This is a genomic window from Salegentibacter sp. Hel_I_6 (assembly GCF_000745315.1).
Classification (GTDB): domain Bacteria; phylum Bacteroidota; class Bacteroidia; order Flavobacteriales; family Flavobacteriaceae; genus Salegentibacter.
On the sequence record NZ_JQNQ01000001.1, the window covers coordinates 519042 to 576712 of the forward strand.

General features: G+C 36.8%; 41 protein-coding genes and 1 pseudogene (2 of these 42 cut by a window edge). 22 read left to right on the top strand and 20 right to left on the bottom strand.

Features of this window, described 5'->3' with window-relative positions:
* The 4 genes from FG27_RS02370 to FG27_RS02385 form a co-directional block, all read left to right on the top strand.
* Nucleotides 1-414: the end of a M28 family metallopeptidase gene (locus FG27_RS02370; RefSeq protein ID WP_037315030.1), read on the top strand. The gene continues 936 nt to the left of window position 1, outside the view; only the last 414 of its 1350 coding nucleotides appear in the window; its start codon lies beyond the left edge, outside the window; the stop codon is at nt 412-414.
* 36 nt (nt 415-450) lie between these two features.
* Nucleotides 451-1314: a dienelactone hydrolase family protein gene (locus tag FG27_RS02375; RefSeq protein WP_037315034.1), complete on the top strand. Its 864-nt coding sequence runs from the start codon at nt 451-453 to the stop codon at nt 1312-1314.
* A gap of 197 nt (nt 1315-1511) precedes the next feature.
* Nucleotides 1512-1733 carry a hypothetical protein gene (locus FG27_RS02380; RefSeq protein WP_037315035.1) on the top strand — a complete coding sequence of 74 codons (222 nt, stop codon included), beginning with the start codon at nt 1512-1514 and terminating at the stop codon, nt 1731-1733.
* Between the two features lie 16 nt (nt 1734-1749).
* Nucleotides 1750-2397 (top strand): PRC-barrel domain-containing protein, encoded by a 648-nt coding sequence (locus tag FG27_RS02385; protein WP_156101181.1) that lies wholly within the window; start codon nt 1750-1752, stop codon nt 2395-2397.
* A gap of 120 nt (nt 2398-2517) precedes the next feature.
* Here FG27_RS02385 and FG27_RS02390 read toward each other — a convergent pair whose 3' ends face one another.
* On the bottom strand, nt 2518-4644 hold the full coding sequence (locus tag FG27_RS02390) for a Tex family protein (RefSeq protein ID WP_051935731.1): 2127 nt from the start codon (nt 4642-4644) through the stop codon (nt 2518-2520).
* A 59-nt stretch (nt 4645-4703) separates the two neighbouring features.
* Entirely contained in the window at nt 4704-5672 is a 969-nt protein-coding gene (locus FG27_RS02395; protein ID WP_037315038.1) for an App1 family protein, read from the bottom strand.
* 68 nt (nt 5673-5740) lie between these two features.
* Between FG27_RS02395 and FG27_RS02400 the strand changes: the two genes are divergently transcribed.
* From FG27_RS02400 to FG27_RS02430, 7 genes are all read left to right on the top strand, one after another.
* Complete coding sequence (locus tag FG27_RS02400; RefSeq protein WP_037315041.1) at nt 5741-6625, top strand: diacylglycerol kinase family protein; 885 nt, start codon at nt 5741-5743, stop codon at nt 6623-6625.
* Between the two features lie 279 nt (nt 6626-6904).
* Nucleotides 6905-9991, top strand: a complete 3087-nt coding sequence (locus FG27_RS02405) for a TonB-dependent receptor (protein WP_037315042.1) — start codon at nt 6905-6907, stop codon at nt 9989-9991.
* 9 nt (nt 9992-10000) lie between these two features.
* On the top strand, nt 10001-11590 hold the full coding sequence (locus FG27_RS02410; RefSeq protein ID WP_037315046.1) for a RagB/SusD family nutrient uptake outer membrane protein: 1590 nt from the start codon (nt 10001-10003) through the stop codon (nt 11588-11590).
* A gap of 197 nt (nt 11591-11787) precedes the next feature.
* Nucleotides 11788-15105: a VCBS repeat-containing protein gene (locus FG27_RS02415; protein WP_231563244.1), complete on the top strand. Its 3318-nt coding sequence runs from the start codon at nt 11788-11790 to the stop codon at nt 15103-15105.
* Complete coding sequence (locus tag FG27_RS02420; protein ID WP_037315049.1) at nt 15089-18355, top strand: VCBS repeat-containing protein; 3267 nt, start codon at nt 15089-15091, stop codon at nt 18353-18355. The genes FG27_RS02415 and FG27_RS02420 overlap by 17 nt, the downstream gene beginning before the upstream one ends.
* Complete coding sequence (locus FG27_RS02425) at nt 18356-19690, top strand: vanadium-dependent haloperoxidase (RefSeq protein ID WP_037315052.1); 1335 nt, start codon at nt 18356-18358, stop codon at nt 19688-19690.
* 4 nt (nt 19691-19694) lie between these two features.
* The gene (locus tag FG27_RS02430) at nt 19695-20597 is read left to right on the top strand and encodes a GyrI-like domain-containing protein (protein WP_037315054.1); all 903 of its coding nucleotides are present in this window, start codon (nt 19695-19697) and stop codon (nt 20595-20597) included.
* A 305-nt stretch (nt 20598-20902) separates the two neighbouring features.
* Here FG27_RS02430 and FG27_RS02435 read toward each other — a convergent pair whose 3' ends face one another.
* Both FG27_RS02435 and dinB read right to left on the bottom strand, forming a co-directional pair.
* Nucleotides 20903-23875, bottom strand: a complete 2973-nt coding sequence (locus FG27_RS02435) for a DNA polymerase III subunit alpha (protein ID WP_081912575.1) — start codon at nt 23873-23875, stop codon at nt 20903-20905.
* Entirely contained in the window at nt 23875-25092 is a 1218-nt protein-coding gene (gene dinB, locus FG27_RS02440) for a DNA polymerase IV (RefSeq protein WP_037315056.1), read from the bottom strand. Before dinB ends, FG27_RS02435 begins: the two co-directional genes overlap by 1 nt.
* A 210-nt stretch (nt 25093-25302) precedes the next feature.
* Between dinB and FG27_RS02445 the strand changes: the two genes are divergently transcribed.
* Both FG27_RS02445 and FG27_RS02450 read left to right on the top strand, forming a co-directional pair.
* Nucleotides 25303-25854, top strand: coding sequence for a hypothetical protein (locus FG27_RS02445; protein WP_037315058.1), 552 nt, complete (start codon nt 25303-25305; stop codon nt 25852-25854).
* Complete coding sequence (locus tag FG27_RS02450) at nt 25855-26286, top strand: hypothetical protein (protein ID WP_037315060.1); 432 nt, start codon at nt 25855-25857, stop codon at nt 26284-26286.
* 4 nt (nt 26287-26290) lie between these two features.
* Here the strand turns inward: FG27_RS02450 and FG27_RS02455 are convergent, their stop codons facing one another.
* The 11 genes and pseudogenes from FG27_RS02455 to FG27_RS02505 all read right to left on the bottom strand — a co-directional run bounded on the left by FG27_RS02455 (nt 26291) and on the right by FG27_RS02505 (nt 40395).
* Entirely contained in the window at nt 26291-28033 is a 1743-nt protein-coding gene (locus FG27_RS02455) for a hypothetical protein (RefSeq protein ID WP_037315062.1), read from the bottom strand.
* Nucleotides 28026-30248, bottom strand: coding sequence for a hypothetical protein (locus FG27_RS02460; RefSeq protein ID WP_037315064.1), 2223 nt, complete (start codon nt 30246-30248; stop codon nt 28026-28028). The genes FG27_RS02455 and FG27_RS02460 overlap by 8 nt, the downstream gene beginning before the upstream one ends.
* A pseudogene (locus tag FG27_RS02465) lies at nt 30245-31486 on the bottom strand (BatA domain-containing protein); the annotation flags it as partial. The pseudogene FG27_RS02465 and the gene FG27_RS02460, both read right to left, overlap by 4 nt.
* A gap of 15 nt (nt 31487-31501) precedes the next feature.
* Entirely contained in the window at nt 31502-32398 is an 897-nt protein-coding gene (locus tag FG27_RS02470) for a DUF58 domain-containing protein (RefSeq protein WP_037315068.1), read from the bottom strand.
* A 106-nt stretch (nt 32399-32504) separates the two neighbouring features.
* A complete protein-coding gene (locus FG27_RS02475; protein WP_037315070.1) occupies nt 32505-33521 on the bottom strand; it encodes a MoxR family ATPase in 1017 nt (338 codons plus the stop codon).
* 192 nt (nt 33522-33713) lie between these two features.
* Nucleotides 33714-34331, bottom strand: a complete 618-nt coding sequence (locus FG27_RS02480; RefSeq protein WP_037315072.1) for a DUF4159 domain-containing protein — start codon at nt 34329-34331, stop codon at nt 33714-33716.
* Between the two features lie 64 nt (nt 34332-34395).
* The gene (locus FG27_RS02485; protein ID WP_037315074.1) at nt 34396-35049 is read right to left on the bottom strand and encodes a heavy metal-binding domain-containing protein; all 654 of its coding nucleotides are present in this window, start codon (nt 35047-35049) and stop codon (nt 34396-34398) included.
* Between the two features lie 171 nt (nt 35050-35220).
* The gene (locus FG27_RS02490) at nt 35221-36534 is read right to left on the bottom strand and encodes a TldD/PmbA family protein (protein WP_037315076.1); all 1314 of its coding nucleotides are present in this window, start codon (nt 36532-36534) and stop codon (nt 35221-35223) included.
* Nucleotides 36535-36567: 33 nt separating this feature from the next.
* Nucleotides 36568-38208 (bottom strand): TldD/PmbA family protein, encoded by a 1641-nt coding sequence (locus tag FG27_RS02495; RefSeq protein WP_037315078.1) that lies wholly within the window; start codon nt 38206-38208, stop codon nt 36568-36570.
* 334 nt (nt 38209-38542) lie between these two features.
* Nucleotides 38543-39520 (bottom strand): CNNM domain-containing protein, encoded by a 978-nt coding sequence (locus FG27_RS02500; RefSeq protein ID WP_037315080.1) that lies wholly within the window; start codon nt 39518-39520, stop codon nt 38543-38545.
* Between the two features lie 182 nt (nt 39521-39702).
* On the bottom strand, nt 39703-40395 hold the full coding sequence (locus FG27_RS02505; protein ID WP_037315083.1) for an arylesterase: 693 nt from the start codon (nt 40393-40395) through the stop codon (nt 39703-39705).
* 73 nt (nt 40396-40468) lie between these two features.
* On the opposite strand from FG27_RS02505, the gene FG27_RS02510 reads away from it, so the two are divergent.
* The 3 genes from FG27_RS02510 (at nt 40469) to FG27_RS02520 (ending at nt 44629) form a co-directional block, all read left to right on the top strand.
* The gene (locus tag FG27_RS02510) at nt 40469-41155 is read left to right on the top strand and encodes an ABC transporter ATP-binding protein (protein ID WP_037315085.1); all 687 of its coding nucleotides are present in this window, start codon (nt 40469-40471) and stop codon (nt 41153-41155) included.
* A gap of 3 nt (nt 41156-41158) precedes the next feature.
* Entirely contained in the window at nt 41159-43708 is a 2550-nt protein-coding gene (locus FG27_RS02515) for an ABC transporter permease (protein ID WP_231563245.1), read from the top strand.
* A 327-nt stretch (nt 43709-44035) separates the two neighbouring features.
* Nucleotides 44036-44629, top strand: coding sequence for a hypothetical protein (locus FG27_RS02520; RefSeq protein ID WP_037315087.1), 594 nt, complete (start codon nt 44036-44038; stop codon nt 44627-44629).
* A gap of 86 nt (nt 44630-44715) precedes the next feature.
* Here FG27_RS02520 and FG27_RS02525 read toward each other — a convergent pair whose 3' ends face one another.
* The 3 genes from FG27_RS02525 to FG27_RS02535 form a co-directional block, all read right to left on the bottom strand.
* Nucleotides 44716-46731 (bottom strand): hypothetical protein, encoded by a 2016-nt coding sequence (locus FG27_RS02525; protein ID WP_051935733.1) that lies wholly within the window; start codon nt 46729-46731, stop codon nt 44716-44718.
* 122 nt (nt 46732-46853) lie between these two features.
* Nucleotides 46854-47996 (bottom strand): MFS transporter, encoded by a 1143-nt coding sequence (locus tag FG27_RS02530; RefSeq protein ID WP_037315090.1) that lies wholly within the window; start codon nt 47994-47996, stop codon nt 46854-46856.
* A 49-nt stretch (nt 47997-48045) separates the two neighbouring features.
* The gene (locus FG27_RS02535) at nt 48046-49428 is read right to left on the bottom strand and encodes an MATE family efflux transporter (protein ID WP_037315092.1); all 1383 of its coding nucleotides are present in this window, start codon (nt 49426-49428) and stop codon (nt 48046-48048) included.
* A 297-nt stretch (nt 49429-49725) separates the two neighbouring features.
* Here FG27_RS02535 and FG27_RS02540 point away from each other — a divergent pair, with 297 nt between their 5' ends.
* The 5 genes from FG27_RS02540 to FG27_RS02560 all read left to right on the top strand — a co-directional run bounded on the left by FG27_RS02540 (nt 49726) and on the right by FG27_RS02560 (nt 52680).
* A complete protein-coding gene (locus tag FG27_RS02540; RefSeq protein ID WP_037315095.1) occupies nt 49726-49959 on the top strand; it encodes a heavy-metal-associated domain-containing protein in 234 nt (77 codons plus the stop codon).
* Between the two features lie 21 nt (nt 49960-49980).
* Nucleotides 49981-50670 carry an aspartate/glutamate racemase family protein gene (locus tag FG27_RS02545; protein ID WP_037315098.1) on the top strand — a complete coding sequence of 230 codons (690 nt, stop codon included), beginning with the start codon at nt 49981-49983 and terminating at the stop codon, nt 50668-50670.
* 206 nt (nt 50671-50876) lie between these two features.
* Entirely contained in the window at nt 50877-51134 is a 258-nt protein-coding gene (locus FG27_RS02550) for a hypothetical protein (protein ID WP_037315100.1), read from the top strand.
* 151 nt (nt 51135-51285) lie between these two features.
* The gene (locus tag FG27_RS02555) at nt 51286-51957 is read left to right on the top strand and encodes a response regulator transcription factor (RefSeq protein ID WP_037315103.1); all 672 of its coding nucleotides are present in this window, start codon (nt 51286-51288) and stop codon (nt 51955-51957) included.
* Nucleotides 51958-52143: 186 nt separating this feature from the next.
* Nucleotides 52144-52680 (top strand): 5'-nucleotidase, encoded by a 537-nt coding sequence (locus FG27_RS02560; protein WP_037315106.1) that lies wholly within the window; start codon nt 52144-52146, stop codon nt 52678-52680.
* Nucleotides 52681-52758: 78 nt separating this feature from the next.
* On the opposite strand, the gene serA is transcribed toward FG27_RS02560, so the two are convergent.
* Nucleotides 52759-54651, bottom strand: a complete 1893-nt coding sequence (gene serA / locus FG27_RS02565) for a phosphoglycerate dehydrogenase (RefSeq protein WP_037315109.1) — start codon at nt 54649-54651, stop codon at nt 52759-52761.
* Nucleotides 54652-54961: 310 nt separating this feature from the next.
* Nucleotides 54962-55504: an azurin gene (gene azu, locus FG27_RS02570; RefSeq protein WP_051935734.1), complete on the bottom strand. Its 543-nt coding sequence runs from the start codon at nt 55502-55504 to the stop codon at nt 54962-54964.
* Nucleotides 55505-55673: 169 nt separating this feature from the next.
* On the opposite strand from azu, the gene FG27_RS02575 reads away from it, so the two are divergent.
* Nucleotides 55674-57671, top strand: partial view of a M3 family metallopeptidase gene (locus tag FG27_RS02575; RefSeq protein ID WP_037315116.1) — the 5' portion only. Its footprint extends 150 nt past the window's final position; only the first 1998 of its 2148 coding nucleotides appear in the window; it begins with the start codon at nt 55674-55676; its stop codon lies off the right edge, out of view.

Below are 57671 nucleotides of genomic sequence, written 5' to 3' on the forward strand. Positions count from 1 at the left end.
CACGAAAATTATAACCGCCAACATCAGGACATAAGAACTGAATATGGGATTGAGTATGGAGATGTAGTAGAAGGTGTAAATTTTGATTATGCTAAAAAATTAACTGCGGTAAACGCCATAAATATGGCGAGTCTTGCCTGGGCGCCGCCAGCACCAAAAAATGTGGAAATTGGTGGAATTGTAGAACCATCCACTAAACTAAAGTGGGATAATGTTGAAGGTGATATCGCCGGATATAAAATTCACTGGAGAGAAACTACAGAAGCCCAATGGCAACATTCAAGGTTTGTAGGTAATGTAAATGAATTCACCCTGGAAGGAATTGTTATTGATAATTACTTTTTTGGAGTTTCAGCAGTTGGAAAAGATGGCCATGAAAGTGTTGTAGTTTTTCCATCGGGTGTTTTTAGATAGGAATTCGGGATATTTTTAAACTTAAACTTTTAAAATATGAAATATATAAAACGCTTAAGCTTTATCATTTTCTTCTGTTGCTGCCTTATTTCCTGTGGAAATAAAAATGATAAAAAGGAAGCAAATAAAGAACAGGCAAAAGTTGAAGTCGATACTACAGCTACTCAAAAAACAGAAGCCGAAGAACTTTCAGAATCGCCAAGACACCATGAATGGGTGACTTTATCGCATGGTGAACGAGAATTTCAAGCTTTTATAGCTTATCCGGAAACCAGCGGAGCTACAAAATCGGTTATCGTAATTCACGAAAATCGTGGTTTAAATGATTGGGCAAGATTATTTGCTGATAAACTGGCTGCAGCAGGTTACCTGGTAATCGCCCCCGATTTGATTTCAAATACCCAGGGAAAGCGCCGCACCACCGATTTCGAAAATCCTGATGCGGCAAGAGATGCCATTTATGCGTTAGACGCAGACCAGGTAACTAAAGATTTGGATGCAGCTTTTCAATATATAAAAGAAGATTCAGCTTCTACCGGCGAAGTGGCGGTAGTTGGTTTTTGTTGGGGTGGTTCTCAAACCTTCAGGTACGTCACTAACAACAAGGATATTTCTTCAGCCCACGTATTCTATGGAACCGGTCCTGAAGATGCTTCAGCAATTGCTAATATTTCGGCTCCTGTTTATGGATATTATGGTGGTGATGATAATCGTGTGAATTCTACGATTGAAGCAAGCGAAAAGATGATGAAAGAGGCAAACAAATCTTACGAATATGAAATTTATAAAGGAGCCGGCCACGCATTTATGCGCAGCGGTCATCAAGCAGATGCAGAAAATGCGAATAAAGAAGCGCACGATAAAGCCTGGAAAAGACTCAAAGATCTTCTTCTAGAATAATCCATTTTCAGCTTAGCTATATAAGGAAAAAGGTATCTAAGTTTTAGTTTTTTTCCTTCAAATACAATTCTAAAAAAGGGCATTCCACTGGGATGCCCTTTTGCTTAGGACCTAATTAACAATTGTTTGGGGGAACCTTAATAAAAACAAGTAGCTTTAATAGCTACTTTTAGATAGTCTAACCAAACTAAATTATTATGGCAGAAATTAAAATTGAAAAGAAGAAACCTATCTGGCCCTGGGTTATATTAATCATCATATTGATTCTTGGAATATTATTTTATGTATTCGCTTATGAGGAAGATAATGATACTATAGATGACACAGATAATATTGAAGAATTAAACGATACTTCAGCCAGCGTTTCTAACGAAAAAGCTGAGATGGCCTTTTGTAAAAAAGGAGAATTAATTTCATAATTAAAAACAGAGCATTATGAGTAAGCAGAATATAAAAAATAAAAATTTACATTATTTAAGTGAATTAAAAGATTATAAAGTTGCAAGTGGTTATCCCGATATTAGGGGTTGGACAGTAAGAGATGCAGACAAGCGTGTAGTGGGAAAAGTTGATAATTTATTGATCAATAAAAACCTGGATCGCGTGGTTTATGTAGATGTAGAAGTTGACCAAACAATTATAGATTCACGCCATGATCCCTACGGGAAACCCGCAGATCCTGAAATAAAAGAATTTGTAAATAAAGATGGGCAAAACCACGTAATTGTTCCTATAGGGCTTATAGAACTTGAAGAAGATGAAAAATATATTTTCACTTCCAGAATAACCCACCAAACATTTGCTGAAACCAAGCGAATTGAAAGAGGTGCAGACCTTGACAGGAAATATGAAGAAAACGTTTTAAGCTCTTATAATCGGCCATCTCGCATTACTACAGATGATGAGCATATTAAACGCCGAAAAGAAGAAGAATATGCCGATAAAACTATCTCTGGGCACGGGGATGATGAACAAATAATAGACGATAATTACGAGGCGCAAATCAATAAAGATCGTCACGCCGATGATTCATTTTACGAAAGAGAGGAATTTGATGGTGCAAACTTTAGAAAAAGGGATTGAAGATTTTAAAAGTTGACTAGCTATTGGAATAATTTAATTTTATCAGGCCGAAGTGGGTTCAGATTTTATAATGACTTAATTCTAAATGTAGATTTAAAAACTTTTCCAATAGCTTCTTTGTTAGTCAATCAAAGAAAGTTGAACTCGCTTATTTTCTTCATCTATTGAAATGACAGTAACTTCCAGCTCCTGATTTAATTTTACCACAGCATTTACATCACTAATAAATTCATTGGCGAGTTTAGAGATATGTATAAGTCCGCTTTCTTTGATTCCAATATCTACAAAACAGCCAAAATTGGTAATATTATTCACTATACCGGGCAGTTGCATTCCCGGTTTTAGGTCACCTATTGTTTTTACTGAAGGATCAAAATTAAAAGGCTTTTTTTGCTGGCGGGGATCTGCACCCGGCTTTTTTAATTCTTTTAAAATATCTTTTAAAGTCGGTAAACCCAATTCTCCCGAAATATAATCATCAGGCTTTATATTTTCCAGTTTTTCTGAGTTTCCAATAAGTTCTTCAGGTTTTAACTTGTTGTTTTTGGCCATTTTTTCGACCACAAAATAGCTTTCGGGATGCACTGCAGAATTATCGAGTGGGTTTTCAGCATTTCTAATACGCAAAAAACCGGCAGATTGTTCAAAAGCTTTAGCACCAAGTCTTGTAACTTTCAGCAATTCCTTCCTACTTTCAAATCGTTTATTTTGTTTTCTATAATCTAAGATATTTTGTGCTAAACCTGGCCCAATACCGGAGACGTAAGAAAGTAATTCTTTGCTGGCGGTATTTAGATTTACCCCAATTTTGTTTACACAGCGCATAACCACCACATCCAGTTTCTCCTTTAATTTAACCTGGTCTACCTCGTGCTGATACTGCCCTACTCCAATAGATTTAGGATCAATTTTCACTAATTCCGAAAGGGGATCACTTAATCTTCTTCCTATTGAAACCGCACCTCTAACGGTAACATCATAATTTGGAAATTCATCCCTGGCAATTTTTGAGGCTGAATAAACCGAAGCTCCGGCTTCATTTACCGTAAAAACCTGTACCTCTTTTGGCAAATAAACTTTCTTAATAAATTGTTCGGTTTCCCGGGCAGCGGTTCCATTTCCAATGGCAATGGCTTCAATTTTATAAGCATTAACCAGGCTTTTTATCTTTGCTGAAGCTGCATCTGTCTTTTTCTGTGGCGGGTGTGGGAATATAGCTTCATTATACAAAAGGTTTCCCTGCTCATCTAAACAAACTACTTTACAACCCGATTTAAAGCCAGGATCTATCGCTAAAATTCTTTTACTTCCCAGGGGAGCTTCCATTAATAATTGCTCCAGGTTTGAAGCAAAAACACCTATTGCATCTTCATCTGCTTTTTCTTTAGCCTCATTTAGAAATTCTGTGGTGAAAGATTTTTTTAGCAAGCGGGTAAAAGCATCTTCAATTGAATTTTTCAAATATGCTATTCCAGAAAAACCGGGATTTTTAATTATTGCTTTTTCAATAAGATTTAAGGCTTCAGCTTTATCAATTTCCAGCTTCACTTTTATAATGCCGAGTTTCTCAGCACGGTGAATAGCTAAAAATCGGTGGGAAGGGATTTTCTTTAGCGGTTCTTCCCACTTTTCGAATTGATTAAATTTTGAAGCTTCGGCATGTTCTGTTTCGGTTTTTATCCACTTGGTTTTTATATCTGCTTTCCTGGCATATAATCTTCTAAGACTGTTTCTAACGTAGCTATTTTCATTTATCCATTCAGCTATAATATTCCCTGCACCATAAAAGGCTTCTTCTTTAGTTTTTACGTTCTCAGATAAAAATTGATTAACGGTTTGATTTATATTTGAAGCGTTTTGCGCCATTAAAATTTTTGCCAGTGGTTCTAGACCAGCTTCTCTTGCGGCATCAGCCTTTGTTTTTCGTTTCTTTTTATAAGGTAAGTAGAGATCTTCAACTTCAGTTAAAGTTGTGGCTTTCTCAATTTTTTCAGCTAAAATATCGCTTAAAGCTTCCTGCTCTTTTATCGATTTTAGAACTGCGGTTTTTCGTTTTTCCAGGTCATTAAAAGTGGCGAGCAATTGCGCAATTTTTTCTACCGCCACTTCATCTAAATTTCCAGTGGCTTCCTTTCGGTACCTGGAAATAAAAGGAATTGTAGCATCTGCCTCTAGCAGTGCAATAGTATTCTGAATGCTTTTGGCAGGTAATTGTGCCCTGGATTGTATATAGTCCTGTACTTTCAACTTAAAGAAATTTCAGATTAAAAAATTGTGAATTATGGCAAATATAGTATTCCGAAGTCTTAAACAATCCCTTCTTCTCGAGAATGTTTAATAGCTTTTTGGCTATGTTTAAAATAGCAAACGCTAACCCCAAGACTTTCAATATTATCTACAATCTTCTGCACTGCTGGTTTCTTATTTTTACCCGTTTGCCTAATATAAACTGCCTTTAAACTCATTGGAAATATTTTACAAATACGTTCATAAATATTAGGGTCTTTTTGGGAATCATCCCCCAAGAGCACATAAGGTATATTGGGATAGAAAGAAATTATATCTTTTATCTTTTCAAATTTATGATCGTGGCTGCCACGACCGGTAAAAAGGAAATCTGAAATTCCTGTTTTAATCTTTTTAAGTTTTATTACTGCCTTAGGTAAGTCGTGCATTTTAGCAAACTCGTTTATAAATTCATATAAATTCCACTCGCTACTAGACACATAAAAGAAAGAATTAGTAGCTTCTTCTGATGAATTTTGCCCTGCTTTACTCAGCTCCTCATAATGCTCTACGACATCATCAAAAATCTTTCGTTTATTGATGTTCTTAGAAAGCATTACATATAATTTTTTAAAAACGCTATTACTGTGAGAAATTAAAAAGGTATCATCGATATCTGAAATAATACCGTATTTGGAAGGATGCGGCTTCAACAATTCTCCTTTTTCTATCATTCCAAAATCTTTAAAATCACAACTTACCTCATATTGATGCCAGCCACTTTTTAATTCTTCAGAAAATGGAATGGTAAATCTAAAATACCCATCGTCTAAAGTTTTAGTAGTAACTGTAGTATTTTGAAACTTGAGTCTAATCTCTACATTTTTTAACGGGCTAATGCGAAACATATGAATTATAGCTACCGCGTGCTTAATTCCTTTTCTATCAAGTCTATATTTATCTGGTGCCCAAGATTTAAATAAATGTCCATATACATTAAGCTCCTGGTTATTTACATAACCACGATAGAGTTTTAGGTCTAATTTCAAAATTTTAGATTTTTATTGAATTTTTCTTATTCCAAAATAATTAAATTTAAGCATATTCCAGAAGCTATATGAAAGAAATAAAAAAGGTTTTACTTGTTGTAAATCCGATATCAGGCGATATTAATAAAGAATTTATTGTTCAAAAGATTGAAAAAGAGTTAAGACAAATAGGTGCAAAGCTAAAAACCTATAGAACTACGGGTGAGAATGACAAAAAGGAAATTTACAACCTAATTGCAGCAAATACGTTTGATAGAGTTCTTGTAGCTGGTGGAGACGGTACCATTAAATTAGTAGCCGAAGCCCTTCAGGATAATAATATTCCGCTTGCTATAATTCCGGCAGGATCTGCAAACGGCCTTGCCCTTAACCTTGGAATTCCAAATAATCTTGAAGCACAACTAAAAATAGCCCTGGGTACTCAAATAACAGAAATAGATACGCTAGAAATTAATGGTGAACTTTGTTTACATATTAGCGACCTTGGCGTAAATGCTGAATTAATTAAAAATTACGAAAATTCGCGAATAAGGGGAAAAGTAGGCTATCTTCTTCAATCCATTCCTACACTTTGGTCTAGCAAATATCCCTTTGAGTTCGAGATTAATTTGAAGGATCAGAAATTAACCAAAAAGGGTATTTTACTCGCTTTTGCAAATGCTAATAAATACGGTACCGGGGCGAATGTAAATCCAAAAGGAAAAATAGACGATGGCACTTTTGAAATCCTTTTATTTAAAAATTTTGATATACTGGAAATACTAAAAACATTGCGTAATGAAACCGATGTAAACTCTGGATTCGTGGAAATAATACCAACGAAAGAAGCTAAGGTTTTTTGTAAAAAACCGGTTCCTTTTCAGATGGATGGTGAATATATTGGAGAAATAGAAGAAATTTCTGTCAAAATTTGCCCCAAAAAACTACCGATAATGACCTCAAATGACACTTAAATTAAATATTTATTAACAAAATTCAGAAAATATATTTTTTTATCAATGTAAATCCTACATTTATATTGCATATATTTGATTATCAGTTTTTTACACCTTGTTGAGGAATTAACAATAAAAACTATTCTTATCAATATATTCAAATTTAACATTAAAAAGGAAACTAATTAAAAATACGAAAACGTTTGCGTTTAAAGGGGTGGTAACATTTAGTATAAATTTTTACTAAATTAGGTACTCAACTTAATGGTTTAATTAATCAACTGTAAAATTAATTTTATGAAACAAAGATTACTCAAGATCGGGATGTTTCTACTTGCTATTTTCAGCTTTGGGTTTACCCATGCACAGGAAACAGTATCAGGAACGGTGACCGATGGGGAAATGCCCTTACCGGGAGTGAACATTTTTGTTAAAGGGACCTCTAATGGTACCGTAACAGATTTTGACGGAAATTACTCGTTAAATGATGTTCCCAATGATGGGGTATTGGTATTTAGCTTTGTAGGCTATGCCCAACAGGAAATTTCAGTAAATGGAAGAACAACGATCAACGCAACTATGGCTGAAGATGCCGATGCTTTAAGCGAAGTGGTAGTTATTGGTTATGGTAACGTACAAAAACGGGATGCGACAGGTGCGGTTTCTACCGTTTCTTCTGAAGATTTTAACCAGGGGGTAATTGCCTCACCGGAAGAATTAATACAGGGGAAAACTGCCGGATTACAGGTAACCACTTCTAGTGGGGAGCCTGGAGCTGGAGTTAATATTAGAATTAGGGGTACAACTTCAGTACGAGGTGGTAATAATCCTTTATTTGTAGTAGATGGCGTGCCATTGGCTGGAGACGAAGTTTCTGCAGGAGGTGGTGATGTAGGTTTTGGAGAATCTTCTTCAAAAAACCCATTAAACTTTCTTAACCCATCAGATATTGAGAGCATTAGTGTTCTTAAAGATGCTTCGGCAACTGCTATCTATGGTTCGCGTGGCGCAAACGGAGTAGTTATTATCACCACCAAAGATGGACGAGGTGATAGAGGTATATTAGATTATAGCACCAATTTAGGTGTTGCTTCTCCCGCTAATGAGTTTGATCTTTTAAATAGAGAACAATTTCTTGATGCTGCCGAAAGTTATGGCGGAAATAGAGAAGATCTGGATTTTGGAGGAAATACAGATTGGCAGGATCAAATAACACGTTCTGCTTTTAGCCAGATTCACAACTTATCTTATTCTAATTCATACACCGGTGGTAATTATAGAGTTTCAGGAAACTATACTAATCAAAACGGGATTATTAAAAATTCTTCTATGGAAAGGTTAACTGGAAGGTTAAACCTAACCCACAGGCTTTTTGATGATAAATTAAGATTAAACCTGCAATCTACAATTGCCAGAGTTAACGATGAGCGAGCTCCAATATCAGATAACGCAGGAGCTCAGGGAGATTTGTTAAGTACAGCTTATTTCGCAAATCCCACATATCCAGCTGATCCAGAATTTTCTCCAGGAGGAGACTTTATAAATCCCCTGGCATTATTGAAGTATTACCAGGATCAAACAGAAACAGATAGAATTCTATTAAATTTTTCGGCAGATTATGAAATCTTACCCGCGTTAAGCGCTAAAATTGCTTTAGGTTATGATGAATCTAATTCTTATCGTGGTTCTGCAATTTCTGGTGATATTACCGGTGTGGCCTCAGGTGTACCAGGGAATGGTAGAGGAAACATTAATGAAATTAACAGTAAGAACCGATTGATGGAATTAACCATGAACTATGAAAAGCAATTTGAAAATTCAAAGTTTACAGCATTAGCTGGTTATTCTTTTCAGGATTTTAATCGCTCAGGAATCAATGTTTCAGGATACGGTTTTTCCACTGGTGATATGGATGCTATGATAGATGAATTGCAAAGCGGTAGAAATTCAATTGAGAATTCTATTGATGGTTCTTATCAACAATATGGCTATACAGGTGATGATGTTTTTATAAACAGATTATTCCCGGAAATAGCTACAGATAATATCTCAGGACCCGGCGGAATAGTTACCAGGGCAATCGCAGGAGACTCTTTTGATGTTACTGATGAATTACAATCTTTCTTTACCAGGCTAAATTATGATATAGCAGGTAAATACCTATTAACGGCCACCTTAAGAGCAGATGGTTCTACCAGATTTGGTGGTAATAATAAATACGGATATTTCCCTTCAGGTGCATTTGCATGGCAAATTGGAGATGAAGACTTTATACCTGAGACTATTTCAACATTAAAACTTAGATTAGGGTATGGAGTAACCGGTAACCAGGAAATTCCTTACAATCAATACCAGCAAAGAGAAAGATGGGCTGGTTTTGGTATTAATAACGGTGGTGGTATAGATGCACCAGGTACTAGCTTGGTCTCATTTGCTAATCCAGATCTTCAATGGGAAGAAACTAGCCAATCCAATATTGGAATTGATTATGGGTTTCTTAATGATAGATTGAGTGGATCTCTTGATTTCTATTATAAAAACACTACAGACCTATTGATCCAGGTATTCTCAGCACAACCTTCTCCTCAACCTTTCGTATTCCAAAACTTAGATGCGAATGTTATTAATAAAGGGGTAGAATTTGCTATAGATTATAACATTATCCAACAAGATGATCTATTCTGGAATTTTGGATTCAATATTGCCTATAACGATAACATGGTTGAAGATTTTGATGGTATTATTGATACCGGTGAAATAAGTGGCCAGGGTTTAACCGGTGCTTTCGCACAACGTTTGGTAGGTGGGCAACCATTATTTTCTTACTATCTAAGAGAGTTCGCAGGTTTTGATGAAGATGGGCAATCCATTTATCCTAATGGTAACATACAGGAGTTTGTTGGAAAAAGCGCATTACCAACTACGAATTTAGGTATTTCCACTCGCGTAGAGTATATGAACTGGGACCTATCAGCTTTCTTAACAGGACAGTTTGGTCACTATATTTATAACAATACCGAAAATGCTCTATTCACAGCCGGAGCAATTGGTAACGGAAGAAATGTGACACAAAGTGTTGTTGGGAATGGCGAATCCAACCTTAACGCGCCAGATGTTTCTACTCGATTCCTTGAAAAAGGAGACTTCCTTAGAATGCAAAATCTTACATTAGGTTATAATTTTAATTTTCAGGAAGAAAGTATTTTTAATTCCTTAAGGCTTTCATTAACTGGCCAAAATTTATTTGTAATTACAGATTATACTGGTCTTGATCCAGAGGTAGATACCAATAAAGCACTGAATAATGTTCCTTCGGCAGGTATAGATTATACAGCCTATCCAAGACCTACAACAGTGACTTTTGGTTTAAATGCATCATTTTAAAAAAATATTATGAAAAGGAGTATTTCAAAAATAACACTAGCTACTTTAGGCCTTCTAAGCATCGTGTCCTGTACCGATCTAGAGCTTGAAGATACAGATTCAGTAACTCGCGAATCCACAGATGGTGGATTTGATGGAGTGAGTAATGTAGAGGGCTCAATTAACAACGCTTACAATACCATTCAAGGTCATTTACAAACCCAGGAAAATTTATACGCTTTACAGGAAGCGACCTCAGATGGACTGTTAATCCCTACCAGGGGAACTGACTGGGGTGATAACGGGGTTTGGAGGACATTGCACGAACATACGTGGGATGCAACTCATCCCTTTGTTTTAAATACCTGGAATAACTTTAATTCAAGCGTTTTCTCTTTAACCGAAATTATCGAAACCTCAAGTGCAAGTGCAGCTCAGGTGGCTGAAGCTAAAGTTTTAAGAGCTTTTAGTATGTATTGGATCATAGATCTTTACGGCCAGGTACCTTTTAGAGGTGTAGATGAAGGACCTGAGGTAAGCCCAATGGTAATGTCTCGTGCTGAAGCGTTTGAATTTGCAATGAATGATTTGCAGGATGCTTTACCTAATTTACCATCATCTGGGCCGGGTGCTGAAACAAATCGAGCCTCGAAGGCATTAGCAAATTTCTTATTAGCCAAAATGTATCTTAATAAACATGTTTATTTAGGAACAGATTCTGCAGCGCCTGAAGATATGACGCAAGTTATAAATCACGTAGATGCAATCGCAACAGATGGTTTTGCCCTTCAAAGTGGTTTCTTTGAAATTTTCGAACCTTCAGTTGACGTTTCTGATACAGAAATAATTTTTAGAACTAATTATGGAGCCGATGCCCGTATCTGGAGTACTCTGCACTATAACCAGGGCACACCAGGAAATACACCTGGGGGATGGAATGGATTTTCTACTTTAGCTGAATTTTATGACCTATTTGAAGGCGATCCTCAGGTTAACATTCCAGGTTCAGGACAGGAAGAGCGAAGAGGTTTTGTACCTACATCAGGAAGCCAGGCAGGAGCCGATGATTTAGATGCTGATGAAGATGGACTGGAAGATGGATCCTATATTGGATATGGTTTTCTTATAAATCAACAATATGGTTTAGATGGTTCTGAATTAACAGATAGAACTGGGAACCCTTTAATATTCACAAAGCAGTTACCCGGCCTGGTTGGTAATAATGAGAGAACCGGTATTAGAATTCTTAAATACCATCCTTCAGATGGGGCTTTCCCTGGAAATCTAGTCGTTTTTCGTTACGCAGACGCCCACCTTATGAAGGCGGAAGCCATACATCGTGGTGGAACTTCGGGAGAATCTGCCTTAGCTTTGGTAAATGAATTACGTGAATTAAGAGACGCAACTCCGCTAGGAAGTATTACAGATCAGGATTTACTTGATGAAAGAGGTCGTGAACTGTATATGGAATTTACCAGGAGACAGGACCAAATTAGGTTTGGTACTTATACCGATACCTGGACTTTTAAAGATAATACTGAAGCTTTCAGAGTATTATTCCCTATACCTTCCACTGCTTTGACTTCTAATCCTAATTTAGAACAAAACGAAGGTTACTAATAATTGAATTAGCTTAAAAAAAGAGACTATCAATGCATTGCATTTTTAGTCTCTTTTCTTTTTTATTCTTCCTAAAGTCTTCTTAATAATTGCTTAAATTGCTAGCTAAAGTAATACCCACTCAAACCTGTATTTCCTCGATGAAATCTATTAAGCACTTTCCTACTGTTCCTGCTTTCATCTTAATTCTTTTTAATTTGATCTGTATATCATGCGGTGATGATAAACAGGAAAAAACTTTAAAAGAGGAAAATATAAATAAGGATGCTTTATTCTTAAAAATGACTCCTAATGAAACAGGAATTTCTTTTGAGAATACAATAACCAATACCAAAGATTTCAACATTTTCAGGTATCGAAATTTTTATAATGGTGCCGGTGTAGGAATTGGCGATATTAATAACGATGGCCTGCCAGACATCTATTTAACTTCTAATCTGGGGGAAAACAAACTCTACTTGAATAAAGGTGATTTCAAATTTGAAGATATAACTGAAACATCAGGCACAGCAGGAACAAAAAACTGGAGTACCGGAGTTAGCTTCGTAGATATCAACCACGACGGTCTTCTAGATATTTATGTTAGCAATGCCGGAAATATTGAAGGTGCAGATCGTAAAAATGAACTTTTCATCAATAATGGAGATTTAACTTTTACTGAAGACGCCGCTTCTTATAATTTAGATGAAAACGGATTTACCACTCACGCAGCTTTCTTTGATTATGACGGAGACGGAGATCTCGATGTATATATTTTAAATAATAGTTTTATTCCTGTCTCCAGCCTTAGTTTTAATAATAAAAGAGATCTAAGAAGTGAAGATTGGGATTTGCCTGAAATTTTTAAAGGTGGGGGCGATAAATTACTCCGAAACGATAACGGGAAATTTACAGATGTAAGCGAAGAAGCAGGAATCTATGGGAGTTTAATAGGTTTTGGTCTTGGGGTTACCGTTGGAGATGTGAATAACGATCAACTTCCCGATTTATATATTTCTAACGATTTTTACGAAAGAGATTATCTTTATATCAACAATGGCGATGGCACTTTTTCTGAAGATATTAAAAACCGGGTTTCCCATTTAAGTCTTTCCTCCATGGGTGCAGACATGGCCGATATAAACAACGATTCACATCCCGAAATATTTGTTACTGATATGCTTCCCGAAAGCGATAAGCGCCTTAAAGAAACATCAGACTTTGAACGTTACGATATTTATAAACTAAAAGAAAGCAGGGATTTCTATCATCAGTTTATGCAAAATACGCTGCAGTTAAATACTGGAAATAATAGTTTTTCTGAAATTGCATTTCAAAGTGGTGTGGCCCAAACCGATTGGAGTTGGGGTGCGCTTATTTTTGATATGGATAATGATGGGTTTAAAGATATCTATGTAAGTAATGGTATTTACCACGATCTTACCAACCAGGATTTCATGGATTTCTTTGCCAACGATATTCTTCAGGAAATGGTACTTACCGGCAAGAAAAAGGAATTCGATTCTATCCTTAACCAAATGCCCAGCAATCCCGTTTCAAATTATGCGTTTAAAAACAATACCGATCTTAGCTTTCAAAATAAAACAAAAGATTGGGGCTTAGATGAACCAAGCTTCTCTAATGGCTCAGCTTACGCCGATTTGGATAATGATGGGGATTTAGACCTTGTAGTTAATAATGTAAATCAGGAAATCTTTATTTACAAGAATCAAACTTCAGAAAAATCAGAAAACAATTACCTGAAATTAACTTTACAAGGTGTGGGGAAAAACACTTTTGCAATAGGCAGTAAGGCACTACTCTATCTCGATGAACAGGTAATTACTCAAGAATTAATCCCCACCAGGGGATTTCAGTCCTCAATAGATTACAGCCTTACTTTTGGACTGGGAAAAGTTCAAAAGATAGATTCCCTTAGAATTATCTGGCCAGATAGAAGCACTCAGCTGCTAGAAAATCCTACCATTAATACCACGCTAAAATTAAAGCAGGCTGAAGCCACAGAAAAGTACCAACCAAGACAACAACAGATAACACCTATTTTTACAGAAGTTGTTGCAGAATTAAAAACACACCAGGAAAATAACTATATAGATTACGATTACGAAGGTCTTATTCCGGGAATGCTTTCTCGTGAAGGTCCTGCCCTGGCAATAGCCGATGTGAATGGAGATGGAAATGAAGATTTTTATCTAGGCGGAGCTAAAGGCCAGCCAGGAGTGCTTTACCTTCAAAATAATTCAGGGAATTTTATTGAAAAAAAGCTTGATATTTTTACTGAGCATTCCAATTTTGAAGACACTTTTGCCATTTTTGCTGATGTAAATGGAGATAATAAGCCAGATCTTATCGTGGGCTCCGGCGGGAATGAAGTGAATATTGACAGGCAGGAATTTAGGAATAGAGTTTACCTAAACCAGGAAAACGGGAATTTTAAAATTTCTGAATTTAATATGCCCAATACCGGGCATAATACTTCAGTAATCGCTCCTTACGATTTTGATAATGACGGTGATATCGATCTATTTATAGGAAGCAGAAGCGTCCCAGGGATTTATGGTATTAATCCTAAACATCAACTACTAGAAAATGACGGGAACGGAAATTTTAAAGATGTAACCGATGCCAAAGCTTATGTTCTTAACGATCTTGGAATGATCACCGATGCTTCCTGGAGTGATACTAATGATGATGGCGTGAAAGATTTAGTTTTAACAGGAGATTGGATGGCTCCTATAATTCTTCAAAATGATGGGAATTCTCTAAAATTACTAGATAATAAGCTCGATGAAATTTCAGGAGCATGGAATAGTCTTTCTATTTTGGACATAAATGAAGACCAAAGCCCCGATTTTATTCTAGGAAATCGAGGTACGAATTCATTTTATCAAACTTCAGCCGAAAAGCCGGTTAAGGTCTATATTAACGATTTTGACGAGAACGGCACCATAGAACAAATTTTCACCAGAAATATAGATGGCAAAGATGTTCCTATTCATTTAAGACGGGAACTTGCCGGGCAAATTTCAGCAATTAAAAAGCAAAATCTTCGCTTTTCAGAATACGCCACAAAATCCATTCAGGAACTTTTCCCTGAAAATGTCATTAAAAATTCAATAGTAAAGGAAATAACTACTTTCAAAAGTCTCCTGGCTTTAAGTGATTCTGATGGAAATTATCAATTCAAAGAACTTCCGGCAGAAGCACAATTTTCCAGTATTCACACCATTGAGCATTTAACTTCAAAAGCAGGAAATCACTATTTTTTACTCGCCGGTAACGACTTTAATTTAAAACCGCAATTCGGGCGCCTTGATGCCAGTAGAGGAATTCTATTAAAAGTAGATAAAAATGGAAAAATGGATATCATTCCATCAATCAATTCAGGTTTTTCAGTTGAAGGAGAAGTGAAATCGATCAAAAAAATAACAAATAAGAATGGTGAAATTCTTATTCTGGTAGCTATAAATAATCAGGAACCAAAAATCTTTAAGTTCAATGAACAAGCCCTTTAGCCTGTTATTTTTAGTCATTCTTTTAGCATCTTGCCAAAAAGAAGAAAAAACTGAGGATTTTTTGTTTGAAAGTCTTCCTGCAGAAACAACGGGTTTGGATTTTAGCAATAATCTTACCGAAACTAATGCCCTAAACATTTTAGATTATTTATATTTCTATAATGGTGGCGGCGTTGCAGTTGGAGATATTGACAACGATGGCTTACCCGATATTTACTTAACTGGAAACCAGGTAAAAAACAAACTTTTCCTCAATAAAGGAAATATGCAGTTTGAAGATATTACTGAAAGTGCCGGAGTTTCAGGAGCTTCTGATTGGAATACCGGCGTGGTTATGGCCGATGTAAATGGAGACGGTTTTCTGGATATTTATGTTTGCGCAGTTACCGGAATCAATGGCCTAAACGGAAAAAACGAATTATTTATCAATAATGGCGATGGCACTTTCTCCGAAAAAGCAGAAGAGTTTGGATTAGACTTTCAAAATTATTCTTCTACAGCCGCTTTCTTCGATTTTGATAACGATGGCGATTTAGATATGTATCTGCTAAATCACGCCGTACATACGGTGAATACCTATGGCCCGGCAGATATTCGAAATAAACGCATTGCAGAAAGTGGAGATAAACTTTTAAGAAATGACGACGGAAAATTTGTAGACGTTAGCGAAGAAGCGGGAATTTATGGAGGCGCTAATGGTTATGGACTCGGACTTGCCACCGCCGATTTTAATAACGACGGGTTTACAGATATCTACGTAAGTAACGACTTTCACGAAGACGACTATTATTATTTAAATAATGGGGACGGTACTTTTACCGAAACTTTAAAAGCAAAGTTTGGGCACGTAAGTAGGTTTTCTATGGGAAATGATGCGGCTGATGTTAATAACGACGGTTTTATAGATATTTTAACCTTAGATATGCTTCCTCAAGATGAAAAAGTTTTAAAAGCTTCTGTAGGTGACGACCCCCGCGATCTGGATAAGTTAAAAACTGAAGATTTAGGATACCATTACCAGTATACCCGCAATATGCTACAAATAAATCAGCGGGGAGAATATTTTCAGGAAACAGGGCTTTTAAGTGGCGTAGCGGCAACCGATTGGAGCTGGGCTCCCCTATTCGCAGATTTTGATCAGGATGGCTTCCAGGATCTGTTTATCGCTACCGGGATACCCAAACGCCCCAATGATCTGGATTATATTAAATACGTTTCCAGTAACCAAATTCAAAATAAAATAAATAACACCCGTCTTGTAGATAATGAAGCATTAGAAATGATGCCCGCAGGGAAAGTGCATAATTATATTTTTAAAGGTTCAGAAAGTCTAAATTTTAAAGACCAATCTGGTAAATGGATTCCGCGTGATTCTGTGATCTCAACCGGCATTGCTTACGCCGATTTAGACAATGATGGCGATTTGGATATTGTGAGTAATAATATTGATGAAAGAGCCATAATTTATGAAAACCAGTCTGACACGACTTCTGCATATATTAAATTATCCTTTCAGCTGAAATCTAAAAATACCTTCGGAATTGGCACTAAAGCGATTGCCTGGCAAAATGGGAAAATGCAAACCCGGCAGCTTTATAATTCCAAGGGCTTTCAGTCTTCCTCAGAACCTATCATTCATTTTGGATTTCCGAAAGAAGAAAACCTGGATTCTTTATTAATTATCTGGCCAGATAATACGTTTCAGCAGCAAAAAAATGTACCCTTAAATCAACATTTAAAAATTACAAAGGATCAAAATAGCGATAGTATTGATTATAAAAAACTTTATCCTACACCAAAACCCTGGTTTGAAAAAATCGATTCTTTACCCGGAATAAATTTTAATCATAAGGAGAACAGGTATTCAGATTTTGATCGTCAAAAACTGATTCCCTATCAAATTTCAGATCGGGGGCCTGCAGTGGCGGTTGGTGATATTAATGGAAACGGACTTGACGATATTTACTTCGGAAATTCAAAATTTGAACCGGCAGAAATCTATTTTCAGCAAAAAAATAAGTTTGAAAAACAATACTTTGAGCTTCTGAATACAGATGAAAAAACTGAAAATACTTCAGCATTTATCGCCGATCTAAATCAGGATAATAAGAATGAAGTTTTTGTAACATCAGGGGGCGGTGAATTTTACGGCAAAGCCGATGCTTTACTGGATAAATTGTATGCTTTTGAAAATGGGGAATTAGAAGCTAAGGAATTACCTGAATATTTTGAAAACACTGCAGTAGCCAAATTTGGAGATCTTGATGGCGACGGCGATCTCGACATTTTTGTTGGTGGCGCCGCGGTTTCTAACGACTTTGGAAAACTACCTTCCTCCTATTTACTCATCAATGAAAATGGTAAATTTAAAATTCAGCAAAATTCAGATTTGGAAGAATTAGGAATGGTAACCGATGCGATCTGGACCGATTTTGACGAAGACGGCCGTGACGATTTAATTGTAATTGGGGAATGGATGTCTCCCCAGTTTTTTAGAAATAATGGTAGAACCTTAGAAAATATTTCCGCCAAAGTGCTGGATCAAAAATTGAACGGATTATGGCAAACAATTATTCCGTTTGATATAAATAACGACGGAAAAATGGATTATTTATTAGGTAATTGGGGCTTAAACACCAAATTCCCGGCGTCTCAAGAATTTCCTTTGCAAATGTATTATTCAGATTTTGACGAAAACGGAAGCACAGAAACAATTATAGCCTACGCTAAAAACAAAAAATATTATCCCACAAACGGGCTGGATGAATTAGTAAGTCAACTTTCTTATTTGCGAAAAAAGTTCCCGGAATACAAAGATTTTGCAGGAAAAACAATATTGCAAATTATTGAAAAAGAAAAGCTGGAGAAGGCTAAATTACTGAAAGTGCATACAATGGCTTCAGGATATTTGCTAAATCAGGATGGAAAGTTTATTTTTAAGCCCTTTAAAAATGCATTACAGGTTGCTCCTATTTTGGCATTTTTAAAAGCAGATTTTAACAAGGATGATCAGGATGAAGTATTGGTTGCCGGAAATTATTTTGGTGTAACACCATATCACGGCAGGTTTAACGCCCTTGCGGGAAATATCGTCACCCAAAATGCTAAGATCCTGGAAGGTGTTGAAATTGGATTAAATCTTACTCATAAAAGTGTGAGAAGCCTTAATATAGTTACTTTCAATGAAATTGATTATCTTATGGTGAGCCTTAATGATGGCAAACCTGAATTTTATAAATTGAAGAATTAAATGAGAATATTTTTCTACCTATTTTTTTCTGCATTGATTTTAAGCTCCTGCGCGAAGGATGAAAAACCAATTGTAGTGTCGGCTGAAAATTACCACCAAACGGTAAATAAAATTACCGATATCATGGTGCACGATATATTTTCACCACCGGTGGCCAGCCGTATTTATGCATATTCCAATCTGGCTGCTTATCAAATTATGCGTCAGGAAAACAAAGATCTAGTTGATTTCAATTCAAATTTTAAAGACTTACAACCAATTCCTGAGGCAGATTCTACGGCCAACATCAACTTTAAACTCGCAGCCCTGGTAGCCCAAATAGAAATTGGAAAAAAATTAATTTTTTCTGAAGAACTTCTTACTACCTATAGAGATAGTCTTTATTCAGGATGGGAAAAAGCGAATAAGGAAGAATTCGAAACTTCTAGAGATTATGGCCTAGCAGTGGCAAATCACCTATCAAATTGGATTGATAAAGATAATTACAAAGAAACGCGAACTATGCCAAAATACTCGGTGTATAGCGATGATCCCGGCCGTTGGCAACCTACACCTCCTTCCTATATGGATGGTATTGAGCCACACTGGCCTAAAATAAGACCTTTTACGCTAGATTCTGCTTCTCAATTTAAACCGGCACCGCACCCTGAATTTTCGCTGGAAAAAGGAACCGCCTTCTATGATGAGCTTATTGAAGTTTATGAGATCAAAAAGCAAATGGAGGAAAAAGGTGATGAATCTGAGGAAATAAAAATAGCCCAGTTTTGGGATTGCAATCCTTATGTCTCTACACAACGCGGTCACCTTATGTTTGCAACTAAAAAAATAACTCCTGGGGGCCACTGGATGGGCATTTGCGAAATTGCTTCAAAGAAAGCTAAGCTTGATTTTGCACAAAGCTCCTATGCTTATACCGCAACTGCAATTGCACTTGCCGACGGATTTATAAGTTGCTGGGATGAAAAATATAAAAGTAATCTCGTAAGACCCGAAACGCTTATTAATAAATACATAGATGACAACTGGAGCCCCGTTTTACAAACACCACCATTTCCAGAATATTCCAGCGGGCATTCTGTAGTTTCAGGAGCGGCTTCTATAGTTTTAACCAAAATTTTTGGAGATGAATTTAGTTTTGAAGACGATACAGAAGTAAAATATGGCTTACCAATAAGATCTTTCAATTCCTTTTCTCACGCTGCAAGTGAAGCTGCTATAAGTAGATTATATGGCGGAATTCACTACCGCTCTGCAGTAGAAAATGGAATCGTACAGGGACGAAATTTGGGGAACCACGTTGTGAAAAATTTAGACCTCCAACCACTCACCTACTAGCTTAATGCAAAAAAAAAATTGGATCCTTATTTTTATTGGAATACCTGTGCTTTTTCTCTTATGGTATTTTGCAATAAAGGAAAACGATTATTCTATTAGTTTTGAAACTAAAGCACTTCCTGGTGAAGTGGTTTACAAAATAGATAATCCCATTTTTGATAAGATGGATGTATTAGAAACTAAGATCGATTCAAGTTTTTCTAAAGTTAAACAAGAGACAAAACTAAATGGAAAACTTTATAGGCTTACCTGGGCTATACACCCAAAAAACGATACTATTAACCAGGTAAAAGTGGGAATTAATAATAAAAATGAATCCATCAAAGATCGTTTCTTGCTGTTAATTGGCCAAAATGATTTTCAACAGGAAATGAAAGCAGAACTTCAATATTTCCAAAAGGCTCTTGTTACTAATCTTGATTTATATTCGGTGAAAATTGAAGGAGAAACAGTTTCACCAGAAAATAATTGTGCTTGTATTAATATTGAAAACAAGGTAGATCAGAAGGCTTTTGAAATGATGAAAACCATAGATATACTTTCAAATTATATTCTGGATCACAAATTAGAAACCGAGGGCAGACCAAGAATAATTATCAATAGCTGGGATAAAACTTCCAAAAATATCAATTTCGATTTTTGTTTTCCTATTGTAAAAATGGAAACCTACCCTGAACATTTAACTATTGAAATTAAAGATATTCCTGAAGCAAAATCGCTAAAAGCAAATTTTTACGGTAATTATATGTTTTCTCATAATGCCTGGTTTCATTTAATGAATTATGCTGAAAAAAATAACCTTGCTGTTAAAACTGAAAACATCATGGAGATTTTTAAAAACAATCCACAAATGGGGGGAGATGAATCCCAATGGGAAGCCGAAATATATTTACCTCTAGCTGAATAAAATTTTATATTATTCATTTTACATGCTTACATATTTGAACCAGTATCACATAACTCTGGTCATCCTAAACTTGTTACAGAGCCTGCTCCAAAATTTATTCTGAAATCTAATTTGTAATCTTGAGCTGAAATAAACATTATGCAGTCTATAAATTTTTGCACCATTACGGAATCTAAATAGAATAGACTGAAGCAAATTAATAAAACGAAGATCACATCCTAGTTGGTTATTGTCAATCTGAATTTATTTCAGATTCTAACAACTTAGATCCTGAAACAAGTTCAGGATGACGCTTAGGTTAATCTCTACGAAAACTGGTAACCAACCAACCTGGGATCGGTTAGCGTGTCCTGGCGTTGCAACCATTGTATGCTAATAGAAATATAATCCAGCTCATTATTTACCCGGCCGTAGCATTTATAAATTCCCTTGCTGCGCAACGGATATTTTTCTGCGGTAGCCGGGAATTGAACCGTATCAAAAACATCGCCCTCAGAATCAAAAAAAGTCCCGAAATACATATATTTCCCGTTAGAAGTACCTGTTTTTTTGGCGGTAATTAGCCCGCCATAGATCAATATTTCCTTTCCCACATAATGTTTTAGATCCTTTGCTCTTACAGAATTTTCAATGGGATTTTTAAGCAATTTAAAATGAGAACAAAGTGGAAAGCCCAGCAATTCCATCTGGTCAAAAGCTTCTATTAATGATGAATATTGAAACTGCGGAAGTTCAAAATCCCGGTGAGCGGTATTAAATAACTTTTCCTGTGTAGCTACCGGTTTGGAGGCATTCAGTTTAAAATGAGCTTTCCACAGTAAATGATGTTTATCTACTTTAGTGAATCTAAAAGCATCTATTTTCAGCAAAATACTTAGTTGTTCTATAGAGATAGAAATTCGATCTATAAAATCATCAAACGACTTAAAAGCTCCAAAAAACTGCCGGTTTTCCAGGATTTGCTGCACAGTTTTAGTTTCCAATTCTTTGATATATCCTAATCCCAGGTAAATATCATTTCCAAAAATACTATTCGGGTGATCGCTTTTATTGATACAGGGCGGGTGTACGCTCCCACCGCATTTTCTAATCTCCTGGATATAAGTTTCTACATCGTAAAATCCGCCGCCATTGTTAAGCGCAGCCACCATGAATTCCAACGGAAAATATTTCTTTAAATACAAACTCTGGTAACTTTCTACCGCATAAGAAGCGGAATGTCCCTTTGGAAATGCGTAACCGGCAAAGGAGGAAATTTGCTCCCAAACCTCATCTATAATCTTTTCATTATAGCCTTTTTGTCTGCAATTCTCCCTAAATTTAGCTTCAATTTGTTCCATCTGGCCTTTTGAGGTTTTTTTACCACTCATTCCCCGTCGCAGCACATCGGCATCTTCAAAACTAAGTCCGGCGAACTTATGCGCCACTTTCATCACATCTTCCTGGTAGACCATAATCCCATAAGTATCATTCATAATTTTTAGCATTACAGGATGGCCCTGCTTTCTTCTGGCGGGATCACGATGTCGTTTTATATATTCTTCTTTCATCCCTCCACTGGAAATTCCGGGCCTGATTATAGAACTCGCGGCTACTAAATTTAAATAATTATCCGTTTGTAGTTTGGTGAGCAGACCACGCATTGCAGGAGATTCTACGTAAAAAACACCCATACAATCACCTGTTTTCAGTAACTCATTAATTTGTGGATCTTCCTTAAAAACAGCAATATTTTCAATATCCTCAATTTCAGCTTCCGGCTGATTTTCTTTTATAATTTCAATAGCATCGGTGATTTTCGAGAGTCCGCGTTGGGCTAGAATATCGAATTTATGAATCCCAACTTCTTCCGCGATATTCATATCTATCTGGATCGTTTCAAAACCTTTTGGGGGTAAAAAAGTAGCGGCATAATTATATACACTATCATTCAGAATTAAAATTCCGCCGGAATGCACACTCAAATAATTAGGAAAACCTTCAATTAAAGCACTGTAGCGAAGCACTAATTTCTCCAATTGATCGAGCTCATTTAGCCTAAAAAACCCTGCAGAAAGCTTATCGATATTCTCTTTTGGTAAACCAAAAACCTTCCCCAATTCCCGGGCAACCGCACGACGTTTAAAGGTTACGTAAGTACCCATTAGGGCTGTAAACTCGTATTTTTTAAAAATAAAATCGGTTACTTCGTTACGATCTTTCCAGGAGAAATCGATATCAAAATCGGGGGGTGAACTTCGACTTTCATTGATAAAACGTTCAAAATATAAATCCAACTCAATGGGATCTACATTGGTAATTCCAATAATATAAGCAATAATAGAATTGGCGCCACTCCCCCGCCCTATAAACGGAAAATTCTTTGACCGGGCATACCTCACAATATCATAATTGATCAAAAAATAGGAAACAAAATCAAGCTTAATAATAGCGTTAAGCTCCTTCTCTACCCGCTGCAATACTTTTTCACTTGCATCGGGATAACGTTTTGGCAGGTTATCCTCACATAATTTTTTTAACCGGGTAATATCAGCTTCAGGGCTATCACCTGAAACCAATAAATTTCGATTTTGGGTTTTTCCGAATTTAAAATCTACCCGGCAGGCTTTTACCAATTCCCGTGTGTTCTCTAGAATATGCGGAAAATCTTCAAATTCTAAAGCAATAATTTCTGAAGATATCATCTGGTGAGAAAAAGAACCCTGTTCGCTTTCAGGAAGCTGACTAAGCAAAACATTATTATCTATTGCCCGCAACAATCGGTGCGCGTTATAGTCACGTTTATTCCTAAAACTCACGCTTTGTAACAACACCAGTTTATTTTTAAACTTCAGGTATTTAGAAAATTTAAGCTTTCGCAGATTTTCAACCGAAATTCCAATAAATTCATTTTCTTTAAAACTGAATTTATTATTCGCTACTACTTTTTCAAAAGGATAAATGATAAAACAATCGGGCAATTCGGGGGCTTCAGGCTTAAATTCTTTTTTTGAATGAAGTTGCTGCGATAAATGAGCATTCAACTGTCTGAACCCTTCATTATTCTTTGCAATTCCTATATATTGTTGTTCTACCCCATTTCTAAAATCAATTCCCACAATTGGTTTTATTCCATATTCCGAAGCGATTTTTATAAAATTTAAACAAGCCGAAGTATTATTAATATCGGTAATCGCTAAAGCTTCAACTTTAAATTCCCGGGCGAGTTCACAGAGTTTTTCCACTGAGAAAGTTCCGTAGCGCAGCGAATACCAGGTATGGCAGTTTAAGTAGATCATTATTGCTTTCTATGCGCCAACACAATTGGCGGTTCGCCATTAAACGGATTTCCCATTCGTCCAATGGTTTTTGTCCCCATGGTGACCGCACGCATCACGCTATGTTCTCCAAAACGCTCCTTAATTTTATCTATGGAATTATATAAATTCAGCATTTCTTCAGAATCATCAAACAGGTTAATCTGGTAATTCCCACCTACAAGTCCGCTGAATTTTACCCCGATTAGCCTAATCAACAACCGGCGGGAATATAGTTGCTTAAAGAGCATTTCGACTTTTGGAATTAGAATATGATCGGCACTAGTATATGAGATTTTCACCTGTTTAGAATGCGTCTGGTAATCGGAATACCTGATCTTTACACTTACCACGCTGGTTAACTTATTGCCACGCCGCAACTGGTACGCCAGGCTTTCGGCCATCGCCACCAAAGTTGCATGCAGGCGTACCATATCTATAGTATCACGGCCAAAAGTACGCTCGGTAGAAATAGACTTTCTTTCGTGATACGGAATAATTGGCGTATCGTCAAGGCCGTTGGCTCGTTTCCAAATAGTTCGCCCGGCTTTTCCTAAAACGCTTTCCAACATTTCCACCGGCATTTCCTGGATGGTTTTTATCTCCCTAACGCCTAAATTCAGAAGTTTCTGAAAGGTTTTATTTCCCACCATCGGGATTTTATTCACACTTAATGGTGCAAGAAAGATTTTCTCATTTCCATGCGGAATTATAATTTCTGCATTGGGCTTGGCTTCTCCCGTAGCGATCTTGGAAACCACCTTATTTTGTGAAAGTCCGAAAGAAATTGGCAAGCCACTTTCTTTTATAATTCTCTGCCTCAACTCACTCGCAAATTGATTAATTCCGAAAAATTTATCCATTCCACTCAAATCGGCATAAAACTCATCTACACTGGCTTTTTCAAAACTGGGCACCTGGCTTTTAATAATTTCTGTAACTTCTTTCGAATGTTTGGTGTAAGTACTGGCATTTCCTTTAATTACAGTGGCCTGCGGACAAAGCTGCCGGGCTACTTTCATTGCCATCCCCGAGTGTACTCCAAATTTTCTCGTCTCATAACTACAGGCTGCCACTACCCCACGATCTCCCATTCCACCTACGATAAGCGGTTTACCATTCAATTCAGAATTTTGCTTACGTTCTACCGAAACAAAAAATGCATCGAGATCCAGATGTAAAATAGACTTATTCTTCATTTTTGGATTATTTCCTTTTTATAGGATATTTTCCAAAATTATAAAATATTTGAACTCAAAATTATTTTGCTTCGTTAAATTTTGAAAAGAATTTTTCAGCTTGATTATTCTGAAAAAGTCAAAATAAAAGCCCTTTTATTATTAAAATCTAACATCCTAAAGTTTATAGTTTTAGTAGTTTTGCCGACTTAAAAGTACCAAGCCTGAAGTATGACGAAAATATTCAGAAGATTATCTTTCTTTATTCTAATCATGATGCAGTTTGCATTTCTTCTGTCCATATTTTTTGATAAAATGGATGCACCGCTGGTGCTACTTTTTCTTGGGGTAATTTCGGTATTGGTAAGCATCGCTTATTTTAAAGCACCACGGGAAGAAGAACGTTTTTTTATAAAAGACTTTTATCTTATCTTATTTTCAATAACCGGAGCAATAACTACTTTTTATATAAACACCGGACTCAAATTTGGACCCGTGATCGCCGCCGGATTTATAGGAACCCTGGCTTCTTTTGTTCCTTCAATAAATAAAAAATCAAAACTTTTAAAAGAGTTGCCGCCAGCCGTTTATTGCGGAGCTTTTGTAGGAATGACATCGGCCAGTGTAGCGCCCAATTTAAAGTTTATCTTATTTGCGGGATTTATAGCGGGTAGTATTCTTATTCTTTCTAAAAATATCTTTAACGGATTTGGCGGTAAACTGGGAACCATTGCTTTTACCAGTATTGCGATTTCTTCCATAATCTTATATACCCTGTTTTAGATGGAAACCAGTATTCTTTTTCTCACCGGTATTATTTCTGCCATCCTAACTTATGTAGTGAATAACAAGTACAGGCAGGGTGCTGTTCGTGCTTCAGCAGGATTATCGTTTCTTGTTGGTCTATTTTTCTATTTGTTGCCTGAAATTTTCACTCCCTATTTAACTAAAAACATTCCTCTAGTTTTTATTGGCGCTACTTTTATAGGAATGGTTTCATCCAAAGTACTCCCCAGTTACTTATTGGTAGGTTTTTCTGGATTTATTTTTTCAATTATCTACCTAAATGCGAGTCCGTTTTTTAAAGGTTACGGCGGCGCTTTGGGTACTACTGCAGCGATTTCTGTATTGGTTTCTTTGAGCCTGGCGGTGATTTCAAAGAGTGAAAAGCTAAAGAAAATTAAAAATTACAGACCTTCCCGAAAAAAGAAATAACTTTTTACAATTTAGGTTCCAGCCATAAACCGCCAATCGAAATAAGAAATATTCCAAAAAACCACAACGGATTAATGGCAATTGGTATTTTCACCGACTCTTCTTCTACGATTTCCTGCTGAAAGAATCTATTATTTTTCTGTGAGGTTCGATAAGATTGTAAAGCCTGCCAGTCACCGGCTTTATGCACAAAATAATTAAAAACCGAAGTAGAATCCTGTTCCAATTTTAATTTCTGCCAGCCGGTTTTTTGCGGATAAGTTTTCCCCGACCATAATTCTGAATTATTTAAATCTTGCTTTAGCGGAATTAAATAATCATTCTCATCCCGAACTCTCGGGTTTTCTACTGAAGTCCGAAGTTGAAACTCAAAAGCCTGATCTTTAAACGCAAAATCTGTTTTGGCTTCCCAGGATGCCGTGACTGAAGTTCTCTTGCTTATTTGCTCCACCAGTTGAGACCAAACCTGCTGATAAGCTTCCTGCCTACCTTCCAGTTGTAACTGCCAGGTGTTTTCTAAAAGCGTTGTACCAATCCTGCCCTGCCCCATTCGTTTATAGCCACTCAAAATCCCTGAATTCGAATTATGAATCTCCTCCAAACCAACTGCTTCTTTTAACTGAAAAGGCTGTTTGGCAATAGAAATTTCAGGAAGATTATCTACTTCAGTTTCTGTACCTGAAACTCGTTGTAATTCAAAAATCGAAAAATCCCCTACAGAATTTAGCGTATTAGCTTCTCCCAACATACAAAGTCCCAACCCGGTCTCCCGAATTGAATTTTGCAGCGCACTGGTTTCGGAAGAAGAAAGATTGCGAATAGCTCCTGTATCTGAAATAAGCAGATCAAAATCTTCTAAAGCTTCTTTATCTAAACGTCCTAGACTCGTGTTTTCAGTATTAAAAAATTCGAATTTAAATCGCCCAGCGGTAATTCGGTTTTTTATCACCAGTTCGTGACCGGATTCAGCTAAAAAATTCTTGAGGTATTTAAGCTCGAAAGTGGGATAACTATTCAGCATTAAAATACGTAAATCTTCTTCTTTGTTCACTATTACCGGTAAAGCATCGCGGCTTAAAATTTCTCCTAAAGAATCTTTTTCAGTAATATTAAAAACATAATTCCCGGTAACTTTTAATTCGGCTTCCAGGCTGAAATTTTTATTTTTTTCCGAAGTATAAACAATTGAATCCATTGCAGTTCCTCCAGCATCTTCTAAAACCAGCCGGTTACCGAGTTCTGGTTTTAAAAACCTTACCTGCACTTGCAAATTATTACCTACTCGATTTTTGTGATTATAATTGAGTTTTACAATTCCGGCAAGAGTATCTCCGGGCAAATAATTAACCGGTAAATCGTCAAATTGGTATAAATCAAAATCACTAATTCCACGCCCCAATACAAAGATTTGTTTTGAAGTTTTCAATTCAGGTAAAATCTCTTCTTTTCGATAATCAACAATCTTTATTTTGCGATATACCTTCTTCAAACTATCTAACTGATCTTGCTTAAAATCTGCAGTAACAATTAAAACATTTCCTTCCCGAACCTCTTCATTAATTGCAGGTTTTAAAGCGATAAGCGCCAAAGAAGAAATCGCTAAAATTATCAGGAAAATTTTCAAAACAAAGCGCTTTTTTCGGGCTTGTGACCATTCTTTCCAAATAAAAACCAAGAGTAAAATAAGGCAGCAGCCAAGTACCGGCCAAAACCACGAAGTATTTAAAAAAGTTAGGTTACTACTCATTCAATTCCAGTTCTTTCAATAATAAATCGTTGATTTTTCCACTAAAACCGGTTCTTTTTTGCGGTTCAGATTTAGCTTTCGGAAGTGCCTGCAACAGGCCTTTTTGTGTTTCGATTATAATTTCTTTTCCTATTTGCTGCTCTTCAGAAAGTCGTTTTAAGTCTTGTAAAACTTTCAGATACCTGCCGGGTTCAGCTATGGCTTTTTCGGCAAGTTCATTTCCGGCTTTTTCAAAAAGCTCACGATCGGTTTCTGTAATATTTGAATTTGATTCTTTTAATTTTTCCAATCTTAAAACACTTGTCCGCATAAAAATAAAATCATCCTTTTCTTCAAGTTCTTCATTTTTACGATAATTGCCTACCTCGTCAAGTTCTCCCGTAAGCCGTTTGTCTTCCTTAATTGGCGGCGGATCAAAACCAATACGATGCACATAAATTCTTGCGCTATTCTTGATTTCCTGGATAAGTTCTAGAGCTTCATATTGAAAAGGCATTGATTTTTCGGGTTCGTAAAGCCGTAAATGCAGCTCGGCATCCCACATAATATTTAAGGCCTGCCGTAACATTGCTTTTAAATTATCGGTAAATAAAGTTGAAGATTCAGGGTCGCTGTGATTGTGCAAATAATCAGCTAAAGGATCTTCTCCTTCTTCACTTTCTTTACCGTGATCGTGACCATCATCTTCTATCAAATTATGCTCATTGTCGCCATCGTGATCGTGGGTGTAATCGGCTAAAGGATCTTCATCGTGATCGTGATCATCTCCCGAAGTTTCACCCCCGGTTTCCATTCCACCTTCAGCTTCATCGCCCATAAACTGACCATATTTTAAACGAAGCGCTTTTTGATCGAAACCGAGATCGTTGCTGGTTTTATTAAATTCTTCTTTAGAAAGTTTTCCTCGCTCACTGATCAGTTTTTCGGTATCGATAATTAATTGCCGCTGACTCCTGAAATAATCGGGCATCAGGTCTACCCCGAGTCCACCGTCTACGCCGGGACCGTAATCTATCGTGTCTTTTATTACCGCAAAATGCGTTTCACTACGGGTAATATTGGCTTTAGGTTGTTTTAGATCGCTGGCCTCCACATAAAAATATAGCTCATCGCCTGGCTCCATTTCCATCTTATCTAAATCTATATTTTTGGTCAAATTCAGGCTTTTATTTCCACTTTCTACGGCATTATCAAAACTCAATTTTTCTTCCCTAAATTTCACCGATTCCCCGGTTCCTCTACTTACTGTAGCGATAATATGAGCATTTGCAAGTCCGAAATCATCAGTGATAGAAGCGCTAAAATTAATGCGTTTTTCATCATCATAATTAAAGGAATTAAATTGCTTTAAGCCCTCTAAAATAATCACCGGCGCTTTGTCTTTAGTGACTTCAATCGCATAAAGATCTGAAACGTAGCTGGCGCCTGCCGTATCGGTAAATCTAAAATTATAGAAACCTGAATTTTCCAAAACGGACGTTCCAGTATATACTCCATTATTATTTTTCATCGGTCTGCGCCTACCCATACTTTCAAGGCTTACGCTATCTACTGCACCTTCAAAACCAAGCTTCCAGGTTACACGCGAACCTTCTACGGCTTTAATGTCCATTTTTGATGAAGTGGAATTTGACAAACCGGTATACCCCGGATAATTGATTGTTAATTGCTGATCTTCTAAAACCGGAGCTTTAGATTTCAATGTGGTAGAATCTGTAGGCCTAAAAACGATAATTTCTTCTTCTGGAATTGCGGTTTCTTTTGAAAAATAATTTTCAGTTAATCCGAAATAAAACATAAAAAAACCAATAGAAATAATTACTACAGAAGTAATCGCGGCGGTTCCCAGTTTATGTTCTGGCTGAATTTGTTTGCTTTCTGCTTCAACTTCTTTTGCAATTTTTTGCTGCTGAAGTTTTGCCAGTCCTGAAAGCTCTTCGGTTGGTTTTAGTAATAATCCGCTGCTGTATTCCAGTTTTTTGGATTTGCGATCAATAAAACTACTGACTTCCTGCAAATCGATTTCCCAAGGTCTTTTAAGAAAAGCAGCCACAATAAAAACAATTCCGAAAGTAAAAATACTGATGAGTAAATTGAAAGAAAAGAACCAGGTAAAAACTGCGCCACCAATAGCATAGAGAAACACCTCCAGCCAAAGCAACAATTGCCAGCGCGTTTGAAACCTAATCAATATGTCTTTTCCGGTTTTGCTCATTGTTTTCTAACTCGTGCCAGGGCTCTTTCTGATAAGATTAGCATGATTAATAATATCCATAAATATTTAGAAATATCCCTGCCATCCCGGTTTTTGGACAATTCTGAAGCTTCTCCAAAATTTGGTTTTAAAACCGCTAAATCCATCATTCGAAAATCGTACTTTTCAGCTTCCTTATTAATTTCAGGGTAAAGATTCAGGATTTCCAGAAGCTGTTCTGCGAGATGTTTTTCTATAATATTTTCTGAATTTAGTTCACTGGTTAAATAATATTCATTTTCGAAATTTCCAGGCTCAATAAGTGAATTTGCTAAAGAGTCCCTTCGGAATTTCACAACTTTCCCTTCAGTTTTAGGAGCGGGTTTTTCACTTAACCAGATCAATATTTCTTCGGAATCTGAATTGAAATTTTCTTCTTCAAAATTTATAATTTCAATAGGCTGTTCCAGGTATTTCCCCAAAGCCAAAAACGAAGATTTTATATACTTGTTTTCCGCCTGAAATTCTTCTTCGGAATAAATTTTCACCCCCAAAGTATCCAATTCCAGCACCGGGATATTTTCGAACTCGCTTTCTTTTTCAGAATTGCTTAAATTTTGCTTTTCCTTCTGAAAGTTAAGCACTTCAGCATCGCTAATTACCGAAATGCTTTCAATTTCGTTACCTCTTTTAATAGCCCCAACCAGATTGGTTTTTGCAGTTCCGGGATTGAGGTTAATCCAATGGATGTTTTTGTTGATTTCAGGTCGTTTTCCTTTAATTCCGCTAACAAAAGCATTGGTAAAAACCACGACACTATCGGTTTTTAAAGTTTCCATTTGCCGGGCGAGTTTCCAGTAATTCGGAGTTTCAGCAAATGTGTCTTGTATATTTTCAGATTGATATTCCGGAAAATCAGTTTTTAAAAATCGAACCTCAGCGGTATTATTTAAACTATCTGTTAGTCTTTTTACTGCCGAAGAAGAAAGCAAAGATTTTTCAACCAAATAAGTGATTGGTGAATTTTCAGTTTTATAATGTAAACGTGGTTCGGCCAGGATAAAGACCAAAATCGTAATGAGCAACATTCTTAGTAACAACAACCAAAATTCGTTCAATTTAATACTACTGCTCTTTTGGGAATCAGATTCCTGCAGGAATTTTATACTCCCAACTTTAATGGTTTTCCCTTCTTTTTTACTCCATAAATGTATCGCTACCGGAACGGCGAGTCCCAGTAAAGCCCATAAAAATGAAGGATTGAGAAAAACATATTACATTAAATTATTGCGTTTTTTCAGTAGCAATTGAAGCGCCTCCCCAATTGGTCCATCAAGCCGCAAAAGTTGATAGGTAATTGCATTGGCCAGCATAATTTCTTTAGTTGTTTTAATGGATTTCTCCAGGGAATCCAGGTATTGTTTCCGGGCTTCTTTGGCATCTATTTTCATTCGCGCACCAGTTTCCAGGTCTTCAAATGTAAGTGAACCCTTGTGATTAAATTCCAATTCATTTTTACTTAAAAGATGCAAAACCACGACTTCATTTCGCGGAGTTTTCAATTTGGTGATCACATTAGTTAATTCTGAAGTTTCTTCGTGTAAATCTGAAATAAAAAATATAAGTTCTTTGTGTCTCCTATCGTGCAACTTTTCAGCGGCTTTCGGATTTTTAGGCCATTTTCCTTCAGGTTTAATATTGATTAATTCCAGCAATAACCTATTAAAATGCTTTTTTTGAACTTGCGGATAAAGTGCGTGTAAAGCGTGATCATTCAATGCAAAAAGCCCAACAGCATCTCCCTGGTTCTGCGCCAGCCAGGCCAAAGAAGCAACCAAAACCCGAACATAGTCCATTTTAGTAATCCCATCTTCCTCGTGTTGCATAGACTTACTGGAATCAAGAATAAATTTTACCGAAACATTGGTTTCTACCTCCGATTGTTTGATGTAATATCTTCCAGATCGGGCCAGCATTTTCCAATCCAGCAGGCGCATATCATCGCCCGGCTCGTAACCGCGATACTGACTAAATTCCATTCCGGGCCCCAGCCTTCGGCTGTGGTTTAGGCCAGAAAGATATCCATCTACCGTCACCCTGGCGATAAGTGCCAAACCACTCACGCTGTTGATGATCTCGGGTTTTAATAATTGACGATAATCCTTCTTCACTCGATAATCGAGATTTATCCCGATTACTATCGGGAGCTTCGAGGCTTACCTCGAAAATTAAACAATTCTTCACTATAAATGCCTCTTGAGCTTGCTGTGAGGCAGTTTACTTATTTTTTGCTTTTGCTGTCGGTATTATTGATTTTAGCAATTCCCTGGTTACTTCATCTGAAGTTATTCCTTCGGCTTCCGCTTTAAAATTTACGATTACTCTATGTCGCAAAACCGGGTAAGCACAATGTTCCAGATCATCTGGAGTTACTGCCAGCCTTCCTTGTTGCAATGCTCTTGCCTTAGCGGTGAGGATCATTGCCTGGCCTGCTCTTGGTCCTGCTCCCCAGTTCACCCATTCTTTTACAAATTCGTTATTGCTGGTTTCAGGACGAGTGGCCCTTATGAGTTTATTTACATAGGAAATCAACTCATCACTTATAGGTACTTCCCGCACTAATTGCTGAAGTCTTAAGATTTCTGCGCCACTAAGAATTGGATTAATCGTAGTCTTCTTAGATCCCGTAGTATGCTTTAAAATTTGATTTTCTTCTATTTCTGTAGGGTAGCCGATTTTAATATAAAAAAGGAACCTGTCCTGCTGGGCTTCCGGTAAAGGAAATGTTCCGGATTGTTCTATGGGGTTTTGCGTTGCCAAAATAAAAAATGGACGTTCCAATTCGTAGGTTTTCCCGGAATAAGTCACCTCAAACTCCTGCATTGCTTCTAAAAGCGCCGCCTGGGTTTTTGGCGGCGTCCGGTTAATCTCATCAGCGAGGATGATATTCGCGAAAATTGGCCCTTTATTAAATTCAAAGAATTTCTTTCCCGTGGTATGGTCTTCCTCGAGAATTTCTGTCCCAATAATATCAGAAGGCATCAAATCTGGAGTAAACTGAATTCTTTTGAATTTTAAATCTATCGCCTGGGAAAGCGTTCTTATCATTAAGGTTTTCGCCAAACCGGGAACACCTTCTAAAAGCGCGTGCCCTCCCGCTAAAAATGTAATTAGCAATTGGTCTACGGTTTCCTCCTGCCCAATAATTACCTTGGCGATCTCGGTTTTTAAGTCTTTAAGTTTCCCGGTAAGCGTTTTTACTTCCTGGTCTAAATCGGCTAATTGCTGATCCATATTTTCATCTTATTATAAATTAACTCGATAATCGAGATTTAAATATTCCGTCCCGAACCATCGGGATATCTCGAATCAATTTTTTTCAATTTATGTCTCTCAAGCTTGCATCGATAGTTTACTCAAAAGAATGAACTTGTAATAGGTTTCCAATTTTATTGCTAATATTGCGTCCAGCAGCCTGCTGGCTGGTTAAGATGTAAGTGCATACATCACGATATTCACCCCAAAACGGGTATTGTCTATTTTATAAAATCGTTTGTTTCTAAAATCATAATCCCATTCGCAACCGTAATCTTTGTTGCTATAAAGCACGCCAATTCTTCCGTTTATTACAATTGCCTTTAAATATTCGTGTACCAAATCATCGCCCCAACCATTTAGTTCCTGCGAAGTAGTTGGCGGACCGTCTTCAAACTCAAAAAACACATTATAAATTTCGTGATCGTTAGGGATTTTTGCCAATTCTCCCGGGCCAAAGATCTCTTCCATTTGTCGTTCAAAAGATTTAGCGAAAAGTCCGTCGATATCGTGGTTGCAGTCATCGGCAAAAACGAAACCTCCATTTTTCACATATTTCTCAAAATTATCTTTTTCCCTGGCCGTAAACTGAACCAGTTTATGCCCTGAAATATAACAAAACGGACATTTAAAAATTTCATCACTGCTTAACGGAACAATATTCTCACGGGTATCAACTTCCAGCGTGGTATACTCCACCAGGGAATTCAGCAAATTGGAGGGCATCCTTTGATCCACATCCCAATCCCCCGATTCATATTGAAGCCTGGTAAAGAAAAAGCTATTCATTTTTTAATGTATAATGTAGATTGTATAGTGTATAATGTTTGTGGCCACCAATTCACGAATAAAATTAATATTCTTCCAAATTGAATTGATTCAAATAATTTAATCTTGAATTTAATTCTTGGAGTTCATCAATCCTCTTCTCTTTTTCAACACCTAATATTTCAGGATTATAAATTGAAACCGCTGTACCAGACATACATACCATAAGCATACCCTTTCCCGCTCCAACTTCAGAATAGTCGATATCGGTTGCAATTACCGCATTGCCTCCCAAATCTAAAGTTTGTTTTCTTAACTGAAAAAAACACATTTCTTCTCCAGCTTTTATTTTCTGATTATGTCTTCCCGACTGGGATCCTATTAGATCGGTAAAAGTAGATGTGAATTCTGTTAAAACTCCTGTACCAGTAGTGGATTGTCCAGTGACCATTTCTAAAATATTATAGCGCCAGTTTAATGGTGAATGAGTAGTTATAACCGGAATACTTGAAATTAAATTTTTTAATGTATTACTAATTTCACTTTTTTCCTTTTGGAATTGTAGTCTGTATTTATCGTATAATACATCTCCACATTTTGAACAATAATGCATTGATTTGGAATCAATATATTCGTTGATAATGTTCGTTTTATTCTGACTAATCAATCGATTATTCTTAAGAAAACTATTTTTCAAATCCTCTTGGCAATTGGGACATCTTTCTAAGGCTTCACTCATAATATACTAAAAATGTTTAATGAATTTGTTACATCTTTCCTTAATACCTTCACTAAATTTTATAATTAGACTCTCAAATTCTAAAAAAGTAAAAATTTTCACACCCAGAAAAAAATAAAACTGGCTGTAATGAAAACTTCATTACAACCAGTTTTTAAAGATCTATAGGTTTTAAACTGCGTCTGAAAGGCTTGTAAAAGTAAAATCCCTTACTTTCATATACGGAATTAAATTTCCGTTGATTCTAACCTGTTCTCCAAGGGTTTCCAGGTTATTCAGCATAATTATCGGACTTTCGTTAAACCTGAAGTTTTTCACAGGGTATCTTATCTCCCCATTTTCTATATAAAAAGTACCGTCGCGGGTAAGTCCCGTATAAAGCAAAGTTTGTGGATCTACACTTCTAATATACCATAACCTGGTTACCAGGATTCCTCGTTTGGTGCTTTTTATAAGTTCTTCTCGAGAAGCATCTCCACCTTCCATAATGAAATTAGATGGATAAGGTACAGGGTCTACACCCTTTTGCTCTGCCCAATATCTACTATAAGCCAGGTTTTTAACCACTCCGTTTTCAATCCATTTCATCTTTTTAAGCGGCATTCCTTCTCCATTCCAGGTAGAAGTTGGTACATCGGGATGTAGAGGGTCGCTCCAAATATTTACGCGCTCATCTACGATCTTTTCGCCCATTTTGGTACCATCGTCTTTAGACATGAAACTTCGGCCTTCATCGGCGGTACGGGCGTTAAATGCTCCAGACATATTCCGCAGTAAATCTACAGAAGCTGCGGGTTCTAAAATCACCGTATATTTTCCTGGTTCTATAGCCCTGGCTTCCCTAGACATCACTGCTTTATCTATAGCGACTTTTGCAGCTTCTTCGGGATTAAATTTTTTGACATCATTATAATCACGGATAACCCAGCCTGAACCTGTACCGTCATTAGTTCTCATAGTCACCGTAAAATCCACATCTGTAGATTTATTATAGGCGAAAAGTCCGCTGGAATTTAACATCGCGCTAAATCCGGAAGAATCGTTTAGAAAACCGGCAGCAGTTACGTCTTTTTCAGAAGCAGGATTTATACTTTTCGCGGCAACCTCAGCACGATATTCCGGAGAGATATTGGCCGTAGACTCTACAAAACTTACAGATTCATCATAAGTTTGTGGGCCAAGTGGCGCCATAAATTCTGGATTTTCGGGAGCGAGTTTTGCCAATTCTTCGGCTCTTTTCACCACACTTTCCAGGGATTCATCATCAAATTCATCTACGGTAGCTGTTCCGGATTTTTTTCCGAAGCTGGCTTCAACTGCAAGTGTTTGGTTTGAGCGGTGTCCTGAAGTGGAAACCGTATTACGAGCATAACGAATGTTTCCGCTTTCGCTACCTCCCATATTTATTACACAGGCATCTGCAGTAGAAAAGCTTAATGCTTTTTCCATAATTTGCCTGGCTTCTTCTTTTGTATATATTGCCATTTCTATATTTCTTTTTTAATAAACCAGTTAGTATTAAACACTTCTACCCGTATTGATCACGTTTACGCCGTCAAACCTGGAGGTTGAACTTCCGTGGGAAACAGCGCTAACCTGCGAAGGCTGACCCTTTCCATCGAAGAATGATCCGAACATACGATAATCGCTTTCGTCACAAATTTTAGAGCAGGAATTCCAGAATTCCTGAGTGTTAGACTGGTAAGCTACATCATCTAACATTCCCACAATCTCCCCGTCTTTAATTTCGAAAAATACGGTACCGCCAAACTGGAAGTTATAACGTTGCTGATCTATGGAATAAGAACCGCGCCCGGCGATATAAATACCTTTTTCCACATTTTTGATCATATCGTTTATAGAATATTTCTCTTTCCCCGGTTCTAATGAAACGTTAGGCATACGTTGAAACTGAACATCATTCCAGCTTTGCGCGTAGCAACAACCGTGGGATTCATTTTGGTCTATCATATGCACCTGGTCACGAATAGCCTGGTAGTTGGCTAAAACTCCATTTCTTACAAGATCCCATTTCTTGGTTTTCACACCTTCATCATCAAAACCTACGGCACCAAGAGAACCCGGTTGCGTTTTATCGGCTACCAGGTTTACAATATCACTACCGTATTGGAAATCTCCAGATTTCCATTTATCTAAAGTAGCAAAACTGGTTCCCGCATAATTAGCTTCATAACCAAGCACGCGATCTAATTCTAATGGGTGACCTACAGATTCATGAATGGTTAAGCCTAAGTGGTTTGGTTCAAGGACTAGATCATATTTCCCTGGCTCTACCGATTTAGCTGAAAGCATTTCCTTAGCCTGTTTTGCGGCTAAAGTGGCATCTTCTACCATATCATAACTGTTACGATACAATCTTAATCCGCCGGGACCTTCCAGTTTTTCAGATTCTAACCCATCCATATATTCATAACCCATTCCCATTGGAGCGCTCATCGCATCACGAGATTTGAATTTCCCGGCTTCACGATCTATGGAAGTTACGCCAAAAGTTGGCCAAATTCTATGTATGTCCTGATCTATATAAGAATCTTCAGTAGAAGCAAAATACTTCTGCTCATTCACCATAAAAAGTGCCGAATTCACAAAGTTGGCCCCATTATCCATAGCAGCAGCATTCGCGCTAAGCAATAAGTCTACTTTTTCTGAAACAGGAACTTCCTTAAAGTCTTTTTTAATTGGAGTTTTCCATGAAACTTCCCCGTGAGATTCTACCGGAGCAAGTTTTACGGGTTCTTTTTGAATTTTAGAATTTGCCTTTGCGATAGCAACGGCTTGTTGTGTGGCTTTCATAATACCATCTTCGGTAACGCTATTGGTAGAGGCGAATCCCCAGGTACCATTAGCTATTACTCGAATTCCTATTCCAAAAGACTCCGTATTTACCACGTTTTGAACTTTATCTTCACGCGTAAAAACGTATTGATTTAGGTAGCGGCCTATTCTAGCATCTGCATAGGTAGAACCAAGTGATTTAGCTGTGTTTAGCGCTACATCGGCGAGTTTTCTTTTGGTAAGAATATCCATACCGGGATTCAAAAGTGCTTCGGCAGAAACGTTACTTCCCATTAAATAGGAAGGAAGCATCAAAGCGCCTGCACCCATTCCGGTTAATTGAACGAATTTTCTTCTTTTCATAAAAAATATTCTGTTTTGTGATTGAATGAATTGCTTGAATTATTAAGAAAAGAAGCATTAAATCCAGGAATTAGAGAAAGCTTAGATTATTAAAAATCGGCATAAAGCCAATTCTGCAGCCATTATTCTTAATAAAAGCCTAAAATAGCATTTTTTTTCAAAACTTTACTGCCAAATATGAAGAAGAGTTGAAGTATTGAGAAAATCAGGAAAGATAAAATAAAAAATTACGGACAAAAGGCCTTATTTAGAAAACCTGTTTGTCAAGGTGCCAATAAATCATAAAAAATCCGCTAGGTAAAACGTTATTCCAGAAAGTGGTAAGCTTAGCTTTCTATTCTATATCAAATTCATCAGCAATCTGGCCAACAATTTCTTCCACAATATCCTCCAAAGTAACCATCCCTATATAATCGCCATTTTCATTTTCAACAATGGCAAGATGGTATTTTTTATCATTTAGTTCTTTGAGAACCTGTATAATACTTTGGGTATTCTTCACCAAAAGTATAGGGCGAATAAATTCAATAAGGCTCCCGGCACCCAAACTATCCCTTTGCAAGGAAATCTCTTTTAAGTTTAAATAACCGTAAATGTCCTGGGGCGAATTTGTCTTACTTACAGGGTACCGGGTATGTAAGTGCTGCTCGGCACCTTCAAAGTAATCATCTACGCTTATTGCCTCCGGAAAATAAATCACCTCTGAAAGCCCTAACATAACCTCTTCAATTTTCCTGCTTTTTAGTTTTGAAGTTTTTACAATAATATCTTCCTGTTCTTTATTGATTACATTTTCCAATTGGGCAACTTTAGCTATCGTTTGAATATCTTCTAAAGAATATTTGTTGGAGATTTCTTTTTTTCTTAAAATAAGTTTATTGAATAAATCGGTGACATAAATAAGTGGGGAGAGGATTTTAATGGTAATTTCGAGGGGAAGCGCTATATACCTGGCCAACTTACCCGGATTAGAAACTCCTATAACCTTAGGTAAAATTTCGGTCCCAAAAAGGATCACAATAGTAAAAACTACAGAAAACACCCATATCAGTTCATCTCCGTAAATCTCATCAAAGGCACTTCCTGCAATGGTGGCACCACCGGTATGGGCTATGGTGTTCAGAATAAGGATAGCAGCTATGGGGCGGTTAATATTCGCTTTTAACCTGTCGAGGATTACAGCATATTTTTTTCCCTTTTGTTTATCGGTTTCAATCTTTACATTGTTTAGACTTAGTAAAGTTGCTTCGGTAAGTGAACATAAAAAGGATACTATAATAGCTACCAGCGAACTAATCACAAATATCGTCATAGAAGTAAAGTTTAAACTTGATTACTTCCGGCAATATTATGTCATTTCACACTATAAAATCAATAAGTATGATTTTATTAACTATATTTTGAAAATTACATATAAACCTTGAATATCAAGGACTTCAACAGAATAAAGGTAGGACCATGGTAATTAATAAAGAGTTGGGAAATTACAAAAGACTACTCCTTCTCTACTACATCCTCCAATACATCCCAAACATTATCGGCTACAATTTTGTAACCTTCGGCGGTTGGATGAATGCCGTCTTGCTGATTCAGTTCTGGATCGCCGGCAACACCTTCAAGAAGAAAAGGGATGAGTTCTACATTGTTTTCTTCGGCAAGTTCAGGGAAGATATTTCTAAAATCGGTTGTATATTCTTCCCCCATATTCGGTGGAATTTGCATTCCGGCTAAAACTATTTTAGTATCGGGATTTTTCTCTTTTACAGTATCTATAATATCCTGAAGATTTCTACGAGTTTCAGCTATAGGGATTCCTCGTAAACCATCATTCGCTCCTAATTCTAATACAAAAATATCCACATTCTGTTTTAAAACCCATTCAATGCGGTTTTTCCCACTCGCGGTGGTTTCCCCGCTTAAGCCTGCATTTACTACTTCATAATTATAATTCAAAGAATCCAATCTATTCTGTATAAGTGCCGGGAATGCTTCAGAAGCTTCTAATCCCATCCCAGCGGTAAGGCTATTTCCGAAGAAAAGAATCACATTTTTTTCACTTACCTCAGATTTGGTTTCGGTTTGTGTTTCTTCTTTGCTTTTTTCTTCCGATTTCTTTTCGGCATTTTCTCCGCAGGAAATCATTATAAATATTGAAAAAATAGCAAAATAATACTTCAAGTTTCTCATAGCAACGGGGTTTATAATCAAATCATTTCCTTATTTTGTCAGCATTCAAAAAAGACAATAATCAAGTAATAAGATGGCAAAGATATTAAACGTTCGCAACCTGGAGAAAAGCTATTCCAGCGGTTCTAAAAAACTTAAAGTTCTCCAGGATATTAATTTTGAAGTTGAAGAACAAAAAACCTTTGCTATTGTAGGCCCATCCGGAAGTGGAAAAACCACGCTACTGGGACTTTGCGCGGGATTAGACAGGCCAGATTCTGGAACTATTGATCTTTGCGGAAGCGAATTGAGTACGCTAGATGAAGATGAAAGAGCGCTATTGCGAAATCAACATATTGGATTTGTTTTCCAGGATTTTCAGTTGCTACCCACGCTTACTGCCTTAGAAAATGTGGCTGTTCCATTAGAACTTCAGGGGAATAAAGATGCTTCTAAAATAGGCAAGGAATTATTAGAAAAAGTAGGATTAGGCGATCGTATAAATCATTATCCTTCCCAACTTTCTGGAGGAGAACAGCAACGAGTGGCATTAGCGCGCGCTTTTTCTACCCGGCCTTCTGTATTATTCGCCGATGAACCCACCGGAAATCTCGATGCCGAAACCGGCGAAAAAGTAGAAGAATTGCTTTTCGATCTAAATAAAGAAGCTGGTACTACTCTGATTATCGTTACCCACGATATTGAATTAGCGGCAAAAACACAGCATATTCTGAAACTAAAAGGAGGAAAAATTGTTGAAAATCAGGAAACGCAAGTATAAAAGATGAACAACAATAAACCTTCTAAACCCGGTATTAACTGGCTTTTTAAAATGGCCTGGCGCGACGGAAAGGCTAGCGGTAAAAAGTTAACGCTTTTTATGGCTTCCATCGTTCTGGGAATTGCCGCGGTAGTTTCTATTCAATCTTTTGGAGAAAATCTAAAAGACAATATTTCCCTACAATCCAAAGCGCTCATGGGCGCCGATTTTAAAATAGACAGCGACGATGCTCCCAATGAACGCGTAATGCAAATTATGGATTCCCTGGGCGGTCCTGAAGCTCGTGAAATCAAATTTGCCTCGATGGCTGCTTTTCCGCAAAGCGAGGCCACAAAACTAATGCAGGTTAGAGGAATTGAAGGCGGATTTCCATTTTACGGCGAATTGGAAACTCAGCCGGCAGAAGCTGCAAAAACATACCAGGAAAATGCTGCGGCTTTGGTTGATGCAACCGTAATGCTTCAGTTAGGGATAAAGCCCGGCGATAGCATTAAAATTGGAAAAGTTACTTTGCCAATTGCCGGGGCACTCAATAGCGTTCCCGGGAGTACGGCTATTTTTAGTTCAGTAGCGCCCCCGGTACTTATTCCCTATAAATTTATTGAAGAATCTGGTCTTGTTCAAACCGGAAGCCGGATTGATTACGAATTCTATTTTACAGCCGATCCTAAAACCGATATGGAAAAGCTGGATGAAGAACTGGATCCAATTCTTGATGCTGAAGAAGCCGATATAGATACTCATACTTCTACCAGCGACCGATTGGGAAGACGCTACGAAAATTTTGGAAAATTCCTTAATCTCGTTGCCTTTATTGCTTTATTACTGGGTTGTGTAGGTATTGCGAGCGCCATTCATATTTACATCAAAGAAAAATTACGTGCCGTAGCAGTTTTAAAATGTCTGGGCGCCAGCAAAAAACAAACTTTTCTTATCTATCTTATTCAGGTTGCTTTTATGGGCTTAATTGGCGGTATTATAGGTACTGTCCTCGGTTTAATCCTTCAGCAATTATTCCCCTGGCTTTTAGAAGGCCTGCTTCCGGTAGATGTACAAATCACTTTTTCCTTACAGGTAATTGTGATGGGGATTTTATTAGGAATTCTGATGTCGGTTTTATTTGCGCTCTACCCGTTAATCGGAACACTTTATATTTCTCCTTTACAGGCACTACGAGTAATAAAAGAAGGTTCTAAAAAGTCCCGAAAGGCAATTATTTTAGTTTCATTAGGAATCTTTTTATTCATCTTTTTGTTTTCGCTTTGGCTACTGGAAGATTGGAAATATTCCCTCTCCTTTGTAGGCGGAATTTTAGTCACTTTTTCAATCCTGGCCGGAATAGCCTATCTATTTATGCGGGCTATTCGTAAGTATTTTCCGCATAGCTGGGGTTTTATAGCCCGGCAAAGCTTAATGAATCTTTTTAGACCACAAAATCAAACCTTAACGCTGGTACTTGCCATTGGTGTAGGTACTTTTCTAATTAGTACGCTTTATTTTAGCAAAGATTTGTTATTAGCCCAGGCTTCTATAGAATCCCAGGCCGATAGTCCTAATATGATTCTCTTAGATGTACAATCTGAACAACGGGAAGCCGTAGCACAAACAATAAAAGCGAATAATTTACCCGTTTTAAGCGATATTCCTATTGTAACTATGCGTGTTCAAAATATAGCGGGAAAATCGGTTAACGAGATAAGAAATGATACTACTTCCCAAATTAACGGCTGGGTTTTAGATCACGAATTTAGAGTAACCTATCGCGATTCTATTATTGCTTCTGAATTTATTGAAAGCGGAGAATGGACCGCCGAAGGAGGAGATATTAGTCCAGTTCCTGTTTCTATAAGCGATAATTTTGCTGAAGATGCTAAAGTTAAAGTTGGAGACGAGCTTGTTTTTAACGTGCAGGGCGTTTTATTAGATGCAGTTGTGGGTAGTATAAGAACTGTAGACTGGTCTAGAATGCAACTGAATTTTTCCCTGGTTTTCCCAACAGGGGTTTTAGAAGACGCTCCACAATTTCACGTGTTAACCACTAAAGTTCCGGGGGAAGATGCATCGGCTAAATTACAACAGCAATTGGTGAAACAGTTTCCAAATGTTTCTATAATTGATCTTAGGCAGGTATTAAATGTTATTGAAATGCTCCTGGGAAGAATTTCCTGGATTATTAATTTTATGGCATTTTTCAGTATTTTAACGGGAGTTATTGTGCTTTTAGGAGCAATAAGAACCAGTAAATATCAGCGAATTCGAGAGAGTGTATTATTGAGAACCCTGGGTGCAAAAGGCAAACAAATATTGAACATTACCGCTTTGGAATATATTTATTTGGGTGTACTTGGCGGCTTATCGGGTGTTTTATTATCATTAATCAGTAGCCAGTTATTAGCCTGGTTGGTTTTTGAATCTCCTTTTACCCCATCGTTAGTTCCATTTTTAATAGTATTCCCGGGAATTGTTTTGCTGGTGTTAATTATTGGATTAAGCAACAGTCTAAGCGTAATAAGAAAACCACCTTTGGAGGTTTTAAGAAAGGAAGTAACTTAAAATATGTAACTTTAGCATAATAGATTCTGAAATTAAATAGACAAGCTGTAGTAAAAGTGCATTTATTATTTTGGATATAAATTTGCTAAAATCATTTGTTACCTGTACTCCTGCCCTTCATTTCTTTTGCTCGTCCAAAAGAAACGAAGCAAAGAAAAAGACGCCTTTTTCAAGGAATTTTTTGGCGAAATGCCAAAAACCGTGAACAAATCTCCGCGGAGGACCGATTGAAAAAATCGGCCCTCCTGAATCTCGGAATTTTGTCCACATATTCTGCGAAAAAGGATTAAAAAATTTGCACAAAATCTTATAAAATTAAATACAAAAATGAAAAATTCAATTCTCTCTCTTATAATCCTGGCTTTGAGTTTTATCGGAATAGCCCAGGAAGAATATTTATCTGAAGAAATTCAGATAAAAATGGCAAGTATGGCTGCACCGGAAGAAGACAGGGATGCAGTAACTGTGTATGGTTATGATCGTGACGGGAAACCGGTTCTATTAAAAGAAGGCACCAACAACCTGGTTTGTATTGCAGACGATCCTAATATGAATGGAATTTCGGTAAGTTGTTATAACAAAAAGCTGGATGATTTTATGGCTCGCGGCAGGGAATTAAAAGCTGAAGGTAAAGATATGATGGATACTCGTGCAGTGCGCCAGCAGGAAGTAGAAAGCGGAAAGTTAAAAATGCCCGATGCCCCGAGTATGACCTATATACTTTCAGGAAAAGAAGCAAATTTAAATCTTGAGACCGGGGAGCTTAAAGATGCAAAATTGCGATATGTAATTTATATGCCCTATGCTACCATAGAGGAAACAGGTATTCCAGATAAACCGCATACTCCCGGAATGCCCTGGTTGATGGATCCCGGCACACACCGAGCCCATATTATGATAACCCCGGCAGATAAGGATTAAACTAATTATGTGTTTGTTTTACAAAAAAATAAGAGGTCTGAAAAAATCAGACCTCTCTATTAAATAACTATGGTTACCCAATAAAATTAATTATTGTATAAGTAAACTGAGGAAGCCGCTTCCAGATCGTTACTTACATTTGGTGTCATATCTCCGCTTGCATTAAGCACATCGTTAAAAACTAAAATTTTACCATTACCTACTTCAGCAATAAATACTTTTTTAGTTTTATTATCATAAGCAATATCAATAGGATTACCCATCATTGTTGACATTCCAGAAACACGAGTTTGCTCGCTCTGGGAAATATTTCCACCATCATTTGTTTCAGCCAATTTTCCGCTAAAATCCTGAATTACCTGAAAACCACCATCATCTGTAGTATTACCGGCGTCACCAATATCAGTTAATACCAATACATCATCTGCAGCACTATAATCGATACCGTGCGTTCTCACAATTCCGTCAATAGTTATCCTTTTATCAGCGGCTACCACTCCATTCATATCGTTAGATAAGAAATCATTAAAGATTGCGATATCGCTAGAATTATCAACTACAGCTATAAGATCGTTTCCTTTAAAGGTAATTCCCCAAACATTAAAACCGGGATCTAAAGTATTCTCCAGGGTAAATGATGAACCGTTAAAGGTGTAAATATAAAACTCGTGTTCATTATTATCTGCTACTACAACCTTATTCCCATACACTGCAATTTCTCTAGGACTCATTAAATCGTTGTTTCCTGCAAATTCAGCCATAATTGTACTTTCATCCATGGCAGCGTCAAAATCTGAATAGTATTCCAACCTCATTTCAGATCTTGATCCTTGTATTATAGCATCATTCATAGAAGAATAATAAATTCCTTCTGAAGACTCAGATTCCGTAGTAACAGTTTTCATAAGATTACCGCTTGCGTCATAAATACTTACATTACCATTAGCAGTACTGGTTGCATAAAGTTCAGTTCTTTGGTTAGCTGTTGCCATACCGGTATCTCCATCGGTTTCATCACTGGAAAAATAGATAGAAGAAGCAGCTGCAAGATCCCTACTAAAATCTGGAGTAAGATCTCCGCCATCTCCTATAGAAGTAAATCCTAATACTTTTCCATTTCCAATTTCTGAAATGTATATCGCATCTTCTTCAGAATCGTAAGCAACATCTATTGGGTTACCCATCATTGTTGAAGGCCCGGCTACACGAATTTGATCGTTCACACTTAATACTTCTCCATCTGAAAGCGCATCAAATTTTTCAGAGAAATTATTAATTACGTGAAACCCTCCATCATCGGTTGTATTTTCGGCATCACCAATATCGGTCATGATCATTACATCGTCGCTTCCGCTATAGGTAAGTCCGTGAGTTCTCACAATTCCTTCAATAGTAACCCTTTTTGAAGGCATGAAAGTACCATCCATCACATTTGCTTCAAAATCGTAAAAGACAGCTAAATCACTGCTTGAATCTACTACTGCATAAAGATCGTTGCCTTTAAAGGCAATTCCCCAAACTGGAAATGGAATATCTACAGTGTTCAATAGGGAAAACCCACTATTACTTCTACTATAAACGAAGAATTTATGGGAGCCATTGTCGGCTACAACATAAGTATCGCCATTAACTGCAATTTCTCTCGGACTCTCCAAATTGGCAGTACTACTATAATCGGCAGTAATATTTGTACCTTCCATTAAAGTGCTTATACCGTTATAGGCATCTAAACGAAGGTCTGATCTTGAAGCCTGTACTAGAACATCATTATTGGTATCGTAGTAAATTCCTTCGGCAGCCATCGCTTCGGTTGTAAAAGTTACCAAAGAATCACCGGTGATACTATATTTACTAATATTTCCATTTTCATTGTTGGTTACAAACAATTCGGTTCTTCTTCCCAACATTGGCTCTTCTTCTTCACATGGGTCACAACTTCCGCCGCAATCTACTCCCGTTTCGTCACCATTCATTATCCCGTCGTTACAAGTGGGAGTATCCACGATATCATCCATATCATCGTCATTGGAACAAGAAGTTATAACCATTAACGAAAAGATAGCCATACATAATAAGTATGGACTCATAATACTTTTATTCATAAAAAAAATTTTAATTGGTTCATATATAAATACATACGAAGCAACGTAAAAAGAGTTTTTTGAAATATGCTAATTGTTTGTTAAACCACTAATAACTAATTATTTGAAAAAAAATCTTAGAATCACTCTGATTTTTTATGATTCTTAAAAAACAATTGCGAGATAGGAATTAGCATTAATGCTGAAGTAAAGAAAAGAATAAAAGAAACCTGCAAATTAAAAAGATGCGCCAGGTACCCAACAAGCGGTGGGCCTAAAAGCATACCCACTATAGCATAGGTGGTTATTATTGAAATAGCCATTCCTGGCGAATATTTTTTAGAAGAACCTGCCAAAAGAAATGTCATTGGGATTATTGCAGCCACCCCTATACCAACAAGACAAAAACCTACCAACGCCGGCCAGAAATACGGAAAAACAATCATTAGCAAAACGCCTAAACATACCAGGGAAGCACTTATGATATAATTCTTTTCCATTCCTATTTTTTCCACAATTCTGTCTGAAAAGAATCGGGAAAGTGCCATAAAAACCATAAATATTAAGTATCCCAGGGTAAAAACATCTTCATTAACTACTTCTTTAAAATAAACCCCACTCCAGTCGAACATTCCGCCTTCGGTAATTGCAGCAAGAAATACTAGAAAACCAAGATACATGGTAGGCTTATCAGGTTTTCCAAAACGAAGTTTATTTCCCTGGGTAGACCGGTCTTTCTTAAGTAAAAAAGAAAAAGCAATTAGAGATAAAATAAGCGTAAATATAGAAACAGACGGTAAATGTTGATAAATAGGGATTTCTAATTTTATAAGTATTGTAGAGAAACCCACTCCTAACAGTCCGCCGGTGCTCCAAAGACCATGAAAAGAACCAATAATCTTTCGAGGAAATGCTTTCTGTAAGGTTAAGGATTGCGTATTCATAGAAATATTAAAAATTCGCATAGAAAAGGCGAAAGTAAAGATCCCAATGATTAGCAAATAGAGCTCATCGGCTATTCCAATAATACTAAGAGAAGCTGCCAATAACACGAAAGAAACAATAAGTGGATACCTGCTTTCAAAACGAGAAACCAACCAACCTGAAACCGGCAGACCAATAAGGGAACTTATAGGCATTACCATAAGCAAATTACCAAGTTCTGCTTCGTTTAGATTAAAAGCCATTTTTATATTTGGAATCCTTGAAGCCCAGGTAGAAAAACAAAATCCCGAAAGAAAAAAATAGGTACTTAGGGCAATTCGTTGTTGGTTTTCAATCTTCATTTTTAATTAATTCAGGATAATAAAATTGACACTAATTTTCTAAGGAAAATTACAATTGACGATGACGATATTTTATAGTTCTTAATTTCCAGTATCCCATTTTATAATATCCGAATGCTACAATTGCAGCAATAACATTAGAAATAGGAAATGCCCACCAAATGCCTTCAAAAGAAAGATCGGTATTATTAGAAAGCACGAAAGCAGTAGGGAATCTAACAATCCAGAGCGCAAAAACTGAAATTAATAAAGAAGCTTTAGTAAAGCCTGCACCATTAAAAACACCATTTAATACCTGCTGTACACCCAGCACTCCAAAACTTGGTGCCATAATTTTTATAAACAATGAACCGTCCCGAATAACATCTGGATCATTGGGTACAAAAAAGGCGGTAATTGGTTCTGCTAAAAAGAAAAGGACCATGCCTATTCCGGTAAGTCCAAAAAAGGCAATTTTCGCACTTAGATTTCCAATTTTTTCAGCCCGCTTTATTTTTCCAGCTCCTACATTTTGTCCTACCAAAGTTGTGGTAGCAATAGCGAATCCCAGGGCGGGTACTACAATTAAACTTAAAACCCGGCTTCCAATACCATATGCCGCTACTACTTCGCTGCCAAAACTAGTAACCAGCATAACCATAACCGTCATTCCCCCGGCTCGTGTAGACATCTCTATACTGGAAGGAATTCCGATATTGAACATTTTTCTCGTCCACGCGAAATCAAATTTCATCCTGCTAAAACTAATTTTTATGCCTTTATTTCCACGGAAAAGAATAATCATACCTGTTAATGCTGAAAGCCCCTGTGTAATTACACTGGCTACCGCTGCACCGGCTACTCCAAAACCCGGGATAGGCCCAAAACCGAAAATGAAAAGCGGATCCAGAAGTAAGTTTAGAAAAACTGTTGCCAGAACAATATACATTGGCAATAATACATTCCCTATCCCACGCATAAGTGACTGGAATACGTAAAACATAAACAGGAAAATAAAACCCAGGGAAGATACTTTAAAGTAACTCACAGAATCACTAAGAATTTCTGGTCCTGCTCCTATGAGTTTCATTAAGGGTGGGGAAGAAAAATAACCAACTATCGCCAACAAAACCGATATAAAAAAGATCACAAAAACCGTTTGAGAAGAACTATAATTAACCTGATCCTGGTTTTCAGCACCTTTGTATTGCGAAACAATTACGGTACCTGCCAGCGTTAAACCGGCACCAAGCGATAGAATAAGAAAAAGAATTGGAAAACTTATACTCACCGCAGCCACGGCATCGGCACCCAGCCTTCCCAACCAAAACGTATCAATTAACTGATAGGCTGTTTGCAAAATATTGGCCAGGATAATTGGCCACGCCAAATTGGCCAGAGAGCTAAAAATCCTGCCTTCAGTATATTTTATAGGTTGTTTTCTTTTTCGCAAATTTTTCGAATTTAAGCGCTACAGGTACATTTTTAACAAGGCCTCTTTCCAAAAAGATTCAAAATTAAATCATTTTAAACCTCTATGTTTATATAGAAAAAATCTTCGTTAAACTTAGCTTGAAAGCTTATTTTAAGCATATCTTACAAGTAATCTGCAAAAGTAAGAAACGGAAGCTGTATTTCTTTATTAATATGCCTTAAACTGATCTTGCTCATAAATATTATAAGTCTATTGCTATAATTTTATCTCGGTAAATCAAGAGCCTTAAAGCTCGGTTAATTAAAAATAAAAAATATGAAAGCTACTATTCTATTAGAAGAACTAAACTGCGGAAATTGCGTAAAATATGTCACAGAGAAACTTTCTAAAATCAAATACATCTTCGATATACTACCCGATGAAAAAGCTTCTAAAATAACCTTTAGCTATAATTCTGAAGTTGCTGCTTTGGAAGCTGTGGGAATTATAAGTTCGTTTCGTAAAATGGATAAAGAAGAAGATTTTGACCATAAGCTTAAAATTGCGTAGTTTCAGAAAAAACTAAAATTTATGAATTTACTGGGAATGATTGGGGGCACCTCCTGGCACTCTACCATAGAATATTATCGACTTTTAAATGAGCTGGTAGGCGATAAAATTGGGACACAACAAAATCCGCCTTTACTTTTATATAGCCTAAACGTAAAGTTGATGCGTGAAAACGATCCTGAAAAAATTAAAAATTCATATTTAGAAATTGCCACCAAATTAGAAAAGGCCGGGGCCAAAGCGATAATAATTTGTGCTAACACTCCACACCTGGTTTTTGATTTTGTACAGCCAAAGATCAATATTCCCATACTTCATATTGCCGATGCTATTGCCAAAGAAGCACAACGTCATGGTTATAAAAAACTGGGACTTTTGGGAACCAAACCAACAATGACAGGGAATTTTCTCCAGGGAAGATTAGCGGAAAAACATCAAATTGACACCTTGATCCCTTCGGAAGAATATATTGATGAAACGCATCTGTTTATTTCTGAAGAACTAACCCAGGGGAAATTCACAGATAAAGCTAAAGACTTTTATTTAGAGCAAATGCAACTGCTTAAAGAGCGCGGCGCCGAAGCGATTATTTTAGGTTGCACCGAACTTCCTATGCTTATAAAAGAAACCGACACTAAAATTCCGCTTTTAGATACTACTAAATTACACGCCCAAATGGCTACCGAATTTATCCTGAAAGAAAACAAGTAAACTTTTATCTTTCACGCAAGCTTTTTAAAAGCTTCGCGTTTAATATGAAATGGGGTTTATTATGCTACGCAGATTTTTTATCCTAACCGGAATCATTTTTTTTCAGTTTTTCCTGCGGGAAAGATAAACAAAGAGAATGTAGCGGCATTTGTACCGAAGAATTTAGAATTATTACAGTTTCATTAATAGATGCTGAAAATAATCCCGTGCTATTAGATAGTATAAGTATCACAGATCTTACCAATAACCGTATTCTTGATTTAAACGAAAATCAAATTTTAGAAAATGGGATGTATGCGATCTTTAATGATAATTTTTCTCAGGATTACAGGAATCAAGAAATTAGTCTTCTTTTCCAGGGTTTTAAGGAAGAAGATCTTTTAGTTGAAGAAGATTATGAAGTAGGTGCCGATTGCTGCCACGTTTATCATATTTCTGGTGATTTAGAAATTATTCTGAATTAAAAAATTTCCTAAAAACGATTACTCCTAATCATCATTTCAAGAATCTAAACTTGCCACCTACTTTATTCAAATTAAATATCTGAAAATAAACAAATTGCAAATAAAGTCTAAAAATTTTATCTTAGGTAATAACTAACCAAACGATAAAAATATGGAAACTGATGCTGCAATCCTGGAGGAAAAAATAACTTTATTAAAAGAAACGGCCAGGTTAATACCCTGTGTTGTGATAGTGCACCAATTAGACCCTGTTACCCCAATTTATATGAGTAAAAAGGGTTTATCGCAATTAGGGATAACATTAGATGAACTTCAGGAAATTGGATCAGATTATCACAAACGCTTCTTTAATAACGAAGATATGAGTGGTTTTTTACAAAAGATAAAAGCACTTTTGTCAAGAAAAAATCCAGACGAGAGTTTTAGCTTTTTTCAGCAAGTTAAATTTAAAGATCGTAAAAAATGGGTTTGGCATTTAAGTGCTTTACGCATTTTTCACCAGGCACAAGATGGGTCGCCAACGCACACCTGTACTACCGCAATTCCCATAGACCAAATGAAACATATCCCAAAAAAAGCAGAACGCCTCCTGGCAGAAAGCATGTTCTTTAATAAGAATCTAGACAATTTTTTAAGTTTAGGAGATAGGGAAAAAGAAATTTTAAAGTTTGTTGCACTGGGAGAAAGTTCAGGGGAAATTGCTGAAAAACTTTTTATTTCTATAGAAACCGTTCGCACCCATAGAAAGAATATCAAACATAAATTAGGGATAAAAAGCTCTTATGAATTTACAAAATATGCTTACGCCTTCGATTTAATATAAAATAAAAGGGAACAACCAGATTTAGCCCCTACCTTAAATCCGGTCATACCCTTTTTAATCCAAAACGAAATAATTCTATATAAATATATCCAGGAGACTAATAACCCACAATACCCAAATGTGGGTATATTCTGTTTTTCGACTAAAATCTTTTTATTTTAGCTGGTAAATCTAAATCTTGAAGGTATGAAGAAATCTATAGCTATAGATATGGACGGCGTTCTAGCCGATGTAGAATCTCATTTTCTAACCTGGTATGAGCGCGATTATGGAGAGAAATTTACCAAGAAAGATTTAGCAGGAAAAACCGAAGAAGACGCTTTTCCTAAAAAAGGACTGGTAAAAAAATTCGCTTCTACAAAAAATTTCTTTAGCACAGTCCCTGTAATGAAAGGAGCTGTAGAGGCTGTAAAAAAAATTCAGAAGGATTATGAAATTTATATTGTTTCCGCAGCGATGGAGTTTCCCCAGAGTTTAGTAGAAAAACGCAGCTGGTTAAGTGAACATTTCCCTTTTATACATTGGAAAAAAATTGTTTTTTGTGGCGATAAAAGCATTATTGATACTGATATCATGATTGACGACCACCTTAAAAACCTCGATTATTTTAAAGGAGAAACCATAATGTTTAGCGCTTTTCATAATTTAGATTTTGACAATCATACCCGCGCAAATAACTGGGAGGAAGTTTTAGATATTCTAAAATCTGTAGAGAAGTTTTGACTATTACATCCTCAAACAAAAAACCCGGCACTTATTTAAAGAAATAAGTGACGGGATATATATTCAGAATAAATTATTCTAGTATAAAACTCTAAAACGAATTGTTCCTTTAAGGCCTTTAAGATCTTTAATCACCTTTTTATCATATTGCTTATCTATATCGGTTATCACATAACCAATAGTCTCATTGGTTTTTAAATATTGCCCTTCAATATTGATATCGTGCCCGGCAAGGATCCTGTTGATTTCAGCCAAAATTCCCGGCCTGTTTTCGTGAATATGAATAAGTCGGTGCGCATTATGTAGCACCGGCAATTGTAAATTCGGGAAGTTAACCGAATTGGTGGTGCTTCCGGTATTTATATATTCAATAATTTTACCGGGAACAAAATTACCGATATTCTCCTGGGCTTCAAGTGTGCTTCCACCTATATGCGGCGTAAGGATAACATTGGGTAAATTCCTTAATTCAGAAATAAATTCTTCGTTATTGGTTTTTGGTTCCTGCGGATATACATCTATCCCCGCCCCCATTATTTTACCGGATTCTATATTCTTTTTAAGCGCTTTTATATCAACTACGTGTCCCCTGCTTAAATTCAGGAAAATCACGTTTTCCTTCATATAACCAAATTCCTTTTCGCCTATAATATCTTTATTTTCCTTTCTACCATCTACGTGCAGCGTAACAATATCTACCGTTTCCAGCAGTTCTTTAAGGGAATTGCATTTAGTAACATTTCCCATGGGCAGCTTTTCTTCCACATCATAATAATAAACATCAAAACCAACAGATTCTGCCATTACAGAAAGTTGTTTTCCAATATTTCCATAGCCAATAATTCCCAGTTTCTTTCCACGGGTTTCAAAACTGTTATTCGCAGATTTCTCCCATTTCCCTTCGTGCATTAATCGCATTTTATCTGGAAGATTTCGCATCAGCAAAATAATTTCACCAATGGCTAATTCTACCACAGAACGCGTATTGCTATAAGGTGCGTTAAAAACCGCGATTCCTTTCTTTAAACAGGTTTGCAGATCTATTTGGTTGGTACCAATACAAAAAGCTCCCACAGCTATTAAGCGGTTGGCATTTGCCAGAACTTTTTCGGTTAAATGGGTCTTAGATCGAATTCCGATTACTGAAACATCTTTTATACGCTCACAAAGTTCATCTTCATCCATCGCGCCGGGATGCACAGTCACATTGTAACCTTCTTTTTTCATAATGTCTACCGCGTCCTGGTGAACATTTTCAAGAAGAAGTACGTTAATTCTATTTTTAGGGTAAGAAATTGCTTTGTTCATATTGTGTACAAATAAAAATTCATCTAAACTAGGGGTAATATGGTCGGCTTTTTCCAGAATATTTGCCCGTTCAACATTTTCTGTAAATGCATAAAATTTATTGGCAAGTCCGGCAGCTTTTATTTCATAATCGGTGTAACCATCACCAATTACATAAACATCGCCTTTTAAGTTTAATTTCTTAAGCTGTTCTACTTTTCCATTATTGGAAGACAATACATTATCGTGATCAAAACTTACAATGTTCCCATCATCATCATATTCAAACGTATTGGCAAAAACATGTTCTGGTTTTATTCCGTAAGGCTCTACAATAGGCACTATAAATTCTTTAAACCCATTGGAAACAATATAGATGTTCTCGTGATGATCGTTAAAGAATTCCCGGTTTCTAACAAATGAGGAAGACACCTTTTCGCTTAAGCTGGCTACCAAATCTGGCAAATGTTCTTTATTTGCTTTCAATAATCTCAACCGCTCTACCAGGGATTCTCTAAAAGACATTTCGCCTTTCATTCCCCTATCGGTTAAAGCTTCAACCTCATTCAGGTTTTTTTGTTTATCTGGATCGTTGGTTAAGGAAATTTCTCCTAATACATCCAGGGCTTCCACCTGGGTGAATGTACTATCAAAATCTATTACAAAGTGTTTGTTTTCACTCATTGTTTAGGTACTCTAAAATGAGCCTTAAAACTACTATTTTTAGCAATCTTAATTAACTAATTTCTATAAAAAACAGCGGCAAAATTTTGATTCTCATCAGAATTTCAATATTTCACAAAAAGAAGCTAGATAAAATAGGTAGCTTATAAAATAGACCACTTAATGATGGTTAAAATTGAAATTTTATCGATTTTAAAACAAAAATTGTTACAGCATAGGTTTATAAAATATCAATAAAAAATGCCTTTACTAAAACGGAATTTCCGCTGTAAAGGCATTTTCTAAAATATAAGTTTATAGAGCTATAAAACTACTCTACGATAAATTTACCTTTCATCACTGAATAATGTCCAGGAAAGCTACAAATAAAATCGTACTCACCGGTTTCAGGAGCTTCAAATTCTATGGTTACTTCTTCTCCACCACCAATCATTCTGGTGTTAGCAATAACAGCATCAGTATCTTCAGGAATATAATCGTTATCCTTAGCCTTTACTGCTTTTTGGCCAAAATCATTGATCGCAGTACCCTCGGTTAACAACACCCAGTTATGCCCCATCACGCTTTTTTCCATTTCACCAACGTGCTTTAAAGTTAATCGAACAGTTTGTCCAGCTTTAACTCTAATCTCGTCTTTATTGAAACGCATCTGGTCATTTCCTTCAATAGTAATTTCAGCAACATCTTCGTCTGAAGAATCACTGCTTGTCGAAGATTTCTCGGTAGTAGTTTGAGACTGCGGGCTATTCCCGTCTCCAATAGTAATCTTATCTTCTTTTTCTTCTTTTTTATCTCCGCAAGCAATCATCGCCACGGCTCCTAAGATCAAAACAGATTTACTTAAAAATTTCATCCTTAATTATTTAATGTTTGTATTTAGTTTTATACGCATATCAAAGATAAATTAAATTTTATTGCTAGAATATTTCAGGAAAGCTTTTTCAGGAAATAGATTAAATCTTAGGGTAATTGTATTCTGCCAAAATCCCTTATCTTCATAAATTGAAAATAAACAACATATAATGAAAAAAGGAATTATAAAAAGCCTGGGGATTTTTGCACTTGTTGCAGGATTTCAAACTAATGCCCAGGAACAAAACCAGGAATTAAAACCTATGGATAATATTTTACTTGCTGAATGGAGCGGGCCATACTCTGGAGTACCCGCATTTGATAAAATGAAAGTAGATCTTGTAAAACCGGCAATGCTTAAAGCGATGGAGATGCATCTCGCTGAAATTGATAAAATTGCCAGCAATCCAGAACCGGCTACTTTTGAAAACACCATAGTACCTATGGAAGAAGCCGGAGATGTACTAAACCGTGCTTTTACTTACTACGGCATTCTTAGTAGCAATGTTTCCAGCCCTGAATTTAGAGAAGTTCAAAAAGAACTTTCACCTAAAATCTCTGAATACAGCTCAAAAATTTCGCAAAATACAGCACTATTTGAAAGAATAAAAAGCGTATATGAGAATTCTCAGGAAAATCCTTTAGAGGCGCCAGAGCAAAGGGTAATCGACTTAGTTTATGAAGAATTTGCGATGGAAGGGGCTAATTTGAATTCCGAAGATAAAAAGCGTTATGCTGAAATTAATAAAGAACTTTCTGAACTTTACACCCAATTTTCGAATAATGTATTAGCCGAAGAAGAAAATTACGTAGTGTATCTAGAAGAAGACCAACTTGGCGGCCTACCGGAATCTTATGTAAAATCGGCTGCGAGTGCTGCTGAAGACCGTGGAGAATCAGGAAAATATGCCGTAACCAATACCCGGTCTTCAATGGATCCATTTTTAACTTATTCCGAAGAAAGAGAATTGCGGGAAAAAGTATGGAGAAATTACTATTCTCGTGGTGACAACGATGATGAATTTGATAATAATGAAGTGATTAAAAAGATTCTAAAACTTCGGGATGAAAGAGTTGAATTACTAGGCTACGATAATTTTGCACAATGGCGTTTACAAAACCGAATGGCCAAAAATCCAGAAAATGCAATGGAGCTTATGGAAGCTGTTTGGCCGGCTGCACTGGCCCGCGTTGAAGAAGAAGTTGAAGATATGCAAGCAGTTGCCGATGGTGAAAACGCCAATATTACTATAGAACCCTGGGATTATCGTTTTTATGCCGAAAAAGTAAGAAAAGAAAAATACGATCTTGACAGCGAAGAAGTAAAACAATACCTGGAATTAGGTAATCTTACCCAGGCATTGTTCTATACCGCAGGTGAAATTTTTAATTTTGATTTTAAACCGGTAGAAGAAGGCAGCGTTCCTGTTTTTCATGAAGATGTAAAAGTTTGGGAAGTAAGCGATAAAAATTCTGGAGAACTTATTGGGCTTTGGTATTTAGATCCTTTTGCCCGCCAGGGAAAACGATCAGGTGCCTGGGCAATTACTTATAGAAATTATTCAGAATTAAAGGGTGCAAAACCCGTATTAGCTTCCAACAACTCTAATTTTATTGAACCGGCTCCCGGAGAACCGGTTTTAATTTCCTGGGATGATGCCACCACATTTTTTCACGAATTTGGACACGCATTACACTTTTTAGCGGCAGATATTAAATATCCAACCTTAAATAGCGGTGTTAGAGATTATACCGAATTTCAATCACAACTTTTAGAACGCTGGTTATCTACAGATGAAGTGATAAAGCGCTTTTTAAAGCATCACGAAACAGGTGAAGTAATTCCGGAAGAACTGGTAGCGAAAATCAAAAAAGCGGCCACTTTTAATCAGGGCTTTGAAACCACTGAATTTTTAGCTTCAGCCTTAATGGATATGAAATACCACACTACAGATCCCGATAAAATTGAACCGAGAAAGTTTGAAAAAGAAACATTGGACGAATTGGGTATGCCAGATGAAATTGTAATGCGGCACCGTTCTCCACATTTTGGACACGTTTTTTCTGGTGAAGGTTATGCTACCGGCTATTACGGTTATTTATGGGCCGATGTATTAACCTCTGATGCTGCAGAAGCTTTCGCCGAATCTCCAGGCGGATTCTATGAT

Bases quoted from the DNA above. Each gene is read 5' to 3' on its own strand.
- FG27_RS02520 (WP_037315087.1), top strand. From the start codon at position 44,036: ATGAAAAATTCAATTCTCTCTCTTATAATCCTGGCTTTGAGTTTTATC.
- FG27_RS02500 (WP_037315080.1), bottom strand. From the start codon at position 39,520: ATGACGATATTTGTGATTAGTTCGCTGGTAGCTATTATAGTATCCTTT.
- serA (WP_037315109.1), bottom strand. From the start codon at position 54,651: ATGAGTGAAAACAAACACTTTGTAATAGATTTTGATAGTACATTCACC.
- FG27_RS02380 (WP_037315035.1), top strand. From the start codon at position 1,512: ATGGCAGAAATTAAAATTGAAAAGAAGAAACCTATCTGGCCCTGGGTT.
- dinB (WP_037315056.1), bottom strand. From the start codon at position 25,092: ATGAAGAATAAGTCTATTTTACATCTGGATCTCGATGCATTTTTTGTT.
- FG27_RS02400 (WP_037315041.1), top strand. From the start codon at position 5,741: ATGAAAGAAATAAAAAAGGTTTTACTTGTTGTAAATCCGATATCAGGC.
- FG27_RS02450 (WP_037315060.1), top strand. From the start codon at position 25,855: ATGGAAACCAGTATTCTTTTTCTCACCGGTATTATTTCTGCCATCCTA.
- FG27_RS02460 (WP_037315064.1), bottom strand. From the start codon at position 30,248: ATGAGCAAAACCGGAAAAGACATATTGATTAGGTTTCAAACGCGCTGG.
- FG27_RS02445 (WP_037315058.1), top strand. From the start codon at position 25,303: ATGACGAAAATATTCAGAAGATTATCTTTCTTTATTCTAATCATGATG.
- FG27_RS02525 (WP_051935733.1), bottom strand. From the start codon at position 46,731: ATGAATAAAAGTATTATGAGTCCATACTTATTATGTATGGCTATCTTT.
- FG27_RS02385 (WP_156101181.1), top strand. From the start codon at position 1,750: ATGAGTAAGCAGAATATAAAAAATAAAAATTTACATTATTTAAGTGAA.
- FG27_RS02420 (WP_037315049.1), top strand. From the start codon at position 15,089: ATGAACAAGCCCTTTAGCCTGTTATTTTTAGTCATTCTTTTAGCATCT.
- FG27_RS02555 (WP_037315103.1), top strand. From the start codon at position 51,286: ATGGAAACTGATGCTGCAATCCTGGAGGAAAAAATAACTTTATTAAAA.
- FG27_RS02510 (WP_037315085.1), top strand. From the start codon at position 40,469: ATGGCAAAGATATTAAACGTTCGCAACCTGGAGAAAAGCTATTCCAGC.
- FG27_RS02435 (WP_081912575.1), bottom strand. From the start codon at position 23,875: ATGATCTACTTAAACTGCCATACCTGGTATTCGCTGCGCTACGGAACT.
- FG27_RS02405 (WP_037315042.1), top strand. From the start codon at position 6,905: ATGAAACAAAGATTACTCAAGATCGGGATGTTTCTACTTGCTATTTTC.
- azu (WP_051935734.1), bottom strand. From the start codon at position 55,504: ATGAAATTTTTAAGTAAATCTGTTTTGATCTTAGGAGCCGTGGCGATG.
- FG27_RS02505 (WP_037315083.1), bottom strand. From the start codon at position 40,395: ATGAGAAACTTGAAGTATTATTTTGCTATTTTTTCAATATTTATAATG.
- FG27_RS02475 (WP_037315070.1), bottom strand. From the start codon at position 33,521: ATGGATCAGCAATTAGCCGATTTAGACCAGGAAGTAAAAACGCTTACC.
- FG27_RS02545 (WP_037315098.1), top strand. From the start codon at position 49,981: ATGAATTTACTGGGAATGATTGGGGGCACCTCCTGGCACTCTACCATA.
- FG27_RS02515 (WP_231563245.1), top strand. From the start codon at position 41,159: ATGAACAACAATAAACCTTCTAAACCCGGTATTAACTGGCTTTTTAAA.
- FG27_RS02430 (WP_037315054.1), top strand. From the start codon at position 19,695: ATGCAAAAAAAAAATTGGATCCTTATTTTTATTGGAATACCTGTGCTT.
- FG27_RS02410 (WP_037315046.1), top strand. From the start codon at position 10,001: ATGAAAAGGAGTATTTCAAAAATAACACTAGCTACTTTAGGCCTTCTA.
- FG27_RS02455 (WP_037315062.1), bottom strand. From the start codon at position 28,033: ATGAGTAGTAACCTAACTTTTTTAAATACTTCGTGGTTTTGGCCGGTA.
- FG27_RS02480 (WP_037315072.1), bottom strand. From the start codon at position 34,331: ATGAATAGCTTTTTCTTTACCAGGCTTCAATATGAATCGGGGGATTGG.
- FG27_RS02490 (WP_037315076.1), bottom strand. From the start codon at position 36,534: ATGGCAATATATACAAAAGAAGAAGCCAGGCAAATTATGGAAAAAGCA.
- FG27_RS02375 (WP_037315034.1), top strand. From the start codon at position 451: ATGAAATATATAAAACGCTTAAGCTTTATCATTTTCTTCTGTTGCTGC.
- FG27_RS02425 (WP_037315052.1), top strand. From the start codon at position 18,356: ATGAGAATATTTTTCTACCTATTTTTTTCTGCATTGATTTTAAGCTCC.
- FG27_RS02485 (WP_037315074.1), bottom strand. From the start codon at position 35,049: ATGAGTGAAGCCTTAGAAAGATGTCCCAATTGCCAAGAGGATTTGAAA.
- FG27_RS02560 (WP_037315106.1), top strand. From the start codon at position 52,144: ATGAAGAAATCTATAGCTATAGATATGGACGGCGTTCTAGCCGATGTA.
- FG27_RS02495 (WP_037315078.1), bottom strand. From the start codon at position 38,208: ATGAAAAGAAGAAAATTCGTTCAATTAACCGGAATGGGTGCAGGCGCT.
- FG27_RS02530 (WP_037315090.1), bottom strand. From the start codon at position 47,996: ATGAAGATTGAAAACCAACAACGAATTGCCCTAAGTACCTATTTTTTT.
- FG27_RS02540 (WP_037315095.1), top strand. From the start codon at position 49,726: ATGAAAGCTACTATTCTATTAGAAGAACTAAACTGCGGAAATTGCGTA.